The organism is Sodalis sp. RH15 (assembly GCF_047324255.1).
Taxonomy (GTDB): domain Bacteria; phylum Pseudomonadota; class Gammaproteobacteria; order Enterobacterales; family Enterobacteriaceae; genus Acerihabitans; species Acerihabitans ligni.
Window position 1 is genome coordinate 4,027,561 of record NZ_CP178738.1, and the last position, 57,671, is coordinate 4,085,231.

The 57,671-nt window shown below is 48.9% G+C and carries 42 protein-coding genes and 1 other annotated feature (2 of these 43 only partly in view); of the genes, 19 read left to right on the top strand and 23 right to left on the bottom strand.

Annotation, left to right across the window (positions count from 1 at the left end):
• Nucleotides 1-65, bottom strand: the 5' portion of a protein-coding gene (locus ACL2XO_RS18370; protein ID WP_243701544.1) for a DUF496 family protein. It extends 316 nt beyond the left edge of the window; only the first 65 of its 381 coding nucleotides appear in the window; its start codon is at nucleotides 63-65; the stop codon falls past the left edge of the window.
• Nucleotides 66-197: 132 nt separating this feature from the next.
• Nucleotides 198-1,277: an FUSC family protein gene (locus ACL2XO_RS18375; protein WP_413725000.1), complete on the bottom strand. Its 1,080-nt coding sequence runs from the start codon at nucleotides 1,275-1,277 to the stop codon at nucleotides 198-200.
• 262 nt (nucleotides 1,278-1,539) lie between these two features.
• Here ACL2XO_RS18375 and ACL2XO_RS18380 point away from each other — a divergent pair, with 262 nt between their 5' ends.
• Nucleotides 1,540-2,760, top strand: a complete 1,221-nt coding sequence (locus ACL2XO_RS18380) for a c-type cytochrome (protein WP_413725001.1) — start codon at nucleotides 1,540-1,542, stop codon at nucleotides 2,758-2,760.
• A gap of 573 nt (nucleotides 2,761-3,333) precedes the next feature.
• Here ACL2XO_RS18380 and ACL2XO_RS18385 read toward each other — a convergent pair.
• Nucleotides 3,334-5,394 (bottom strand): carbon starvation CstA family protein, encoded by a 2,061-nt coding sequence (locus ACL2XO_RS18385; protein WP_413725002.1) that lies wholly within the window; start codon nucleotides 5,392-5,394, stop codon nucleotides 3,334-3,336.
• A 311-nt stretch (nucleotides 5,395-5,705) separates the two neighbouring features.
• Complete coding sequence (locus ACL2XO_RS18390; RefSeq protein ID WP_132927568.1) at nucleotides 5,706-5,969, bottom strand: hypothetical protein; 264 nt, start codon at nucleotides 5,967-5,969, stop codon at nucleotides 5,706-5,708.
• A gap of 541 nt (nucleotides 5,970-6,510) precedes the next feature.
• Between ACL2XO_RS18390 and ACL2XO_RS18395 the strand changes: the two genes are divergently transcribed.
• The 3 genes from ACL2XO_RS18395 (at nucleotide 6,511) to sbcB (ending at nucleotide 10,293) form a co-directional block, all read left to right on the top strand.
• Entirely contained in the window at nucleotides 6,511-7,641 is a 1,131-nt protein-coding gene (locus tag ACL2XO_RS18395) for a hypothetical protein (protein WP_413741232.1), read from the top strand.
• 675 nt (nucleotides 7,642-8,316) lie between these two features.
• Nucleotides 8,317-8,625 (top strand): hypothetical protein, encoded by a 309-nt coding sequence (locus ACL2XO_RS18400; protein ID WP_413725004.1) that lies wholly within the window; start codon nucleotides 8,317-8,319, stop codon nucleotides 8,623-8,625.
• Nucleotides 8,626-8,871: 246 nt separating this feature from the next.
• Complete coding sequence (sbcB, locus tag ACL2XO_RS18405) at nucleotides 8,872-10,293, top strand: exodeoxyribonuclease I (RefSeq protein ID WP_413725005.1); 1,422 nt, start codon at nucleotides 8,872-8,874, stop codon at nucleotides 10,291-10,293.
• A gap of 12 nt (nucleotides 10,294-10,305) precedes the next feature.
• Here sbcB and ACL2XO_RS18410 read toward each other — a convergent pair whose 3' ends face one another.
• Nucleotides 10,306-11,736, bottom strand: coding sequence for a glutamine synthetase family protein (locus tag ACL2XO_RS18410; RefSeq protein ID WP_413741233.1), 1,431 nt, complete (start codon nucleotides 11,734-11,736; stop codon nucleotides 10,306-10,308).
• Between the two features lie 121 nt (nucleotides 11,737-11,857).
• The gene (locus tag ACL2XO_RS18415) at nucleotides 11,858-12,691 is read right to left on the bottom strand and encodes an SDR family oxidoreductase (RefSeq protein ID WP_413741234.1); all 834 of its coding nucleotides are present in this window, start codon (nucleotides 12,689-12,691) and stop codon (nucleotides 11,858-11,860) included.
• A gap of 179 nt (nucleotides 12,692-12,870) precedes the next feature.
• Nucleotides 12,871-12,988, top strand: a sequence feature (His leader region).
• A gap of 36 nt (nucleotides 12,989-13,024) precedes the next feature.
• Between ACL2XO_RS18415 and hisG the strand changes: the two genes are divergently transcribed.
• The 9 genes from hisG (at nucleotide 13,025) to ACL2XO_RS18460 (ending at nucleotide 23,470) form a co-directional block, all read left to right on the top strand.
• Nucleotides 13,025-13,924: an ATP phosphoribosyltransferase gene (gene hisG / locus ACL2XO_RS18420; RefSeq protein ID WP_132927558.1), complete on the top strand. Its 900-nt coding sequence runs from the start codon at nucleotides 13,025-13,027 to the stop codon at nucleotides 13,922-13,924.
• A gap of 4 nt (nucleotides 13,925-13,928) precedes the next feature.
• Nucleotides 13,929-15,251, top strand: a complete 1,323-nt coding sequence (hisD, locus tag ACL2XO_RS18425; RefSeq protein WP_413741235.1) for a histidinol dehydrogenase — start codon at nucleotides 13,929-13,931, stop codon at nucleotides 15,249-15,251.
• On the top strand, nucleotides 15,248-16,336 hold the full coding sequence (hisC, locus tag ACL2XO_RS18430; protein ID WP_413725008.1) for a histidinol-phosphate transaminase: 1,089 nt from the start codon (nucleotides 15,248-15,250) through the stop codon (nucleotides 16,334-16,336). Before hisD ends, hisC begins: the two co-directional genes overlap by 4 nt.
• Nucleotides 16,333-17,397: a bifunctional histidinol-phosphatase/imidazoleglycerol-phosphate dehydratase HisB gene (gene hisB, locus ACL2XO_RS18435; protein ID WP_413741236.1), complete on the top strand. Its 1,065-nt coding sequence runs from the start codon at nucleotides 16,333-16,335 to the stop codon at nucleotides 17,395-17,397. Before hisC ends, hisB begins: the two co-directional genes overlap by 4 nt.
• Nucleotides 17,397-17,987 (top strand): imidazole glycerol phosphate synthase subunit HisH, encoded by a 591-nt coding sequence (gene hisH, locus ACL2XO_RS18440; RefSeq protein ID WP_132927550.1) that lies wholly within the window; start codon nucleotides 17,397-17,399, stop codon nucleotides 17,985-17,987. Before hisB ends, hisH begins: the two co-directional genes overlap by 1 nt.
• Before the next feature lie 3 nt (nucleotides 17,988-17,990).
• Entirely contained in the window at nucleotides 17,991-18,731 is a 741-nt protein-coding gene (gene hisA, locus ACL2XO_RS18445) for a 1-(5-phosphoribosyl)-5-[(5-phosphoribosylamino)methylideneamino]imidazole-4-carboxamide isomerase (RefSeq protein ID WP_413725010.1), read from the top strand.
• Nucleotides 18,713-19,489: an imidazole glycerol phosphate synthase subunit HisF gene (hisF, locus tag ACL2XO_RS18450; RefSeq protein ID WP_413741237.1), complete on the top strand. Its 777-nt coding sequence runs from the start codon at nucleotides 18,713-18,715 to the stop codon at nucleotides 19,487-19,489. Before hisA ends, hisF begins: the two co-directional genes overlap by 19 nt.
• A complete protein-coding gene (hisIE, locus tag ACL2XO_RS18455; protein WP_132927544.1) occupies nucleotides 19,483-20,100 on the top strand; it encodes a bifunctional phosphoribosyl-AMP cyclohydrolase/phosphoribosyl-ATP diphosphatase HisIE in 618 nt (205 codons plus the stop codon). The genes hisF and hisIE overlap by 7 nt, the downstream gene beginning before the upstream one ends.
• A 388-nt stretch (nucleotides 20,101-20,488) precedes the next feature.
• A complete protein-coding gene (locus ACL2XO_RS18460) occupies nucleotides 20,489-23,470 on the top strand; it encodes an ankyrin repeat domain-containing protein (RefSeq protein WP_413741238.1) in 2,982 nt (993 codons plus the stop codon).
• 180 nt (nucleotides 23,471-23,650) lie between these two features.
• Here ACL2XO_RS18460 and ACL2XO_RS18465 read toward each other — a convergent pair whose 3' ends face one another.
• The 3 genes from ACL2XO_RS18465 to ACL2XO_RS18475 all read right to left on the bottom strand — a co-directional run bounded on the left by ACL2XO_RS18465 (nucleotide 23,651) and on the right by ACL2XO_RS18475 (nucleotide 26,773).
• Nucleotides 23,651-24,886 carry a hypothetical protein gene (locus tag ACL2XO_RS18465; protein ID WP_413741239.1) on the bottom strand — a complete coding sequence of 412 codons (1,236 nt, stop codon included), beginning with the start codon at nucleotides 24,884-24,886 and terminating at the stop codon, nucleotides 23,651-23,653.
• Nucleotides 24,887-25,006: 120 nt separating this feature from the next.
• Complete coding sequence (locus ACL2XO_RS18470) at nucleotides 25,007-26,077, bottom strand: hypothetical protein (RefSeq protein ID WP_413741240.1); 1,071 nt, start codon at nucleotides 26,075-26,077, stop codon at nucleotides 25,007-25,009.
• A 111-nt stretch (nucleotides 26,078-26,188) separates the two neighbouring features.
• The gene (locus ACL2XO_RS18475; protein ID WP_413741241.1) at nucleotides 26,189-26,773 is read right to left on the bottom strand and encodes a hypothetical protein; all 585 of its coding nucleotides are present in this window, start codon (nucleotides 26,771-26,773) and stop codon (nucleotides 26,189-26,191) included.
• A gap of 691 nt (nucleotides 26,774-27,464) precedes the next feature.
• On the opposite strand from ACL2XO_RS18475, the gene cpsG reads away from it, so the two are divergent.
• Nucleotides 27,465-28,832, top strand: coding sequence for a phosphomannomutase CpsG (cpsG, locus tag ACL2XO_RS18480; RefSeq protein ID WP_413741242.1), 1,368 nt, complete (start codon nucleotides 27,465-27,467; stop codon nucleotides 28,830-28,832).
• Nucleotides 28,833-29,001: 169 nt separating this feature from the next.
• The gene (gene gndA, locus ACL2XO_RS18485) at nucleotides 29,002-30,408 is read left to right on the top strand and encodes an NADP-dependent phosphogluconate dehydrogenase (protein ID WP_413725019.1); all 1,407 of its coding nucleotides are present in this window, start codon (nucleotides 29,002-29,004) and stop codon (nucleotides 30,406-30,408) included.
• Between the two features lie 149 nt (nucleotides 30,409-30,557).
• Here the strand turns inward: gndA and ACL2XO_RS18490 are convergent, their stop codons facing one another.
• From ACL2XO_RS18490 to ACL2XO_RS18535, 10 genes are all read right to left on the bottom strand, one after another.
• Entirely contained in the window at nucleotides 30,558-31,979 is a 1,422-nt protein-coding gene (locus ACL2XO_RS18490; protein WP_413741243.1) for a mannose-1-phosphate guanylyltransferase/mannose-6-phosphate isomerase, read from the bottom strand.
• 45 nt (nucleotides 31,980-32,024) lie between these two features.
• Nucleotides 32,025-33,155: a glycosyltransferase family 4 protein gene (locus ACL2XO_RS18495; protein WP_413725021.1), complete on the bottom strand. Its 1,131-nt coding sequence runs from the start codon at nucleotides 33,153-33,155 to the stop codon at nucleotides 32,025-32,027.
• 8 nt (nucleotides 33,156-33,163) lie between these two features.
• Nucleotides 33,164-34,303, bottom strand: a complete 1,140-nt coding sequence (locus ACL2XO_RS18500) for a glycosyltransferase family 4 protein (RefSeq protein ID WP_413741244.1) — start codon at nucleotides 34,301-34,303, stop codon at nucleotides 33,164-33,166.
• Nucleotides 34,304-34,307: 4 nt separating this feature from the next.
• Complete coding sequence (locus tag ACL2XO_RS18505) at nucleotides 34,308-35,201, bottom strand: GDP-mannose 4,6-dehydratase (protein WP_413725023.1); 894 nt, start codon at nucleotides 35,199-35,201, stop codon at nucleotides 34,308-34,310.
• Nucleotides 35,201-36,238, bottom strand: a complete 1,038-nt coding sequence (gmd, locus tag ACL2XO_RS18510; RefSeq protein WP_413725024.1) for a GDP-mannose 4,6-dehydratase — start codon at nucleotides 36,236-36,238, stop codon at nucleotides 35,201-35,203. The genes ACL2XO_RS18505 and gmd overlap by 1 nt, the downstream gene beginning before the upstream one ends.
• Nucleotides 36,235-38,772, bottom strand: a complete 2,538-nt coding sequence (locus ACL2XO_RS18515) for a glycosyltransferase family 4 protein (RefSeq protein WP_413741245.1) — start codon at nucleotides 38,770-38,772, stop codon at nucleotides 36,235-36,237. Before ACL2XO_RS18515 ends, gmd begins: the two co-directional genes overlap by 4 nt.
• Nucleotides 38,769-39,152, bottom strand: coding sequence for a hypothetical protein (locus ACL2XO_RS18520; protein ID WP_413741246.1), 384 nt, complete (start codon nucleotides 39,150-39,152; stop codon nucleotides 38,769-38,771). Before ACL2XO_RS18520 ends, ACL2XO_RS18515 begins: the two co-directional genes overlap by 4 nt.
• Nucleotides 39,153-39,810: 658 nt before the next feature.
• The gene (locus ACL2XO_RS18525; protein WP_413741247.1) at nucleotides 39,811-40,824 is read right to left on the bottom strand and encodes an FkbM family methyltransferase; all 1,014 of its coding nucleotides are present in this window, start codon (nucleotides 40,822-40,824) and stop codon (nucleotides 39,811-39,813) included.
• Nucleotides 40,825-41,371: 547 nt separating this feature from the next.
• Nucleotides 41,372-42,112, bottom strand: coding sequence for an ABC transporter ATP-binding protein (locus tag ACL2XO_RS18530; protein ID WP_413725028.1), 741 nt, complete (start codon nucleotides 42,110-42,112; stop codon nucleotides 41,372-41,374).
• 15 nt (nucleotides 42,113-42,127) lie between these two features.
• Nucleotides 42,128-42,928: an ABC transporter permease gene (locus ACL2XO_RS18535; protein ID WP_413741248.1), complete on the bottom strand. Its 801-nt coding sequence runs from the start codon at nucleotides 42,926-42,928 to the stop codon at nucleotides 42,128-42,130.
• A 970-nt stretch (nucleotides 42,929-43,898) separates the two neighbouring features.
• Between ACL2XO_RS18535 and ACL2XO_RS18540 the strand changes: the two genes are divergently transcribed.
• Nucleotides 43,899-44,858, top strand: a complete 960-nt coding sequence (locus ACL2XO_RS18540) for a glycosyltransferase family 2 protein (protein WP_413741249.1) — start codon at nucleotides 43,899-43,901, stop codon at nucleotides 44,856-44,858.
• On the top strand, nucleotides 44,851-46,575 hold the full coding sequence (locus ACL2XO_RS18545; RefSeq protein ID WP_413741250.1) for a hypothetical protein: 1,725 nt from the start codon (nucleotides 44,851-44,853) through the stop codon (nucleotides 46,573-46,575). Before ACL2XO_RS18540 ends, ACL2XO_RS18545 begins: the two co-directional genes overlap by 8 nt.
• Before the next feature lie 179 nt (nucleotides 46,576-46,754).
• On the opposite strand, the gene ACL2XO_RS18550 is transcribed toward ACL2XO_RS18545, so the two are convergent.
• From ACL2XO_RS18550 to ACL2XO_RS18560, 3 genes are all read right to left on the bottom strand, one after another.
• A complete protein-coding gene (locus ACL2XO_RS18550) occupies nucleotides 46,755-50,564 on the bottom strand; it encodes a glycosyltransferase (RefSeq protein ID WP_413741251.1) in 3,810 nt (1,269 codons plus the stop codon).
• Nucleotides 50,565-50,609: 45 nt separating this feature from the next.
• The gene (locus tag ACL2XO_RS18555) at nucleotides 50,610-51,806 is read right to left on the bottom strand and encodes a methyltransferase domain-containing protein (RefSeq protein WP_413741252.1); all 1,197 of its coding nucleotides are present in this window, start codon (nucleotides 51,804-51,806) and stop codon (nucleotides 50,610-50,612) included.
• 128 nt (nucleotides 51,807-51,934) lie between these two features.
• Complete coding sequence (locus ACL2XO_RS18560; RefSeq protein WP_413725034.1) at nucleotides 51,935-52,204, bottom strand: hypothetical protein; 270 nt, start codon at nucleotides 52,202-52,204, stop codon at nucleotides 51,935-51,937.
• Nucleotides 52,205-53,417: 1,213 nt separating this feature from the next.
• Here ACL2XO_RS18560 and ACL2XO_RS18565 point away from each other — a divergent pair.
• On the top strand, nucleotides 53,418-54,290 hold the full coding sequence (locus ACL2XO_RS18565) for a hypothetical protein (RefSeq protein WP_413725035.1): 873 nt from the start codon (nucleotides 53,418-53,420) through the stop codon (nucleotides 54,288-54,290).
• The gene (locus ACL2XO_RS18570) at nucleotides 54,277-57,048 is read left to right on the top strand and encodes a hypothetical protein (RefSeq protein ID WP_413741253.1); all 2,772 of its coding nucleotides are present in this window, start codon (nucleotides 54,277-54,279) and stop codon (nucleotides 57,046-57,048) included. The genes ACL2XO_RS18565 and ACL2XO_RS18570 overlap by 14 nt, the downstream gene beginning before the upstream one ends.
• A gap of 164 nt (nucleotides 57,049-57,212) precedes the next feature.
• Here the strand turns inward: ACL2XO_RS18570 and galE are convergent, their stop codons facing one another.
• Nucleotides 57,213-57,671, bottom strand: partial view of a UDP-glucose 4-epimerase GalE gene (galE, locus tag ACL2XO_RS18575; protein ID WP_413725037.1) — the 3' portion only. Its footprint extends 558 nt past the window's final position; the window shows 459 of its 1,017 coding nt (coding positions 559-1,017); the start codon falls outside the window, past its right edge; the stop codon is at nucleotides 57,213-57,215.

Here is a 57,671-nt window from a genome sequence, read left to right on the forward strand (position 1 = left end):
TTTTTGCGGCGAAACATGCGCACAAACTCCAGCACATCCTGGAAAGAGGGCTTGATATGATCCATTTCGATTTCCTTGCTTAAGTCATAGGTTGAATAGGTTGCGATGACAAATTCATAGCCGCTACCCTACAGAGTAGCAGCTATCCTGTGCAATGGCTTAACCCATTTTACCCGTTTTCGCCCGCGAACCCTACTTCAATCTTCCTGCACAGGCAAAGGCTTACGCAGCGCCAGGCAAAGCAGCTGCGCCATTTGCTCAAGCTGTCCGGTAAGCTTCAGGCTCAGCCAGACATAGCCGAAAATCGGCGCTTCAATCTGCTCGCGGCGGCTGGCCAGCTCCATTAGCTGCCTGAGTTCAGCGGCAATGGTTTCCAGCTCGCCGCTGTTGGCGACGATAGGCGCGGGATTACCCTGGCGCAAGGCCTCGGCCAGGGTCAGCAGGGTACGCAGCGTCACCATCTGGGTGCTGCGCAGGGTGGTGGCGTTCAGCAGGATAAAATGGCTCTCCCGCGAGGCCCACCAGGCATCGATTTGCAATTCCAGCACGCAGACGATGTTACGGCTGAGATTCTGTATCCGGTCGAATATCTCCTTGGAGATGGCGGTCTCCTTGGCGGCCGGCGCCGCCAGCGTGCTCATTTTCACCACGTCGTTGAGCAACTTTTTCAACCGCCCCTCCAGGCGCGGACGCTCGATAATATTCGGCGAGACGTAGGCGGCATAAAGCTTGCTCAGGGCGGTGAGGTTAAAGCTCATTTGCATGCGCCAATGAATGAACGCCCGCTGCGGATAGATACTGGTAAACAACAGTGCCAGCAGCGAGCCGATGATCACATCGCCGCTGCGCCACAGGGCGGTTTGCATATCGCCGGCCCCGGCGCCGCAGACCACCGCCAGGGTAATGCCGATGAGCAGCGCCATATAGGGCCGCTTGCCCAGGGTCAAATAGCCGCAGACGAACATCACCAGCCCGCACCAGACCAGCATTACCGGCAGGGAATAGAGCTCCAGCCGCAAGGCTATCAGCCCCGAGGCGGCGCCAAAAATGGTGCCGATAATGCGCTGCCCGGCGCGCTGCAGCACATTCCCCCAAAATGAAATCGGTCCCATGACCACCACCAGGGTAATCAGCGGCCAGGTTCCTTCCGGAATATCCAGCAAGCGGATGATCATAAACGTGAGAACAAACGCCAGTCCGATGCGCAATCCATGGGCGATACGGTAATTCTGGTAAATGGTATTTTCGAGGGAGGAAATCTTTCTGTCCAAACGCACGGGCTATCGACCTGGGATGACTAAGCTGAAAAATTATTTTAAAGAAATTAAACGGCTTTCACATCATTAATTCTTCTTATCTGTATCGGAATGTAACCATCGTAACGTGACTATTTTGTTATCAACATATTTATTCATTGCAACATAGTTGCTTTATTTATAATTTAACCACAACAACTCTGGCAGTTTTGTCGTGAAATCGAAAACGCATAATGCCTACACGCATCATTACAATAAAAAACGCCCCGGAGATGATCACCCCATGAAAACACTCATGTGTTTATACGCCGGATTGCTGACGCTGGTGGTGGGTGCAGGTACGGCGCTAGCGCAGCCGGAGTTCAATCAGGTGGAACGGGGACGGTACCTGGCGGTGGTGGGAGATTGCAGCGCCTGTCATACCGCGGATCCGGCCAAACCCTTCGCCGGCGGTTTTCGCATCGACACGCCGTTCGGGGCCCTGCTGGGGGCCAATATTACGCCGGATGTGGTGACAGGCCTCGGCACCTGGACCTTTGGCGACTTCCAGCGCGCCATGTCGGAGGGTATCGGCCACCGCGGCAAGCGGCTCTACGGCGCCATGCCGTTCACCGCCTATACCAAAATGACTCAGCAGGACGACCGGGATTTATGGGCCTATTTGCAAACCCTGCAGCCCATCGCCAATAATGTGCATACCAATCAGTTGCCGTTCCCCTTTAATATCCGCACCAGCCTGCTGGTCTGGAACTGGCTGAATTTCAATAAGGGCGAATTCAAACCCGACCCGGTGCAATCCGCCCTTTGGAATCGCGGCGCTTACCTGGTGGAGGGCCCCGGCCACTGCGGCACCTGCCATACGCCGAAAAATACTCTCGGCGGCGACAAAAACAGCCAATTCCTGCGGGGAAATAATCTCGGCGTCTGGTGGGCGCCGGATATCACCAATAACAATCACACCGGTATCGGCCAGTGGACAAACGACGATCTGGTCAATTATTTACGCACCGGCGTCAATCGCTTCGGCATCGCCTCCGGCCCGATGGCGGAAGAAATTGAAAACTCCTCCCGGCATTGGCACGATGCGGATCTCAAGGCGGTGGCGGTTTATCTGAAAAGCGTCAACAGCCTGCAGCCATCGCCCCTGGCGCTCGGCGCTAACGACAGCCGCATGGTGGCGGGAAAGGCGATATATTCCGACAATTGTTCCGCCTGCCACAACGACTCCGGCACCGGAGAACCGGGGACTTTTCCTCGCCTGGCGGGTAATCCGCTAATCCGCGCCACCAATCCTACTTCCCTGGCTCACATGGTGCTGACGGGCGGCCGCGCCGGTTCCACCGACAGCCGCCCCACCGCGCCGGCAATGCCCAGCTTCGCCAGGGACCTCAACGACCAGCAGGTGGCCGATGTCCTGACCTATATTCGCAATAGCTGGGGCAATGCCGCGCAGCCGGTGAAAGCCGCCGAGGTTGCGCGTCTGCGCAAAAACTTGCAGCCATGACCACGGCAGTACAGGGCAACGGTATGCAGCCCTGTACGCCATTTTCACGATTTGCCGCGACGGGTGCTGCCTATTATCTTATTACCATAAGGTAGGCTATCAAAGTATTTCTCCCGCTATACCCCTCATACTTCAAGTTGCAGGTGTGCTGGCTTTCCCGCTACGCGAATTATTTAGGCTATGACGCCGTTTTTTCCAAGGCGCCAAATTAAGTTATCTAGCACAGTATATTCAAATCACCTTTAATTTATACTTTACTTAAATTCATTCAACTTTACCGAGGGGAAGCTGTTTCGCGGCTATTATTTAGGTTATGCTGCCCGGATAATTTTTCCCATCGCATTATTTTTAGTTATTCATAAAAATAGTTAACTTATTATTTAACCTTGTTCAATTATATACCTGCATATGATAAATATTTCAAGATCCCTGGCCTGGAAACTGGTCTTTTTATTATCTTCTCTCTTCTGGCTGGCAGTAATCGGCCTCATTACCTGGCTTTAACGCCGCTTATATCCGCGGCTTGAAGTATGACGGGTATATGCCCCACGCCCGCGGCGCGGGGCATATTGCCTATTTCAACGAAGGCTGCGCCTGATAAGGAATTTCCCGATCGCTGCGTTTATCAAGGCGGTAAGCCAAATACGCCGCACGGATACCAAACAGGAAAATACTGATCATCACAAAGATAAAGACGGCGGTCAATCCGGCGTTGAGCTGATTATTAAATACCAGCCGGTTCATTTCCACCATGGTTTTAGCCGGGCCGATAATCTGGTTTTGATCGATGCCTGCCTGGTATTTATTGGCCAGGGCCAGAAAACCCACCCTGGGGTCGGCGGAAAAAATCTTTATCAAGCCCGCGGAGGTGGTGCACACCAGCAAAAACGCCATCGGCACCCCCGCCACCCAGGCATACATCTGTCGTTTCATCTTGAACAGCACCACAAAACACAGCGTCAGCGCCATGGCCGCCAGCATCTGGTTGGCGATGCCGAATAGCGGCCACAGCGTGTTGATGCCTCCCAACGGGTCAACCACCCCTTGATATAGAAAATAGCCCCAGGCGGCCACGCAGAGCGCGGTGGCGATAACATTGGCCGCCAGGGATTCGGTGCGCCGTAAAGAGGGTACCGCGACGCCCAGCAAATCCTGCAGCATAAACCGCCCGGCGCGGGTGCCGGCGTCCACCGCCGTCAGGATAAACAGCGCTTCAAACAGGATCGCGAAATGATACCAGAAGGCCATGCTGATAAAACTGACCGCCTGGCTGAGGATATGGGCCATACCCACCGCCAGCGTCGGCGCGCCGCCGGCGCGGGAGACGATGCTGTTCTCCCCTACCGATTGCGCATACTGAGTGAGCATGGCCGGCGTCACTTCAAACCCCCAGCCGCTGACGGTGGCGGCTGCTGCTTCCACCGTGGAGCCTCCCAGCGCGGCGGCGGGACTGTTCATGGCGAAATACACACCCGGATCGATAACCGAGGCGGCCACCAGCGCCATGATCGCCACAAAGGACTCCATCAGCATGCCGCCGTAGCCGATAAAGGCCGCCTGGCTTTCGTTTTCCAGCATTTTGGGCGTGGTGCCGGAGGCAATCAGCGCATGGAAACCGGACACCGCGCCGCAGGCGATGGTAATAAACAAAAAAGGAAACAGCGAACCCGACCATACCGGCCCGGTACCGTCCACAAAACGGGTCATGGCCGGCATTTCCAGCGTTGGGGCAATAAAGACGATACCGATGGCCAGGCCGATAATGGTGCCCACTTTCAGAAAGGTGGACAAATAATCCCGCGGCGCCAGCAGCAGCCAGACCGGCAGGATAGAAGCCACGCCGCCGTATATCACCAAGACCCAGGTCAGCTGTTTGCCGTCAAGGGTAAAAAACGGCGCCAGGGCCGGACTGCGGGCCACATCGCCGCCAAAAATAATGCCGGCCATCAACAGAACAAAACCGATAAGGGACACCTCACCGATTTTACCCGGCCGGATAAAGCGCAGATAAATCCCCATAAACAGGGCCAGCGGAATGGTAAAGGCCACGGTGAAGGCCCCCCAGGGACTGTTCGTCAGCGCCTTCACCACAATCAGCGCCAGCACCGCCAGGATGATAATCATGATCATAAAGGTGCCGAATAAGGCGATGACCCCCGGCACGGCGCCCAATTCCTGCTTGATCAGATCGCCAAGGGAACGGCCATCCCGCCGCAGCGAAACAAACAGCACCATGAAATCCTGTACCGCGCCGGCCAGCACCACCCCCGCCAGAATCCAGATCATGCCCGGCAGATATCCCATTTGCGCCGCCAGCACCGGCCCCACCAAAGGTCCGGCGCCGGCAATGGCGGCGAAATGATGACCGAACAGCACATATTTATTGGTAGGCACAAAATCCAGTCCGTCATTATGCCGGAAGGCCGGCGTCATGCGCGTCGGATCAAGTTGCAACACGCGGCGGGCGATGAAACGGCTGTAATAGCGATAGGCAATTAAATACACCGACACCGCCACCACTAAAATCCACAGCGCATTAATTTTCTCGCCGTTATGCAACGCGATAATACCTAACCCAAAGGCACCGGCAATTGCGACTAAAACCCAGACAAGATGGGAAGCGATGTTTCGCATAGACTCCTCCATGTTGATTATTAGCTTTCTAAATTAAGACGACGTCTGATGAGGACCCAACCGTTGTATTCCCCATCCTCATAACATTGCCTAAACAATATTGACAGCCGCTTTATTCATATTTGTGATCCACTAAGAAAGCTTTGATAATCTCTTACTGATAATCCGGGGTAGACTATAATGGCGGTTCCGTTAGGGAAGGTCTTTGCAATAACATCTTACAGCCAGCTTTACTCCAAAGAGAGCCCGAGCCGGCAGAGCAGGTTAAATTGAGACAGCGATCACGCATTGCTCAGGAATAAGGGCGGCATTCACCCCGCAGTTACCCATTTCAGCAGTATCAGCGAAAAAATCGCCGGAATGCCGAACACCAATAATAGCATCGGCAATTCCTCCAACAGCGAATAACCGCCTTGGGTCACTCCGCCCCATAAATTAAGCAGCGATACCACCAGCCAAACCACGATAAAAACCTTGACCGCCGCCAACAGCGTGACGGCGGCGATAAAATGCGCCACCAGCACAAACACGCCAAGCAGAAGCAGACCGCCGGAAACCACTAACACTGTATGCATGGGATAAGTCCCGCAGAAAATGATCGATAACCTATCATGCATAACATAATGAAACCTTGCCGTCATCTCTAAATGGCTAACTTTACAACGGGCCGCATCAGGCGGCAGGGCACGAAGGGCATAACACCGCGATCCCAAAGCAATGGAGGTTTTTATGATGACAAGCCGCCATTCGTGCCACCCAAGTGTGTAGAAATGTTGATAGCGAATTCTTCCTGGAATTCTTCCTGGAGTAAGTAGTGAGATAGCTCGTAAATCATTAATTGCTCCATTATCGAATAAGCGGTGGCTATTATTCCCTCTCGAAAACAATTACTCTTGATGTAAAAATGCACTTTAATAATTATTTCCATAAATCCATTTTTTCCGTTTATGCACCATCAGGGTTTTATTTATATAAAGTTAAGAAACACCTTATTTACTTAGCATTGCCAGCCATGAGATTATACGTTTCAGCCAATGATTTTCTCGACAAAATTGGTTTTGTTACAGTCAGTTTATCCACAATTCTCTATTTATCATGGAAAAGGATCTTCACAACATGAATAATAATACAATCAGCTTAACAGAAACCTCCTCCTATCAGCACAATAATGAGCCGGTAAATCATGAAACCCAAAGCCCGCTAGCTTCAATGGCTAATGCCGCAAATATCGTACTTGAAGGACCAGGCTCAACGGCAGGGCAACCGTTTGATTCTCCTTCGGCCGCCCTTAATCTTCACCAGGCAGGGTCGCCTGGCAGTAGCCATCAAGACACCGACGGTCAAACGGTCCTCATTGACGAAGAGTCCCGAAAGTTGGAAAACAAGGCCAGACAATGCGTGCTGGAAGCAATCAAAGCACAAAAAACGCAGCAGCAGCTTATCGCTCAGGCAGCTTTCCGGGCACGGGAAAAACGCGCATCGAGGCACCTGACCGGTGAAACGCCGAAACCGGCTCAAAGGCTCAGCTTTATATCGGTGGACCAACGTGGCGACGCCTTGCTGCCGGGAGACGTTAAAGCTCCCGGTCTTTCAGATGAACAGAGCGCCTTTGCAAGCTCTGACGCCACACTCCGCACGCAAGCCCATGATGACGGTCAGGAGGATCGCGCTGCCTCTCATGTCACCCTGCGAAAACAAAAGCCGGTTCCCCGGCCACGTTTATCAATTCCGGCGCCACTGCCATCGAGACTCTCCCCGCAGCCACAGCGACTCCATAAAATTTCGCGGAGTTCATTGCCAAAATCTGTAAGCTTGAAAACGGAATCTGAATTGGACAAAACGTCGCTAACGACTCACCAGCCCCCATCATTTCAGTCAACCTTTTCACAGAGAGTTATGCCGGAAAATCTCGAAGAGTTGAAAAAGGCTTTTATCTCCACACTCGGCATGAGAGAAAAGGAAGTTAAAGATTTTAATGACTTAAGAATTAACTATAAAGATAATTTAGATTTACTATTGCAAGAAAAGCATGATGCCTTGAGAAAAATGATTGAAATTCTGAAAAGAGGGAAAATTTATAAAAATGAATCCGTCATACTAAATTCCCTGATACGCATTCGTCTTGCTGCTAAAGATCTGAGCGGATTTTACGAAGCCATTGCGAACGATGCTGAAGTCCTTATGGCGTTTGACGGTTGGCCCGAATCTATAGATAAAGACCCTATGTGGTTACAGCTTTTCAAATAGATATGATTTCCAAAAAAAACAGGTCTATTGCATAATTTGAGATACGAAGATTTGTTTTCTAAATACTGCGCTGAAACAGTAACCCAGCGCCATGTTATAGACCAGGACTCTCCTGGGCTGACACACATATTTGATTTCAATGGGCAGCCTTTATGACGTGCCCGCATCGGGTTTACAATACCAATTGTCTAGCCTGGCATCCCTTAGGGGGTCCAGGCCACTTCCTGGCCGGTCATGCGCTAACAGTGCCAAAATCAACCAAACAGCCGACCTGGGGGAATGCCAATATGGCAGACGGCATAAGAATCTTTGGGTTATTTGCACGCAAAACTTGACCGCTGTTCTTGCTGAAATTTTCGAAAGCAGATTAAATGTTTTTATTCAGTTGGTTAGACCAAATAAGCGGCACAATTTTTTTAATAGCGGCTTTATTTCATATGTGCTGATTTCACTAAAAAATAAATTTCATAAGTTCATTTCACTTATGAAATTTGGGTTAAAGTCAAATTTCACCCATACTTCACATAAATATTATTGAATATCTGCTGACTAACACGCAAACTGATGCCGTTATATTTTTTAACAGAAACCAAATCTTTAAAAATATAATAACCATTTCAACTTGAAACTGTGTTAACGGTTTCCATTGGAACAACTATCCTCAGGAATAAAAAATTGAACAGATCGACTTATATAATCCCATTGGCTATTATTATTCTCTCGTCTGCAGGCTGTTCATATTTAAGCGGAACCCCAGGTAGCAATCCTTCCAGCACTTCACCAAGGATTGTTACGGCCAGCGGACAAAAGCAGCTCTGGAATGATGCGGGTTTATTTGGCGCCGTACCTCAAAACTTGCAGGAGCAAGGTGATAACACCTGCGCCCGGGATGGCAATGGGAAAGCCATTGGCTATCACCCGCATCCAAAAAAATACGATGGTTCCTATTATCCCGGCCCGGGATACCTATGCTCAATGATGTAGAAAGCAACTTTAGCCATGAGAGTAATAACTCATGCAAGCTTTGCACATAATCAATAATCTTATAAAAGGCCGTCAGGCCTTTTATTTCAGACCGCAGGCAAACATACTCGGAATCATTAAGCTCAAAAGGCCCCCTTGCCCTTACCCGATCCCTTTCCACCAAGCCCACTAGAATCAAATATTTCGGTAAGGCCGGCATATGGTTTACCATGTATCGGACATAGCTTTGGAGAGCGATGAGATACCATGGCGGACACAAAAAGACAGCCGACCTTTCTGGTGCATGATTACGAGACCTTCGGCAAGCATCCGGCGCTGGACCGCCCGGCCCAGTTTGCCGGCATCCGGGCCGATTCGGAATTTGCCCCGCTGGGGGAGCCGCAGGTCTTTTACTGCCGTCCGGCGGACGATTACCTGCCCGACCCGGAAGCGGTGCTGATCACCGGCATTACGCCTCAACAGGCCGCCCGCGAGGGAGTGAACGAGGCGGAGTTCGCCCGGCGTATCCATGCTATGTTCAGCGTGCCGGATACCTGCATCCTCGGTTACAACAACATCCGCTTCGATGACGAAGTGACGCGCAATATTTTTTACCGCAACTTCTATGATCCCTATGCCTACAGCTGGCAGCAGGGCAATTCCCGCTGGGATCTGCTGGATGTAATGCGCGCCTGTTATGCCCTGCGTCCGGAGGGCATCAACTGGCCGCAAAACGATGACGGCTTGCCCAGTTTTCGTTTGGAACATCTGACGCGGGCCAACGGCGTGGAACATACCCATGCCCATGACGCCATGGCGGATGTCCATGCCACCCTGGCCATGGCCAGGCTGGCCCGCCAGGCGCAGCCTAAGCTGTTCGATTATCTCTACCGTCACCGCGGCAAGCAGTCCCTGAAGGCGTTGATTGACATCGCCGCCATGAAACCCCTGGTGCATGTATCGGGCATGTTCGGCGCCGGACGCGGCAATACCGCCTGGATAGCGCCGCTGGCCTGGCACCCGGATAACCAGAACGCATTGATTGTCTGCGATCTGGCCGGCGACATGTCGGTTTTGCTGGACCTGGATGCGGACCGGCTGCGGACCCTGCTCTATACCCGCCGGGATCAACTGGGGGAGCAATCGCCGGTGCCCATCAAGCTGGTGCATATCAACAAGTGCCCGGTGCTGGCCCCCGCCAATACCCTGCGGCCGGAGGACGCACAGCGGCTGGGTATCGACAGGCAGCGCTGCCTGGATAACCTGCTCATTTTACGCCAGCATGCCGAAGTGCGGGAAAAGGTTTTAGCGATATTTAGCGAGGCGGAACCTTTTGTCCCTTCGCAGGATGTGGATGCCCAGTTGTATAACGGCTTTTTCAGCGACGCCGACCGGACGGCGATGGGGATTATCCTGGAAACCGATCCGGTCAATCTGCCGGCGCTGGATATCAGCTTTGTCGACGGCCGGCTGGAAGAGCTGCTATTTCGCTATCGGGCGCGAAATTTTCCCCATACCCTGGATGACGGCGAACAGCAGCGCTGGCTGGCCTATCGCAAGAATGTGTTCAGTGCGGAAAAATTACAAACCTACGTCGCGACCCTGGAACGGCTTTATGCGGAACACCAGGACAATGAAAACCACCTTCGGCTGTTAAAGGCGCTGTTTGACTATCTGCAGCAGCTTTAAGTTACAGCAGCTTCAAGCGTTTTTCAGCATCCAGCCGATTTCGGTCTGCGTCACCATACGTTCGAAATGCCGCAGCTCCGCCTGTTTGCAGGTATGGAAAACATGGCAAAAATGCTCGCCCAATCGATGCGTTAACGCCTGATTGCCGGCAAAAAGCCGCAGTGCCTCGCATTGCCGGATGGGCAGCGTCGCCCCCTGCAGCTCCTCGCCGTTGCCGGTGACCTCCTGTGGCAGCGGCAACGGATGCTCCAAACCATGGGCTATGCCGGCCAGCGCCGCGGCCAGGGCCAGGTAGGGATTGGCATCAGCCCCCGGAACCCGGTATTCCACCCGGTGATTGGCACTGTCGCTACAGGGAATGCGCAGCGCCACGGTCCGGTTGTTATAGCCCCAGTTGGCCTGGGTCGGCACATACATGCCCGGCTGGAAACGCCGGAAGGCATTGACATTCGGCGCCAATACCGCCATGGAAGCCGGCAGCAAATCCAGCATTCCGGCCAGGATGCGGCGCATCAGCGGGGAATTCCGGCCGGCGGCGTCGGACAGCAGATTTTTGCCTAGGCCGTCCTGCAGGCTGATATGCAAATGCATACCGCTGCCGGCGAAGTCCTCGTAAGGCTTCGCCATAAAGGTGGCGTTCATGCCGTGATTTTCCGCCACCAGCCGCACCAGCCGTTTGAGCTGCAGGGCGTGATCGCAGGCCTTCAATAGATTATCCCCATGCAGCAGATTGATTTCGAACTGGCCGGGGGAAGATTCGGCTACCGCGCCGTTGAGAGGCAATTTCTGTAAACCGGCCAAGCGGTGGATATCGTCCAGCACGGCGGCGAAGTTATCCAGATTTTCCAATGAATAGATTTGGGGCTGGGTATGGCGTTCATGGGTGCCAGGCGCACAGGGCGGCTGCAGCATGCCGGAGGAATCCCGGTCCTGATCCACCAGGTAAAACTCCATTTCCACCGCCACCACCGGGAAAATATCCTGCTGCTTTAGGACATGCCAAACCTGATTCAACACGTTGCGCGGTTCAACAGCAAACGGCGACCCGTCCTCATCCAGCATGGTCAGCATAAGCTGGGCAATATGGAAGGGATCGGCGGCGGAAGGCATTAATGTACCGGCCACCGGCATGCACAGATGATCCGGCTCGCCTTTTTCCTGTCCGAGTCCCGCTTCCTCCACCGTATGGCCGTAGAGGTTGATGGCAAAAACCGATGAGGGGAAATAACAGCCGTTTTCAATTTTCGCCAGGCTGGCGACGGGAAGACGTTTACCGCGGAAAAAACCATTCAGATCGGTGAGAAGAATATCGACATGCTGCGTATGGGGATAGCGTTCCAGGTAAGCATGGACTTCCCGCTGGAACGCGCTGGTTCGACTCTCATCGTATCGCGCTGCACGGCGAACGGCCGTACAAGGCTCGGCTTCCTTGAGATTATGCATAGACCACCCGCATGAATATGCTGCTGATGAGATTATGGCTGACGCCAAATCCGAGAGCGCACACTACGCCCGCTATAAAAAACATAGCGGCAATCGCCGGTATTGGCAAATACGTCCCCGGCTAGGATAACCGGATCGGCATCAGCGCGGGATCCGGATACTGATATTCAAAGCCCAGCTCACGGCAGATACGGTTACCGTCGACGATTTTACCGGTTTCCTTGTCGTCGCCGGGCAAAAATTCCGGCGGCTTGGTGCCCAATTCACGCGCCCGCGCCGGATAGTAGTCCCGTTTCGCCGGATGCCCCGGGGCGCAGATATTATACAAATGTCCGCCCTTGGGCAGTTTAAGCAACAATTCGATAGCGCTTATCACATCGGATTGATGCACCAGATTCACCCCATGGGAACCGCCGGGTAAATGGGTTTTGCCCGCCAAAAACCGGCCGGGATGGCGGCTCGGCCCCACCAGCCCCGCCAGGCGCAGGATATCCACCGAGGTATTGGGCAGGCGATGCAGCCACTGCTCCAGTTCCCTCAGGCAAATCGCCGTGGGGGTCACCGGCTCCAGCGGGCTGTTCTCCCGCAGGGTGCCGACGGTATCGCCGTATACCGACGTGGAGCTGGTAAAAATAATCCGCGGCACGCCGAAGGACAGCGCGCTGTCCACCACCTGCCGGACCGCCAGGAAATAGTCCTCCGGCCGCTGCGCGGTATGGCCCGCCGGCAGGGTCACGATAAGCGCGTCAACCTGGAGCAGAGCGGCCATATCATCCGGCTCGGCCTGGATCTCCGGCGTCAGCAGCAGCGGATAACACTCCACGCCGCACATCCGGGCCGCATCAACCCCGTCCGGGGTGGTTTTCGTTCCGGTGACGCCATAGCCTTTGGCCAGTAATGACAGGGCCAGGGGCATTCCCAGCCACCCTAAACCCACAATCGCAATTTTTTTCATAATCCCTCATCCGCAAGGCTCCGTTCTCACAGGATCGGTAGCCTCGCTGCTAAACGTCAAGCCAATCGGCAAAAAAAAGTTGCACTCGGCGGCAAATATCGTTAGGTTAACTATAAATGTAATACACCGTTTCATCAGCTTATTGCGAGAATATTTATGTACTGCGTTCAGTTTAGCCACCATCACCACCATCACCCTGACTAGTCTTTCAGGCGTTTGGTGCTGGAAGACAAAAATCTTCCAGTGGCGCAGAACGTAAGAGAGCCCTCGGAAGATTTCTTCCGAGGGTTTTTTTTTGGCTCGATAATTTCAAATCTTAGGTTAGAGGACTTCATTTTGGACAAATCACGTTTACGGATAGCGATGCAAAAATCAGGCAGGCTCAGCACGGACTCGCAGAAACTGCTTGAGCACTGCGGCATTAAAATCAATCTCCAGCAGCAGCGTTTGCTGGCTTTTGCGGAAAACATGCCCATCGACATCATGCGCGTCCGTGACGACGATATCCCCGGATTGGTGATGGACGGCGTGGTGGATTTGGGTATTATCGGTGAAAATGTCCTGGAAGAAGAGCTGCTCAATCGCCGCGCCCAGGGTGAAGACCCCCGGTATTTTATCCTGCGCCGCCTGGATTTCGGCGCCTGCCGGCTGTCGCTGGCGCTGCCTCTGGATGAGCCCTTCACCGGACCGCAGTGCCTGCAAGGCAAACGCATCGCCACCTCCTATCCGCACCTGCTCAAACAATATCTCGATAAACTGGGTATCAACTTCAAATCCTGCCTGCTGAACGGCTCGGTGGAAGTGGCCCCCCGCGCCGGCCTGGCGGACGCCATCTGCGATCTGGTTTCCACCGGCGCCACCCTCGAGGCCAACGGTTTACGGGAAGTAGAGGTGATTTACCGCTCCAAGGCCTGCCTCATCCAAAGCGACGTTGAGCTGCCGCCGGCCAAGCAGGCGCTGATCGACAAACTGATGATCCGCATCCAGGGGGTCATCCAGGCCCGGGAATCGAAATACATCATGCTGCATGCCCCCACCGAACGTCTTGACGATATCGTGGCCCTGCTGCCGGGCGCCGAACGCCCCACCATCCTGCCGCTGGCCGGCGATAAACAGCGGGTGGCCATGCATATGGTCAGCAGCGAAACCCTGTTCTGGGAAACGATGGAAAATCTCAAAGCCCTCGGTGCCAGCTCCATTCTGGTACTGCCCATTGAAAAAATGATGGAGTAGCCTGATGACCCCCTCCCCTTTTTCAACGCCGATTCGCTGGGACGCGTGCTCGCCGACGCAGCGGGCGGCTCTGCTGGCCCGCCCCGCCGTGGCGGCCTCGGACAGGATTGGCGACGCGGTGCGCGACATTATCGCCCAGGTCCGCCAGGGCGGCGATGACGCCATTAAAACCCTTAACCAGCGCTTCGACCACACCGCCACCGAACAATTGCGGGTCAGCGCTGAGGCTATCGAACAGGCTGCGGAACGCCTGGCGCCGGAAGTAAAACAGGCCATGGCGACGGCGGTAAAAAATATCGACTGTTTCCATCGCGCCCAGCAGCTGCCGCCGGTGGATGTGGAAACCCAGCCCGGCGTGCGCTGCCGCCAGCTGACCCGCCCGGTGGCCTCGGCGGGTCTCTATATTCCCGGCGGCTCGGCGCCGCTGCCTTCCACGGTATTGATGCTGGCGACCCCGGCGCGCATCGCCGGCTGCGCCAAGGTGATCCTCTGCTCTCCGCCCCCCATCGCTGATGAAATCCTCTATGCGGCGCGGCTGTGCGGCGTACAGGAGGTCTATCAGGTGGGTGGGGCGCAGGCCATCGCCGCCATGGCCTTCGGCAGCGAATCCATACCCAAGGTGGATAAAATCTTCGGTCCCGGCAACGCCTATGTCACCGAGGCCAAACGCCAGATAAGCCAGCTCCCCGGCGGCGCGGCCATCGACATGCCCGCCGGCCCCTCCGAGGTGCTGGTGATAGCCGATAGCCATGCCACTCCGGCGTTTATCGCCGCCGACTTACTGTCCCAGGCGGAACACGGTCCGGATTCCCAGGTCATCCTGCTCACCCCCGATCCGGCCATCGCCGATGCGGTGGCCCGGGAAACCGACGCGCAGCTCGCTCGGCTCTCCCGTGGCGATATCGCCCGCCGGGCCCTTAAGAGCAGCCGTTTGATTATTGCCCGCGACCTGGCGCAATGCATCGAGATCAGCAATGAATACGGACCCGAGCACCTGATTATCCAGACCCGCGATGCGGAACAGTGGGTGCCGGCCATCATCAATGCCGGGTCGGTATTTCTCGGCGACTGGTCGCCGGAGTCGGCTGGGGATTATGCTTCCGGTACCAACCACGTGCTGCCTACCTATGGCTACACCACCACCTATTCAAGCCTCGGACTGGCGGACTTTCAAAAGCGGATGACCGTCCAGCATCTCACGCCGCAAGGGTTGCTGGGATTGGCGCCCACCATTGAAATCCTGGCCGCGGCGGAACAGCTCACCGCCCATAAATACGCCGTCACCGTGCGTGTCGCCGCACTCAACGCATTACAGGAGCAACCATGACTATTAGCCACCTGGCGCGCGCCAACGTATTGGCGCTGGAGCCCTATCAATCGGCGCGACGCCTCGGGGGTAGCGGTGATGTCTGGCTCAACGCCAACGAATATCCCCTGCCGCCGTCCTTTAAACCGCGCTACGGCAATTTGAACCGCTATCCGGCCTGCCAGCCCGAACAGGTGATTAACGGTTATGCCGCCTATGCCGGCGTAAGGCCCGACGGCGTGCTGGTCTGCCGCGGCGCCGATGAAGGCATAGAGCTGCTGATTCGTGCCTTTTGCGAACCGGGCCGGGATGCTGTCCTGTTTTGTCCGCCCACTTACGGCATGTATGCCGTCAGCGCCGAGACCTTCGGCGTGGCGCGCCGTACCGTCCCGGCCCTTCCTGACTGGCAGTTGGACCTGCCCGCCATCGAAGCACAGCTGGACGGCGTCAAGCTGGTATACGTTTGCAGCCCTAATAATCCCACCGGCAACATTATCCAGCCCGAAGAACTCAAAGCGCTGCTGGAGATGACCCGCGGCCGGGCGCTGGTGGTGGCGGACGAAGCCTATATCGAATTCTGCCCCCGGGCGACCCTGGCCGGCTGGCTGGCGCACTACCCGCACCTGGTTATCCTGCGCACCCTGTCGAAAGCCTTCGCCCTGGCGGGGTTGCGCTGCGGTTTCGTACTGGCCGGCGCCGAGGTGATCCAGCTTTTGTTAAAGGTGATTGCGCCCTATCCCTTGTCGCTGCCGGTGGCGGATATCGCCGAACAGGCCTTAAGCGCCGAGGGCGTGGCGCTGATGCGCGAACGGGTGGCCCAAATCACCGCCACCCGGCAATGGCTGGCGAATGAACTGCAAGAGTGCGATGCGGTGCTGGAGGTCTATCCCAGCGAAAGCAACTATTTGCTGGTGCGTTTCGCTCCCGGCAGCCCGGCGTTTAAAAGCCTCTGGGATCAAGGCATTATCCTGCGTAATCAAAGCAAACAGCCGGGCCTGACCGATTGCCTGCGCATCACCATCGGCACCCGGGAAGAGTGCCGGCGGGTGGTGGCCGCGCTTCGTGAACTGCCGGTAACCGCAACCCGCCGCCAGGAGGCATTGTGAAGCAGAAACTACTGTTTATCGATCGCGACGGCACGCTTATCACCGAACCGGAAGATTTCCAGGTCGACCGGCTGGACAAGCTGGCGCTGGAGCCGGGGGTCATCGCCGCCCTGCTGGCGCTGCAAAAAGCCGGCTTTAGCCTGATTATGATCACCAATCAGGACGGACTGGGAACCGCCAGCTTCCCGCAGCCGGATTTCGATGCGCCCCATAAAATGATGATGCAGATCTTCGCTTCCCAAGGCATCCGGTTCGACAAGGTATTAATCTGTCCCCATCTGCCGTCCGATGGCTGCGAATGCCGCAAACCCGGCACCGGCATGGTACAGGTCTATATGGAAAACGGCCTGATGGATACCGCCAACAGTTATGTGATAGGAGATCGGGAAACCGATATGCAGTTGGCGAACAATATGGGCATCAAGGGGCTGCGCTACCAGCCCGAAGCCCTGGATTGGCCGGCGATAGCCGGGCAACTGACCCGCCGCGACCGCTACGCCCGCGTTAACCGCGTCACCCGTGAAACCGCCATCGATGTCCAGGTCTGGCTCGACCGGGAAGGAGACAGCAGCATCAATACCGGCGTCGGCTTTTTTGATCATATGCTGGATCAGATAGCCACCCACGGCGGCTTTCGTATGCACATCGACGTCAAGGGGGATTTGTATATTGACGACCACCATACGGTGGAGGATACCGCCCTGGCGCTGGGCGAAGCCATTAACCAGGCCCTGGGGGACAAGCGCGGCATCGGCCGTTTCGGTTTTATGCTGCCCATGGACGAATGCCTGGCGCGCTGCGCGCTGGATATTTCCGGCCGCCCGCACCTGGAATACAAGGCGGAATATAGCTATCAGCGGGTGGGCGATCTCAGCACCGAAATGGTGGAACATTTTTTCCGCTCCCTGTCGTACGCCATGGCCTGCACCCTGCATCTGAAAACCAAGGGTAAAAACGATCACCACCGGGTGGAAAGCTTGTTTAAAGTGTTCGGACGTACCCTGCGCCAGGCAATCCGGGTGGAAGGCAACACCCTGCCCAGCTCGAAAGGAGTGCTCTGATGAACGTCGTGATCCTGGACACCGGCTGCGCCAATCTCTTTTCCGTCACCGCCGCCGTGCGCCGCCTCGGCTATCAACCGACGGTCAGCCGCGAAACCGATACCGTCCTGCGGGCGGATAAACTCTTCCTGCCCGGCGTGGGCACCGCCCGCGCGGCGATGGAACAACTGCGGGAACGCGGCCTGATTGACCTGGTGAAATCCTGCACCCAGCCGGTATTGGGCATTTGTCTGGGTATGCAATTGTTGGGCAGCGCGAGCGAGGAAAACGGCGGCATCCGCACCCTGGACATCATCGATACCCCGGTGGTCAAAATGACCGATTTCGGCCTGCCGCTGCCGCACATGGGCTGGAACCAGGTACAGGCCCGCAGCGACAGCCGTTTGTTCCGCGGCATCGATGACGGCAGCTATTTCTATTTTGTCCACAGCTATGCCATGCCGCTCTGTGCCGCCACCCTGGCCCAATGCAATTACGGCGAGCCGTTCAGCGCGGCGGTGGAGCAGGAAAATTTCTTCGGCGTGCAGTTCCACCCCGAGCGCTCCGGCGCCGCCGGCGCCCGTTTACTGAAAAACTTTCTGGAGATGTAACCGGTGATTATTCCCGCTTTGGATTTAATTGATGGCCAGGTGGTGCGGCTGCATCAGGGCGACTACGGACAAAGCCGGCGGTATGGCAACGATCCCCTGCCCCGCCTGCAGAATTACGTTCGGCAAGGAGCACAGCTCCTGCACCTGGTGGATCTTACCGGCGCCAAAGACCCGGCCGCGCGCCAAATTCCCCTGCTGAAGACGCTGCTGGCCGGCGTAACGCCGGCGCCGGTGCAGATAGGCGGCGGCATCCGCACCCTATCGGATGTGGAGGCACTGCTGGAGGCCGGCGCCACCCGGGTGGTGGTGGGATCTACGGCGGTGAAACAGCCGCGGGAGGTACAGGGGTGGTTTGAACGTTTCGGTCCGGATGCACTGGTGCTGGCCCTGGATGTCCGCATCGACGACCAGGGACAGCGCCGGGTGGCGGTGAGCGGCTGGCAGCAGGATTCGGGCATGACGCTGGAGGAAGCCATCGGCCAGTATCAAGCCTACGGTCTCAAACATGTATTGTGCACGGACATTTCCCGCGACGGTACCCTGCAAGGCTCTAACGTCGCTTTGTACCGGGATCTTTGCCGCGCCTACCCCGCCATCGCTTTTCAGGCTTCCGGCGGTATCGGCGGCCTGGAAGATATCAAACAGCTGCGCACCAGCGGCGTTCAAGGGGTGATCGTGGGCCGCGCCCTGCTGGAAGGCAAATTCACCCTTGAGGAGGCCATCGCATGCTGGCAAAACGTATAATTCCCTGCCTGGACGTCCGGGACGGACAAGTGGTGAAAGGCGTACAGTTCCGCAACCATGAAATCATCGGCGACATCGTGCCCCTGGCCCGGCGTTACGCCGAGGAAGGCGCCGACGAACTGGTGTTCTACGACATCACCGCCTCGTCGGACGACCGGGTAGTTGATCAGAGCTGGGTGGAACGCGTGGCCGAAGTGATAGATATTCCCTTCTGCGTGGCGGGAGGCATCAAGACCCTCGAACAAGCCGGCCGCATACTGTCGTTCGGCGCCGACAAAATTTCCATTAATTCGCCGGCGCTAGCGGACCCGACCCTCATCACCCGCCTGGCGGATCGCTTCGGCGTACAGTGTATCGTCGTGGGCATCGATACCTGGTTCGACGCCGGCAGCGGTACCTATCAGGTCAATCAATATACCGGCGACGAAACCCGCACACGCGTGACCCAATGGCTGACCCCTGACTGGGTATCGGAAGTCCAGCGGCGCGGCGCCGGTGAAATTGTCCTGAACATGATGAACCAGGACGGCGTCCGCAACGGCTACGACCTGAAACAGCTCAAGCTTATCCGCGAACTGTGCCACGTACCTTTAATTGCCTCCGGCGGAGCCGGCACGGCGGAACACTTCCTGGAAGCCTTTCGCGACGCCGAAGTGGACGGCGCGCTGGCGGCCTCGGTATTCCACAAACAAATCATCAATATCAGAGAGTTGAAAGCGTTTCTCGCACAACAGGGAGTAGAGATCAGATTATGTTAACCGAACAACAACGCGCCCGGCTGGATTGGACCAAAACCGGTCAAATGATGCCCGCGATTATCCAGCATGCGGTCTCCGGCGAAGTCCTCATGATGGGCTATATGAATCCGCAAGCGTTGCAGGTCACGCAAGACTCCGGCAAGGTCACCTTCTTTTCCCGCAGCAAGCAGCGGCTGTGGACCAAAGGAGAAAGCTCCGGCAACTTCCTGAACGTCGTCAGCATCCATGCCGACTGTGATAACGACACGCTCTTGATCCTGGCCAATCCCGACGGCCCCACCTGCCATACCGGCGCCGACAGCTGCTTCTCCCCCGCCGCCACCGACTGGGGCTTTTTGTACCAGCTGGAAACCCTGCTGGCGGGCAGAAAAAACGCCGATCCGCAAAGCTCCTATACCGCCCGGCTCTATGCCAGCGGCACCAAGCGCATCGCCCAGAAGGTGGGGGAAGAAGGCGTAGAAACGGCCCTGGCGGCCACGGTCCATGACCGGGAGGAATTAACCAACGAAGCCGCCGACCTGGTCTATCACCTGCTGGTTTTACTGCAGGATCAGGATCTGAATCTCAGCCGGGTGATTGGCCGTTTGCGTGAGCGGCATAACAAGCCATAAAAATCCCGCTGCCGAACCCATGGTCGGCAGCGATCCTTTGCTCATCTTCCCTTTTCACCGGCGACGGCACTTAAAAGGAAACTCTCCTTGCCGGTTTGTCAGTACCCAACCATCTTTCCCAACCAAACGTTCCCAACCAGGCGTTCCATGGCTAAACGCCCCCTCAATTATTATAAATATATTAGCACCCAATCCTAATATTCGGCTAAGGTGGTAATCTTCTAGAAAAACATATTTACACATATTATAAATAAACGAGAATAGTAAACACATCTCATATCAACTGCGTTTTCTTATATACCCAACCTTGAAATCAGGATACGTTCTTAGAGGCCGCTACAAGCTCTTTACGAACACTTTTCGTTATAAATATTTAGAGAGGAATTAAATGAATACGACATTGCAGCCATACCTACAGCCTGAGTTGGCTAATTTGTCAAAAACTATGTCACTAGCCTCGAAGGGCAATAATCTTGCCAATTATACTGCACAGCTAGACTTAATAACCAATAGGGTTTTACCCATGCTGGCTAAGGCTGAAGAGCGCTATGGTAATAACTCAACCAAAAATAATAAATTTAAAGAAAAACCATTATTGCACGATTTAAAAAAGAACAAGAGCGAAAATATCACGGCAGAACATCGCAATGCGTATATTCATCGAAAACAAGCAATACTCAATTGCCTGCCTCAGATGGGAAAAGCAAATGGTGTTATTGCAAATAATCGTGTGTTTGACAATAAACGTTTATATGAAGCAAGGATTAACAGCAGCGACATTAACGCACAAAATCAACATGGAATAACACGTTTGATGGTGGCTTCAGCCACCACGTACAGCCTAGAGTATGTTATAAATTTATTAAATAATGGCACAAAAATAGACCTGCAAGATCAAGAAGGAAACACGGCATTGATCTGGGCCATTAAGAGCCTTGCATTGGTTAGCCAGCAATATAGAGAAAAACTACGCTATCTAAAAAAATGGAAAAGCGCGTCAGAACTATGGATTAACGGCGCTATGTCAACGGATCGCGCCCGCGAGAATCCATCAGAACGCAGAGAAAAAAAATTAAAATCGGCAAGGGATAAAACATTCGAAGAGGTGAAAATAAACATCGATCTCTTTCCCACGCAACGCAAAGATAAAGCAATATTACAGATAATCCACACCTTGATTGGCCACGGCGCCAGTGTCACCCTAACAGGCACCGGCGGCTTTAGTGCAGTGATGCTCGCGGTAATAAGCAATGAATTAACACTCTTGGAAAAGCTGCTAAAAAACAAAGCCAATGCTGACCTGCAAAATAACGTGGGTGAAACGGCTCTTCATCTGGCGGTAAAATACAATACCTGCTGGAGAATAGTTGAATTGCTTTTGCTTTACGCCACTGATATCAATAAAAAAGATAAGAAGGGTCAAACGCCGTTTATGCTGGCGGTACAGCGAGGGAAATGGGATATCATCGCTATCATGCTGGCCAAAGGCGTTGATTTAACAGAAACCGATACTCTGGGCTGGACGGTTTTGATGCACGCCGTAAATTGCGGTGAGCTAAAAATGGTCGACTATTTGTTGAAAAGAGGCGCTGACGTCAATTTTGTGAATGCCGATAATATAACAGCACTCCACATTGCTGAGGCAAATAAAGATAACAACATCACTGAATTGCTGAACACACACCTATCTGACTTATCATCTCGAACACCACAGCAGGCAACGCTGACGACGCAAAGCATTCTGCCAACGCTTACTCCCGCAAAGGATTCAGATGATAATAAAAGAAGAAAACGGACAGAGGATCATATAGCGCCGACGTTTCAACATAACGTCACGCGTAAAAAAAAGCATAACGCAAATAAAAGGCACGCCCCTGAAGAGAAAAAAAGTAATTCCCCTGAAAGTATTGTTTGGCAGGATATTATCAAAAACCATATTAGAAAACTTACCGCCAGCAATAATAAAGTTAAAAATCCTTTCATTGACCAGACACGTCAGGCATGCCTGCAAACGGTAAATGGCGCAAAAAACATCGCGGTAAGCGCTATTGAATTGGAAAAAAACTACATCAATTTTTGTGCTGAAATTGGGAATAGCAGCAATGCCCAAAACCATGATGGCATAAGCGATTTAATGATGCAGGCAGCCACCAGCTACTCTAATGCTGGCTTTGTTAATCCTATGATAAGAAATGATGGCGCCGACGTAAACCTTCGGGATAAGGAAAACAATACCGCATTAATGTGGGCCGTTAAATCGTTTCTTGAGATGAATGAAGAAAAAGAAAGAAATAAACATCAGCTGCAAAAATTGACGTTGGGAAAAGTCAATCATAAAGATTATTATCTCCGCTTTCGTCCAGAAGAAGAACAGCCACAAGAATTGCGTTGCGATGACATCATTTGTGACGAAACCGCCTGTGAAGAGGATATTTTCGACGTTGCCAAGCCTAAAAGATTATTTGGCAAAGCCAAAATAGCAGCGGATAATGCCCTATTAAATATCATTGATAAAAATTTTAAATTAGATAATTTACATTGTACCGACATGTCATGTGAGGAGAGCTATATGGCTGTGCTCAATAGCGATACGTCCGAATACCGCAGCACTCCATGTGACGAAACGGGTCCAAGCGACGACCCGCTGCATGAGATTAATTGCCATCTTGTTGTTAAAAAAGAAATCATAAGCAGCCTGCTAGACAACGGCGCGGACAGCGATTTAACGGGCACAGAGGGTTTTAGTCCGCTGATGATGACCGTTATTAAAAACGATTTATCAACGTTTATGCAGCTGATCGCAAGGGGCGCCAATAGCGAGCTAACCAATAACAAAGGAGAAACAGCGTTACACCTGGCCATCAAATACTCTACCAACCAGAACATCATCAACTTGCTTATAGTCTTAACTAAAAATATAAATGTTAAAGATAGCAACAATCAAACCCCCTTTATGATTGCCTCCTTTCGCGGGAAACTGGATGTCATGGAATTACTGATACAAAAAGGCACCGATATCAATCAAGCGGATCATCAAGGCTGGACGGCGTTAATGCATGGGGTAAATTGCAACAACGAAAAGATCGTGAAATATCTCATTGATAAAGGAGCCGAAGTTAACTTACCTACCTCATGTTCGAAAAGCGCTCTCATGATTGCATTGGAAAAAAGAAACAAAAATATGGCACTATTACTTTTCGTCGCCGGGGCGAACATAAAGGCGGAGGAAAGAGACTATTTTGAGTCTTTAACGATAAAAAGTATTCATAAAGGGAGTGCTGCTTTAGACTTAGAGACATCGAAAGAAAACAAAGATCAATCTACCGGTCAAACATTCACTGCAGACCACAATCAAACCATGACTGACTAAAAAACGATTTCCCAAGGTGATCTTAGACGTGAACAAGCGACGCTAGGACAACTTTTTTGCACCCCACATCCTCAACTAAGGAAGCAATCATGCATCTGTCATTGCCAACATACGTTCAGCCTGCGTTGGCTAATGCTACTCAGCCGATAGTGGCTGATGGCAATAATTTTTGCTTAGTACTCAATCAATCATGTTAGGTCTCAATATCGCATGGATAATTCCTTGTCCGGCAAGATCTAATGATATGCTTAGATTTTTTATCGCCAACGCTTGCTGGTAACGCAGTTTAGGGGCAAGATATTTCACATTCTCCGCCAGCAGTTTGATATATTCATAGCTAACCAACGGATTGTGCTGTGTGCATAATTTTGTTAATTTCAGGAAAACTTCTTCATTGTCCACTTGTGGTATATATCTAAACCCTTTTAGAATATTGCTTATGATTTCTATTTGATATTCATATCGAAACGTGCTTCTGGTATTGAAAAATTCTCGACATATTAAAATATATGTTTTTGGCGGGACCTTATTAAACTGTTCCCGATAGAATTTCAACCATAGTTCTCCCCGCGGCTGTATTTTCCCTAATGTAGAAATATCCCTTGGAATTTCAAGCAATACATAACGATTTATTATTTCCAGCAAATCTGTATCGCGCCGATAGACATCTTCAAAGTATTCGGACCATTGACAAGAAATCTCCACACATCGACTGAAAAAATATGCAAAAAAGTGGTCATTCTTGATATTTACCTTCCTAAACAGCGTTTTAAATATCATCAATTGCATGAGCGGGTCATAGTTACTCAGCTCTCCGGGGTTGCCATCCTGCCCTAACAATCTTTTGATTTCCGGTTCGGTATAATGATTTTCGATACTGGCTAACAGGAGTTGCCCCTGCTCAATACTTTTGTAAGTAATCGAACGAGTCTTATCATCTGCGGCTGATTTCTCAGCCGGCAGGTTAAAACTCACCGTTCGTTTGACGCGAGGCGGCCGTCCCGCTCCCGCTGGCGAAACATGCGGAGATAACGGGGTGCTTGGTTCATCACTCTTTTTTGGTCTTACGTTAAAACTTTGGGTACGATTTATTATTTTTTTTGATGGAACATAATTACACGTAGAAGCATGCCGAGCTGGGTATGTCTTGATTTTGACAACGACGCCTTGTGCGGATAAGCATTCACTTCCATAGGATGGAGCGCCATCAGAAGTGGACATTGCTGGGGGAGACCATTCTACCTGGTCTACAGGATAAACGTTGGTACAACCCATACCCGCCGTCGTCTTAGGAAAAGAGGCCAACGTGTGATGATTGGAAATCGTTTTCAATTGGGTTGCACCACAAAAAGCTTCAGCCACCGGCTCGGTTGTTAGATTATTTTGCGTGTGGCGACAGCATAAAAATCGGATCATTTCAAATTCCTCTGTTATAAAAAAATCATTCTCATTGTTGAACTTGATGATTAATTATCAAATTCTGAAAGAGCTTTTTATCCTCTTTTTTTGGAGAGAATGAAATCCACGATGACGTGATCATTTTATTGCAGTCAATATTGGTGAATAGAAAGTTGAATTGAGAATATCTAACTTATAATGAGCTAATTCTTCTTTTAAACAGTATGAGATGTTTTTTTCAATTTTTTGATTAAAGCGCTTTGACATGAATTTTCTTGAACATAATTCCATTAGAATGGCACCATCTTTGACAAGATTATCAGGTAAAAAAATCAGGTTTTTTGATAAGCCATTGAAAATATAATTTCTCACGTCACTTGAGCATAAAAAAGACGCTTCCAAAAGAGATTTAAAATATTGAAAAAGCGTTGCAGGCGGTGCCTGTTGGCACAAAACCGGGAAATGCTTAAGTAATTGCCGGATAATGACATTGCAATTCACAGTAGTGAATCGAGAGACTGTTTGAAATAAGTAATCATAGACCTGTGGAAAAAATTGAATTGGGTAGTGCCGGAGGCAATGTCGACTAAAATAAGCCAAGCATTTCCCCAATAATTGGAACTGCCGCTGAGTTAAATTAACGTTATCCACCGATGGGGGAAATAGACTCTTCAGCCTTTGAAAAACAAAAAGTTTATGATTCCTTTCCAAGTGCTGAAAATTATCCATAATAATAATGAGCTTTCGAAGTTGCTCCGGTGGACTCAATGTTGCAATAGCCCCTGGTTGAATAGCTGTGCCCAATAAAGCCTTTAACAAGGATAAATTATATTCTGTCCATACTCCCCGGCTGATATATTCATTTTGTATATCCGCACTCTCGCTAAGATTAACTAATTTTCTCGGCACGCGCTTCATCTGCTCATTTATAAGCTTAGCGTTGTTACGCGCGATGGTATCCGCCGTCAGAGGTAAACTCTTAACGGATGAGTGCCGCCTTGCCCGACCGGCCGTCAACGGCAGCACATATCGCCGATATATGGCGCTGCTTGCTTCTGCCTCAATTGGGGCCGGCGTATTTCGTACTCCATTGATCCTTTGCAAGGACGCTATGGGCATTGCTCCTTGGGATTTTAAGTTGTCATGGTCGAGGTTGAAAGCCAAAAACCCTGGATGTGCGGAAAGTCGATGGGTGACATTATCTTGCATATTATTAGTTATATGATTATGTTAAGTTCAGCGATCGTTTGACCGCGTTGTTTTTTCAGTAACGCATACTAACGCCCTCCTCTTTTAATGGCATTCAATTTCAGCTTTTTATTAAGCTAGCATTGAGTTCCTGGTGTTTTGCAAGATATCACGCAAATAATGACATGCTGGACATGAATACGAACCATCCTTCAATAGGTCGACAAGAAACTGAGAAAGTAAATTTTTTTCATCCGATGTTAATCTGGTGCCGTTACGGTTAATCTCAGTTGCAAGATAGAGTTGGCACGATGGCGGGAACACTTCAAATCGGGCAAGCAAGACCTTGCAAGCACCCAGCAACTCGCTATTTTCTATATGTTTTAATCCCCGTTCGCTGAAAACGGTTTGGGCCAGCCTCTGCACCGCCGGCGGCCACTCCCTTATGATTTCACGCATACGGATGAACAGCAGCTGGTGTCCCGCCATAAATCCGCCTCCACCCGTCTGCCGGTGTTGGCCGGACGATATCTCTTCTGCGGGCGTACCGCTTTTAAAATGCTTAGATTGACACAAAGAGACATCCGGCCGATTGCCCATACAGGTAATGCTTATGCCAAAGAGCTTGGTCAATTTATTCTGATCTGCATAAATAAGAGGTTCAATTTCTCCCGTTTCTTTGTTCTGATGAAAACAACTCCATGTCAAACCAAACATCCCCTGCTCCTGATTTTGATGGATTACACATTTTCGTTATCTCTAGTCTACGCAAATGATATGTCGAACTCAAAGCGGTAGCTGAATCGAAAGGAAAATAATATGTTAAATGACTGGGTTCGCGGTTTTAATATATTTTATATAATGCACCCTCCATAAAACATATTCTAAGAGCCAGAATGTTAACCTCTCGATTTCTAAATCGGTTTGGATTTTGATGATTCCCTTTTAACGAGATGGTAACGAGATGGCTAAAAAAGAGTCACCCATACTGCTGCAAAAGCTTTCTCCTTGCCTTTTCCAGATTCTTCCTTTCAGCTATCGCTTCAGTGCCGATGCTTTTACTTCGGGTTTTGGCACATTTTCCTGAAGAAAATCTTTATCTGCGGTGATAGCATTACATTAGGTTTCAGGTAAAAAAATCCATGACCTACCAGTACAGTGGTGCACAGTACGTCCCGTTTCGGAAAAAAAAAGGACAATAGTGCGACCGGCGCGTCCAGTGACGGTATCAACTGACCTAGCGTAACGGATAACTAGCTGAAATTAATTATTTATTTGACATACCAGTGGGAGCGGGCTTATCCACGCTTACCCGTTGGATCGGTATCAAAGCCTGGGGATACTGTGAAAATTTCACGATATGGAAAGCACTTTTGGGATGGTAATCGTATGAGTGATGGACGTTAAGATGGCAAAATTGACCTGTTTTAAGGCATATGATATTCGCGGCAAGTTAGGTGATGAATTAAATGAGGAAATCGCTTATCGCATTGGTCGTGCTTATGGTGAGTATCTGAAGCCAAAAACCATTACCCTTGGCAGCGATGTGCGCCTTACCAGCGAAAGCCTGAAATTAGCCTTGGCCAAAGGTCTGCGGGAGGCGGGTACCGATGTTATCGATTTGGGCATGACCGGCACCGAGGAGATGTATTTCGCGACATCCTTTCTTGGAGCGGATGGGGGCATTGAGGTTACAGCCAGCCACAACCCTATCAATTACAACGGGATGAAATTGGTTCGCGAAGGTTCCCGGCCCATCAGCGGCGATACCGGATTGCATGACATTCAACGGATAGCGGAAAACAATGCCTTTGCGGCTCCCGCTCTCCGCCAGGGAACTTACGCCCGCAAAAATCTTTTGAGTGATTACGTCAAGCATATCCTGACGTATATTGATATCAGCCGCGTCGTTCCGCTTAAACTGGTGATTAATTCCGGCAATGGCGCCGCCGGGCACGTTATCGACGCCATCGAAGCTAACTTCAAACAAAACGAAGTGCCGGTTGAATTTATAAAAGTCCATCACCAGCCGGACGGCCATTTCCCAAATGGCATACCCAACCCATTGTTGCCGGAGTGCCGGGCGGCTACCGCCAATGCCGTTCTCGAACACCGTGCCGATATGGGCATTGCCTTTGATGGGGATTTTGACCGATGCTTCATGTTTGATGAGAACGGCCAGTTTATTGAAGGTTATTACATTGTCGGGCTTTTGGCCGAGGCGTTTTTGCACCTGCAGCCCGGGGCCAAGATTATTCATGACCCGCGTTTAACCTGGAACACTATTGATATGGTCAAAAAGGCGGGGGGAACCCCGATCATGTCGAAAACCGGCCACGCCTTTATTAAAGAACGGATGCGGGCGGAAGATGCGATCTATGGCGGCGAGATGAGCGCCCATCACTATTTCCGTGATTTTGCCTATTGTGATAGCGGTATGATCCCCTGGCTCCTGGTGGCTCAATTGGTCAGTATCAAAGGCCAGTCACTCGGCCGGTTAGTCAAGGAACGTATTGCCGCATATCCGTCATCCGGCGAAATAAACGTTATGTTGCAACAACCGGCCGTCACAATCGGAAAAGTGGCAGATCATTATCGCGCACGGGCGATAAGCGTCGATCATACCGACGGTATCAGTATGGAATTTGAGCGGTGGCGTTTTAACCTGCGCTCGTCAAATACCGAGCCTGTGGTTCGCTTAAATGTGGAATCCCGAGGGGATATCGCTTTGATGCAGGCCAAAACGGATGAGATCATGGCGATGTTGAAGTCCTGATTCACAGGCGTTAACGTACGATAAGTGCCAGAATGTAATATTGTTAACAACCTATTATTCCAATCACTTCACCCCTATGGTGATCCTGAGTTAACATGTACGTCACATTAACAGAGCCCGCCGCTTGGCAATTAGGCGCCGGGAGTCCACACTCAGACAGGAGTTAGTAATGTCCAAACAACAGATCGGCGTTGTCGGTATGGCGGTAATGGGCCGTAATCTGGCGCTTAACATTGAGAGCCGCGGCTACACCGTGTCCATTTTCAACCGTTCCGGCGACAAAACTGACGAAGTCGTTGCGGAGAATCCGGGTAAAAAGCTGGTTCCTTACCACACAATTGAAGAGTTCATCGACTCACTGGAAAAACCGCGCCGAATCCTGCTGATGGTTAAAGCCGGCACCGCGACGGATAAAACCATCGAGTCCCTGACACCACACCTGGACAAAGGGGATATCCTGATCGACGGCGGCAATACTTATTACAAAGATACCATTCGCCGCAATCGCGAGCTGTCCGATCAAGGTTTCAACTTTATCGGCACCGGCGTCTCCGGCGGTGAGGAAGGCGCCTTGAAAGGCCCGTCCATCATGCCTGGCGGCCAAAGAGAAGCCTATGAACTGGTGGCCCCCATTCTGGAAAAAATCGCCGCCAAAGCCGACGGTGAAGCCTGCGTGACCTACATCGGCGCCGACGGCGCCGGACACTATGTGAAAATGGTGCATAACGGTATTGAATATGGCGACATGCAGTTAATCTCTGAAGCCTATTCCCTGCTGAAGAACGCACTGCATCTCAATAATGAAGAGCTTGCCCAAACGTTCAGTGAATGGAACAAAGGGGAGCTCAATAGCTACCTGATCGACATCACTAAGGACATCTTCACCAAGAAGGATCCTGAAGGAAACTATTTGGTTGACGTGATCCTGGACGAGGCGGCAAACAAGGGTACCGGCAAATGGACCAGCCAAAGCTCCCTCGATCTCGGTGAACCCCTGACGCTTATCACTGAGTCCGTATTTGCCCGCTATCTCTCCTCGTTAAAAGATCAGCGCGTTGCGGCGTCCAAGGTTTTAACCGGCCCCGCCGACAAGGCGTTCAGCGGCGACAAGGCTGAATTCATCGAGAAGGTTCGTCGAGCACTCTATCTGGGTAAAATCGTTTCATACGCCCAGGGTTTCTCCCAGCTGAAGGCGGCATCAAAGGAAAACAATTGGGACTTGCACTACGGCGAAATCGCCAAGATTTTCCGTGCCGGTTGTATCATCCGGGCCCAATTCCTGCAAAAAATCACCGATGCCTACGCGGATAACGCCGATATCGCCAATCTCCTTTTGGCACCCTATTTCAAGGACATCGCCGATAAATATCAGCAAGCCTTGCGTGACGTAGTCTCTTATGCCGTGCAAAACGGCATCCCCACTCCGACGTTCTCCGCGGCTATCGCCTACTACGACAGCTACCGTTCGGCAGTATTGCCGGCCAACCTGATCCAGGCGCAGCGCGACTACTTCGGGGCGCATACCTACAAGCGTACCGACAAGGACGGCGTTTTCCACACCGAATGGCTAGAGTAATATTATCCATAGCGACCGGTAGCGTGTAGCTAGTACCCTGCCGCCGCGGACGGAATTATAAACGAACCGCGCCGCCAAACGTAAATAGGGTATCCCTCGTTTGGCGGCGCGGTTTTTAATTATTTAATAGAAGCGTTTTGTTGTATCCGTTACACCCGTCCGTAATGATCTTTAATACGGACAATATCGTCCTCGCCTAGATACGACCCCGACTGAATCTCTAATAATTCCAAGGTGATTTTACCGGGGTTTTCCAGCATATGTTTCGACCCCACCGGTATAAAGGTGGATTGGTTCTCGGTAATCAAAAAACACTTATCTTCAACCGTCACCTTGGCAGTACCGGCGAGGACCACCCAGTGCTCGGTACGGTGATGGTGCATTTGCAACGAGAACATACCGCCCGGTTTTACCGTAATCCGGTTAACGTTATAGCGTGTTTCATTAACAACCACATCGCTGCGTCCCCAGGGACGGTAGGTCTCGCGGTGGCGACGGTATTCGCTGCGCTGATTCAGCTTAAGATATTCGACGACTTTTTTAACGTCCTGAACCTGGGATTTGTTAATAACGAGGACAGCGTCCTTGGTATTCACAATCACCAGATTCTCAACGCCAACCGCCGCCACCAGCTTCTCGTCGGTGTTGATATAACAATCCGAAGTGTTATAGAGAAATATATCCCCGGTAAGGGCATTGTTCTGGCCATCTTTCTCGCTGACATCCCATAAAGCGGACCAGGATCCCACATCGTTCCAACCCGCATCCATGGGAACGACTATCGCCTCGTCGGTTTTTTCCATCACCGCATAATCCACCGACTCCTCCGGACAGGCGAAAAAGGCTTCCTTGTCCACCCGGATAAAATCCTGGCCCGCGTCAGGCTGATGTGCTTGCATCGCTTGCTGGCAGGCGGCCAGGATATCGGGACGAAACTTGCCTAACTGGTTTAAATACTGTTTGGCGCGGAACATAAACATCCCGCTATTCCAATAGTACTCACCGCTGGCAATATACCCCTGCGCGGTGACGCGGTCCGGCTTTTCGACAAAACGGCCTACTTTAAAAATCTCCCCTTGCGCATCCTTGACCTGTTCGCCGCGCTGAATATAGCCGTAGCCGGTTTCCGGACCGGCGGGAACGATACCGAAAGTCACGAGTTTGCCGGCTTCGGCATAGGGCAGCGCCAGGTTCACCGCCTGATGGAAGGCACCCACATCGGCGAAAATATGATCTGCCGCCAGCACCAGCAGGATGGGATCATCTCCCGTGGCGACCGCATCCAGCGCTGCAAGGGCTATAGCCGGGGCAGTGTTTCGCCCCACCGGTTCCAGGATGATATTGCCGGCCAATTGATGAATCTGCCGCAATTGCTCGGCCACCAGAAAACGATGCTCTTCATTACACACAACCAGCGGAGCGCGGATATCCAGGCCGGCAAGGCGCGTCAGCGTTTCTTGCAGCATCGACTGCTTGCCGTGCAGCGTCAAAAACTGCTTAGGATAAAGCTCTCGCGACATAGGCCACAATCGGCTACCGATACCGCCGGCCATAATGATTGGAAGTAACATTTTAGTCCTTGAATGTTAAAACGAGTGAGTGTCTAAACGATCGCGCTATGCCAGCGAAGGCGAGCCGGTCAGCAGCCCTTTATAAATTTCAGCGTATTTTTCAACCATCTGCTCTGACGTAAACATCTTTTCAAACCGAGCGCTGGCGTTTTTGCCGAATTGCCCGGCCAGTTCCGGCGCGTTCCATAATGTATCCATCGCCGCACGCAGCGCGGATGCATCGGAAGGGGGGACCACCAGGCCGGTTTCATTATGGATATTGATAAACGTCGTACCAGTGCCAATCTCGCTGGAAATCAGCGGCTTTTCCATCATCGCGCCTTCCAGCAGCGAAATGCCGAACGCTTCGGAGCGCAAATGCGACGGAAAGACAATGCCGTAGCAAAGCATCAACAGCGCGACCTTATCCACATCCGGTACTGCCCCCAAGAAATGGATATTGGTTAGGCCCAGCCTTTTCGCCTGCTGCTTAAGCTCATCTTCTATCGGTCCGGCACCGACGATGACGATGGGATAAGGCGCACCCATCGCCGCTTCTATGAGGATATGCAGCCCCTTGTAATAGCGAAACGCACCGATAAACAGAAAGAACGGAGCACCAATTCTGGCGCGCCAAGCATTCAAACTTTCCTGACTCACCGATGGATAGGAGTTCTTATCGAGCCCGTAAGGGATAACGCTGACTTTATCGATATGCTTCTGCAGCGTCGGACTGGTGGAAACGTAATTAGGAGACGCGGCGACGATATGATCTACCCTGGAAAGAAAGAAGTCCATTAAAGGGGTATAAAACTTCAGCAATGTCTTTTGCTTAACGATATCGGAATGGTAACTCACCACGGTAGGTTTTTTGGTGCCGCTGATAAAGTGGACCATATCCATAAAGGGAAATGGAAAATGATAGTGGATAACATCCGCGTGTTTGGCCAGTTCTTTAAAGCGTCTGATGGCGGCAAATGAAAATGGCGTTGAGCCCAGTTCAAACGTCACCGCCTCGCAATGGGTCATATGCGAACCAAGCCGCTGATTTTGAATATGCCCTCGCGGGCTTAGGGAAAGCACGTCAGACTGGATGCCATGAGCCACGCCGCCCTCACTCAACTGAAAAATAACTTGCTCAATGCCGCCAAAGGAATCTGGATAATATGTTTTATAAAAATGGAGGACTTTCAGCATGTAAAATATCAAACCTGGTTATATGCATTAATCGTTTCTTGCGCGCAACGTTGCCAAGAAAAAAGTTTTGCCCGCTCCAAACCGCCGGAAATCGCTGACTCGCGCCAGACATTATCTTCGAGGCTTAGGCGTATCGATGCGGTAAATCCATCGATATCGTGAGGATCATGCATGAGCGCACAATTGCCCACTACTTCGGGTAAAGACGAACTATTGGAGCAAACAACCGGTACACCGGAAGACATTGCTTCAAGTACCGGCAAGCCGAATCCTTCATAAAGCGAAGGGAAAACAAAGGTTCTGGCGCCGGCAAATAACCAGGGCAAATCACCCGAACGGGTATAGCCGAGATAACGCAGCCACCCTTCCCGCCCGGCTTGTTCAAAACGTGCGTGCAGCGCCTCGCTTCCCCAGCCTTTATAACCGCAGATCACCAGCGGATAGCGCTGACTAAGAGGCGCAGGCAGCCGTTGATAAGCATCCAGCAGGGTCTTCAGGTTTTTCCTCGGTTCTATGGAACCGGCAAATAGCGTATAGCGGCCCGCGGAAAGCTGGAAAGAGGCCAATGCCTGATTGATCTGCTGTTCGTCCCGGGGGAAAAACTCACCGCTGCTGGCCAGACTCGCGGTGGCGATTTGCGAAAGAGGGTAAGCAAAATATCTGGCTAATTCTTGCCGGGTGAATTCCGAATCCGTGATTAATACTTTTGCCCGCCGCAGCGTCAATGACAGTTCTTTATGCATATAGCGCACTCTCTCCGCCGGATGGCATTCAGGGAAGCTGAATACGGACAGGTCGTGAAAGGTTGCGACGCAGTTATCCACCCCCGGCGGGAGATAAAAGTTGGGTCCGTGGTAAATATGCTGTGGAAAGGGCTTTAACGCGCGGGTTTTCAACCAGGGCGCGGTAATCCTGTAAAGCTCGGATGCCACTTTGCTGCGCTGGACCATACGCTTGAGGCCGCTATTCAAAGGCGCGGTCTCACTGGCCGCCGGGATATCACGGCTGATGTGTCGACCCTGGAGAAATAAAAGCTCAGAAATCTCCGAGCCTTCGTGCAACTGCAAGCCTTTGGCCAATTCGTACGTGTACCGGCCGATACCCGTCAAGGGATACTTGATGGGGTCCGTACCAAAAATGACTTTCATTTATTCAACTTTCCAGCATCCAACGCAGGGTTTCCTCTAACGGAGGCGTACTCCACTCCCCGATGATGGAACGCAATTTACCGGCGTCTCCGCACAGGGTTTTCACTTCATTGGCACGAACAAATGCCGGATTGACGGTAATGTTTAAATGATGGCCGGTGATAACTTCACACATTGCCACCACTTCACGTAGCGAGTAGGTTTTCCCTGAACAGACATTCACCGTCTGCCCTGCCGCGGCCGAGTTGATTAATCCCATATAGGCTTTAACCAGTGCGCGAACATCGGTGAAATCACGCCATACATCCAGGTTGCCTAATTCAAGGATCGGCGCTTTTTCTTTGAAATGCTTGACGATTTTCGGCAACAGGAAATTCTCGCCCTGACCGACTCCGGTATAGTTAAACGGCCGCACCAGGATAACCGGCAGCTTATCCAGCCATAACCGCGCCATAAACTCCATCGCTGCCTTACTGACAGCGTAATCATTAGCGGGATTAAGCGGAGTCAGCTCATCCAGCCGGCCTTCGCGGCTGTTGCCATAGACATTCGCGCTGCTGGCCATCAGCACCGCATCCGGCGCTATGCCCGAGTGGCTAAGCGCCTCGAGCAGATTGCGGCTTCCCACCAGATTAACCTGATAAAACGCGTTGGCGTCGCCATGTCCGACATAAGCAATGGCCGCCAGATGGATCACGACATGCGGCCGCACTTGAGCCATCACGGCGGAAAGGGCCGATAAATCCAACAGATCAACGTTGAAATAATCCGGCTGATCCGAAGCGATGGAACCTAAACCAAACACCCGGTATCCGGCAGCGGACAGCTCCGCCGCCATATAATGGCCGGTGAATCCGCTGATCCCGGTGATCAGGGCCCTTTTGCCATTGCCGGCCATCAGAAAGAAAAGCCCTGCTCGTTGCGCCGCATATCGGCCTCAACCATCATTTTGCACAGCTCTTCAAGGGAGGTTTTCGGTTCCCAGCCCAACACCTTTTTGGCTTTCTCGGGCAGCCCAATCAGCAATTCGACTTCGGCGGGGCGGAAGAATTTCGGATTAACCCGCACCAGCGTTTTACCGGTATCGATATCAATGCCGACTTCGTCTTCGTGCTGCCCTTCAAACCGCAAATTGAACCCGGCGGCTTTGAAAGCCATTGAAACAAAATCTCTTACGGTTTCGGTGCGGTTGGTGGCCAGAACAAAGGTGTCCGGCTCGTCGGCCTGCATCATGCGCCACATGCCTTCGACATATTCCTTGGCAAAACCCCAGTCACGCTTGGCGTCCATATTGCCCAGTTCCAGCACGTCCAGTTTGCCGAGCTTTATCTTAGCGACGGAATCAGTGATTTTTCGGGTGACGAATTCCAGCCCGCGCAGCGGGGATTCATGATTGAAAAGAATGCCGCTGCAACCAAAAATTCCGTAGCTTTCACGATAGTTAATGGTCATCCAATGGGCGTAAAGCTTGGCTACCCCATAAGGGCTGCGCGGATAAAACGGCGTATCCTCCTTTTGGGGAATAGCCTGGACCTTGCCGAACATTTCCGAGGTCGAGGCCTGGTAGAAGCGAATCTTCGGGTTAACGATGCGAATGGCTTCAAGCAGGTTAAGAGGACCGATGCCGGTTATCTCGGCGGTGGTCACCGGCTGCGCAAACGAGACGCTGACAAAGCTCTGCGCCGCCAGGTTATACACTTCGGTTGCGCCCGACTGCTGGAGTAGGCGGATACTGGTGGACAGGTCGGTCAAATCATACTCCACCAAATGCAGATTCGGATGCTGATCGACGCCAAGCTCTTTCAGGCGCCAAAAATTAACCGAACTTGTACGACGGTATGTGCCGTAGACGTTGTAGCCTTTTTCTAATAACAACGCCGTTAAATAGGCGCCATCTTGTCCGGTGATTCCTGTAATAACTGCAGTTTTACTCACGCTAAATCTCCATCATCAAACTTACACGTATGATACCAGACGCTGTTATTGAGACAATTTAAGAATTGCTCAGCGCTTTCCTTCCAGGTTAAGCACTTCATACCGGAAGAAACGGGATGCATCCCTCTATTCCATAAATCAATCCATTGTTTAATTTCTTCCGACTGCTGCAGAGGGGTTATGCCGGAAAAATAAAACGCATTTTCTCCAGCTACTTCCTTAAAGACCGGGATATTTCGAGCAATGATTGCTATGCCTTTCATACCCGCTTCGATTAATGGTAAACCGAAACCTTCCGCTTCAGATGCCGCGATTAAACAACTTGATTTTTTATAGAGCTCATCAAGATATTCATCTGAAATGCCATTGAACCAGTGAAGTTTTTTTCCAAGCTCAGGGTGTTCATTAATCAAGTTAACCAGATTTTCAGACAACCATCCCTGACGTCCAATGATTAAAAGATTAGCATCGATGCCTTGACTCCATAATTCATCGAAACATTTTATTATTTGTATATGCCCTTTGCGTGGTTCTAACGTACCAACCATAATAAAATTTAGTTTTCCGTCGATGTAATCCAATATTTCTTTTGCATCGTCAGGCAAACCTGAAGTGGGAAGGCTATTTTTGATATCTGCACCTAAATGAAAATAGCCCACTTTAAGTTCGGTTTTTCTTGAAGGTGCATGACTTTTTATCCAAGCAATATATTCGTCAGCTACAGAACGTGAAATGCAAATAATACCGTTTGCATAACTTACCGTTTTTGCCCATTCAGTAAATTCTAAAGATAATTTAGCGACAAAATTATCTGGTTTATGAAGAGGTATGAGATCATAAACGACATAATAGACTTCCACACCACGATCCTTGAGATCATTATTTATGATACGGTGTGAAACGGCTAATAAAGGGTGCAGATCAAGATAAATCAACTGATCTTTTGGAAAGAAGTCTACCACTTCATCGCTCTCGGAAGCGCAATAAAAATGAGTAGCGTCTTTTTTAGCTTTTCGGAAAGTCCGATCATAGGGAAAAGAATAAATAACTTCAATATTATCAGCCAGACTAGTCAATTCAGTTGTAATAGCGCGGACAACACGCTGTATGCCGGTTTTGGAATCATCATGTATCATTGCGCTGATATCAATATATTTTTTAGGATTTCTGTGCTCAGGCACAATATTTTTGCTCAATAATAGCGCAATGTGTAAAAAATCATTTTTTGTAAACGTAAAATTCGAATTCGTTATTTCTTCAATCGCCGCCGATAAAATTTCATTCGCTGTCAACGTCTCACGCTTGCTGAAATGATTTGTGACAATAGAAGAAATAACGCCCAGGAATTTCTCGGCGGATTTATCCCAAGTATAGATTTGGGCTCGCTTGAATGCGTTTGCTTTGGAAAGTTTCCTGAAGGTCTCGTTTCGAATTGCTAATGTAATTTTTTCAGAAATACTTGTCACATTGAACGGATCAAAATATGAGTCCACTTCATTACCAATAATTTCCCGCATAACTGGAATATCAGCAGCAATAACCACCGCCCCTGAAGCCATTGCTTCCAGTGGCGGCATTCCAAACCCTTCTTGATATGAAGGGAAAACAAATAATTCACAGCTACTATATAACGCCCTCAATTCAGTATCAGAAACATACCCAGTGAAGTAAACTTTCGTGCTTATTCCTAACTTACTCAAAATATTGATTATATTATCAATATCAACCGGTTTTTTTCCAGCGACCACTAAAGTATATTGATCTTGAATATCCTGAGGTAATTGTGAAAAGGCTTTATATAAATTAATGAGATTTTTATGAGGATTCGTCCCCCCCGTATAAAGAATGAATTTTTCAGGGATACTTAATCGCAGTAATACATCCTTAGTTTCGTCAGACGATAAATATCCGAACTGTTTTTTATTGATACCACAAGGAACCACGTGCAAAGACGGCAAATTTAGTTTAGCGCTGATTTCAGCTTGGGAAGCATAGGTATCGGTTAATTGCAGGTCTGTATCATGCAAGTATGAGAGCTTTTCAAAATACCATGGCCTTATAGGACTCTTTACGCCCAAATATTCATCTTCATTCAGCAATGGGATGACATCATGTAATGTGGCAATTATTTTCAAGCTCGTAGCGAATTTTCGTAAGGTTTGTAATCTGCCTATCGATGTTACTGCCGCATCTTCCCAACCTTCTTGGAAATTAGGGATGAAGAGCAAATCTGCATTTTGTTGATAAATAAATGCTTCGCGAATTATTTCTGATATAAAAATTTCTTTTTTATGATTTGTGCTTGAACTTATGCCCGTGTACTGTGTCCAGCAAAGGATATTTTTTTCGGGAAGGAGACTAGCAAAATCTGATTTGATTTCATCAACGAAACCCAGGGCGCCATTCAGAAGCAAAGTATAATCATTTTGCTTATCTCGACGAATTAAACTTTTCGTTAATTCAGAAGCATATCGCCCCACTCCTCGATAACGTGAAGAAGACTGGCAACCTTGTAAATCAACTAATATTTTCATGGTTTATATTTTTCGGTCAATTGCTTATAAATTTCTTTCGCGTATAAAGACAATTCTTCTTTTTTGTAAAGTGCGTCGATGGAATCGCGTGAACTATTTCGGGAAGCACTGACACGAGCAGATATAGAGCTCAATCTCGTGTGTAAATGTGTTTTTTTGGCGATAAAGACAAGTTTATTCTTTAATTTTTGGTGCCGAGAAACATAAGATAAAATATCGTAAAATGAATGCTTAATAAATAGTACTGCCTTAAATTTTATTTTTTTGGGCCTGATTAGCACCCTTGAAAGAGAGTTTAAGGATATAAGCATAACAACCATCCTTCCTGACTTATCCAAAACACATGGCTGAATAGGATTGTGCTCCTTCAGGAGTTTCATTTTTCATCATTTCCATCGAGCTAAATGAGTGATACATCATCGTTTACCCTTAATGGAATCCCTCATCAGAAAAATTAAGCACGCTACCGCCCTTGGCTTCTAGCTACCACCACACATAACTTCTTTTATATTATCTGAACGCTTAACGTAATAAATATTGCATACCTAAAAACCTCAACATGTGCAAATTTATTTTTCACTTAAAAGTTCTTATAAAGACTCGCTATTATGATCATGTTCTCAAGAATTTGCATCTGGTTTCTGATATCAATCGTCGTTTGCTAATCAGCACGGTATGGTGCAATTTAATAAATTTATTCACAATTTAAAATTGTAACAAAATATTACTGTGATGTTATGCACATTTCGCTTTGCCGCATGCCGCATAATACAAATCTTCTCATTAAGACATGATTATAGTTGCTGAAAGCCGGCTTAAATTCGAAATAGACATCGAGTGCCTATATCATTTATATGTCTGAATATTTTCCCCACAATTCACCTGGATCTATTACATATTCGCTACAATTTAACATCAATCCAGAATATTAAATTCGACTACAACCCTCAGAAAATGGGCCAATCTCTGTTTCTTACCAGTATAACCACCAGCACGTATTTGTAAAAGAAACCCATCAATCAATGGTCCTAAAAAATATTAACTGATCAATTTATTTATTTTTTCAACAATCGCACGCACGGGTTTTGTCATAGACCATGAATAGCTCTGCAAAATTTCTGTTTTTTGTTGCTCTAAAATATCTATATTCTTGCATAAATCGTCGTTTAATTTTCTTAAACGTTCATTTTCTATAAGCAACAAGTTTATATTTTTCTTTATGTCTGCGAATGAATCTGCATTCAATTCAATGTTACTTGACTCATTACCGGCACGAGCGCTTTCGTCCTTTCTATTGAGAACAAGTTCAGATATAGCATGGAACTCCTGCGTAAACATATATAACTTTTCTAAATTTAAATTATTTCTGTATAAAACGAAAAAGTCGAAATAATTAGGAGGCGCAGAAAAATATTGCTGTAATAATTCTACTTTTTCATTTGCAACATAAAATCGGTTCAGTCCATCAAAATACACAAATGTATATTTTACATCAATAAGCAAATGTTCCCAATTATGATATGATAAATCGCTAGTATTGGGTTTTGTCGCTTCAACCAAAACGATCCAGGGTCTATAAGTGGTAAAATCGGCTCCCTCAAGAACAAACTCCTCGCTGCCCTCGACATCAATTTTCAAAAAATGCACATCTCCGGTCACAAAGTTTTTGAAAATATAAGCTAATGTTTTCGTCTCCACTTCAAGTTCATTTACACATTTCCCGTCAGTGGTATATTTATCGGCGTAATCCTTAACCGAAGTGGATAATCCATTTCCACTGTCAATACTGTAAAACGTTTTTGTACCATTTTGCTTGTCGATCGCTATATTTAAATTAATATCTCTTAAACGATCTTTACATATATTGTCGTAGGACTCCTTCATAGGTTCAATGTTAATGCCATGCCAACCATGATCGTAAAATGCCTTGGTTACAGAATCGTTGACGGGATCACTGGCCCCAACATCGATATAGAAGCCAGGACCAAATCGATTCAGAGCACGCCAAAGGATGACATCTTCATAATTTTGCGCGAAAGATACAAAGGTCATAATTGAATCTCCAATGTTGAGATAGTAACAATGCCCTTTAACCGGACGAATGTTAGTTAATACTTTGTTATATGTTTTTAATATTAAATATGTCTAATAAGTGCGTGGGCACAATTCTTTATATAGCATTTTATTCGTGGTTCAGCTCATACCACATATACCGCCATAACAGTAAATGCTATCTTATTACACCACTGATTATTATTTCGCAAAAGCAAAAAAAAAGACCCTTTACAAAGTAAAATTTTTAACAATATTACTTTTAGACATTTCAAAAACAGTATATCAAAAATTTAAGCAGAAATCATATATTGTTACAATATATCAAAAATATTAACGTTTCTGCTGTATCATCGCTGTTATATGCATGAATGTATTGTCTCTACATACTTCATTTTTTGATCAGCGCTGGCTGTGAGTAAATAGTAGCAGCTAATGGGAGTCATCTAATACGTCTACTTAAGATTTACTGGAAAAAACTCGCCGGAGTCCTCCAATAAACCGGTCCAAGCTACCTGAGAATCCCGTTGTCGCTATGCCAATCAACTCAACAAAAATATTGATCGGCAACAACCTCAGCCGGTCCATCAAGCTTGATTTTTCCATGTTCAAGCCAGATTGCCCGGTCACACAAATCACAAATCAATTTTTTAGAATGGCTCGCGATGACTAAGATATTGGTAGACTTAACCAGTTCGTGCATTCTTTCTTCCGCCTTTCGCTTAAAATTTTCATCGCCCACGGAAAGCCACTCATCCATAAGCAAAATTTCAGGACGCATAATTGTAGACACGGAGAATGCCAACCGCAAATGCATGCCGCTAGAATAAGTTCGAACGGGCATATCAACAAAATCACCTAATTCTGAAAATTCTATTATTTCAGAAAGCTGTTTTGTAATTTGCGATTTTGTCATTCCCAATAATCCTCCCCGGATGTAAATATTCTCTCTTCCCGTTGCTTCAGGATCAATCCCGAGGGAAATATCTATCAGGGATCCTATCTGGCCTTGAATTCTGGCTGTCCCCGACGAGGGTTCATAGACACCGCTCAGCAAGCGAAGTAAAGTACTTTTACCCGCGCCATTGTGCCCTAGCAATCCTACACGATCACCATCTTTCAGCGTAAAGTTCAGGCCTTCAAGCGCCTTAACAATAACGCGGCCTTGTGTATCCTCTCCAAGTTGCCCACCCGTTGCAACTTGAATTAGCCTTTTCTTTAAAGATCGACCATTGGCGTTGTATATGGGAAAATCAACACAAACATTGCTAAATTCAATAGATGCCATATTTTATCTTCTTTTTTAGAGCCAGTACGCTATTCGGCGCTTATAACGCCCATAAATCACAAGTGCCACAAACCATCCGACCACGGCAAATAGAATCGAAGCAACCCAATTTGTCATCGTTGGTAATTCACCGAGCAGCGGTGCGCGAACAATCTCTATTAAATGGTATAATGGATTATAATTTAATATTTGCAGACCTATTCGTTTCGGCAAAAGCGTGGGCATCCACATTATTGGTGTAATATAGAAGACAACCTGCAATACGCTGATAATCATTTGTGGGAGGTCGCGGTACCGCGCGCACACGATACTTAACACCAAGGCAATCCACAGGAGGTTGATGAGGACTAAAAACATTCCCAAAATACTAAACAGGGAAATCAAATGAAGGGGCTTGCCAACAAAAATAAAAACAAGCGGTAATATAAGAATATTATGTCCCAATATCAAAATATTACGCCACATCATTCGTAAAATATGTACAAATAAGGGAATAGGTAATTGCTTAATTATGTTTTCAGCACCAATAAAACCGGTACAGCCCTCAGTGAGCACTGAGGAGATAAAGCCCCATAAAATCAATCCTATTGATAGAAATGGGAAAAAATCAGCCATCGGAGTAGCAAAAATTCCTCCGAAAACAAGACCGATGGTACCTATCATAACACCCATACTGATGGTCAGCCAAAACGGTCCCAAGGACGAGCGTCTATAGCGTTGGCGCACATCTTGCCATCCAAGCATGCCGGCAAGGGAATATCGTCTTGCGGCGGCGACTATATCGGAAAATGCGATGGATACTGAGCTATTGCCCATAGTGAAAAAATACCAATTACCAATAAAAGAGGGACATATTAATCTGCAATGCAGTTTATGTCACCCCTTTCGTTTTTGATTTGGATCTAATCTGTACAAAAGTAGCGGCTTGAAAGGTATTTTCCGAATAATCTCATTAAGCCTGGTTAATTCTTGAACGAATAAAGGGGGCCCTTTGACCAAATTTTGCATGAGGTATCTTTCATACCAGACCTCACCAAAAGACCTTTGCGCTTCGCCGCTCCGTCGCGCCCTCTGATTCGATAGGGATATTCCCCGAATGCGGCAAAAACCATGCATGGGTCTATGCCGCAAGTCTAGGGCCTCTTCGGTATTCGACGGGCCTGAGTGCGCCTTTTCCCCTCCGCGGCCGGATGTTCTCTTTTTTCAATCCGATCATTGTGTTACCTGTTCGTTTGCGGAGGTGATGATTTCACCCCTCTCCAAGTGGCTGAATTCAATATGCCATGTCAAACCCGCTCGAATGCGGTCTTGGCATGAGTATGGAAACCCCCGCCCAAGCAGTCCAAGTTTTCGTCCGCATCCCCCTGAAGAATGGTGTTTATAACAGCAGGCTAGGGCTACGCACATGTCAACAATGATAGCCGCCCAAACCCTCTATTACCGAGAATCTTTTGCAAGCATACCTTTTCAACGATCCTATTATTCTATGCCTGTTTCCAAATGGTGCTAGAGGAGGCATCTTAACACTGGATTAAAAAAAGGTTTAAAACCCTACAAGCACTATTCAGTCTCAGAAAAATTCGGTACAATTCGCGGGAATATCGGATGCCTTGCTGTTTTCCACCGTTGCAAAGCAACGTGCTACACGGGTTCGAGCTTTCCCACTATTATTAAGTAACCACGCTTTTAGGATAAAATATGTGCTTCCGGAATGAAATACGGGATCAATATGCAGAGTTTAATCATGTTGAACGGCTTTTAGATTGTTATTTTAGTGAATGCTATTATGAATAATTTTGCTGGTAATAAAGTGGCCATCATTGTTCCATGCTACAATGAAGCTCTTTCAATTCAAAAGGTTATAGCTGATTTTCGTCAAGCGCTACCAGAGGCATCAATATTCATATTTGATAATAATTCGACTGATAATACAGTGCAAATTGCGAAGAGTGAGGGGGTTCAAGTATTTAACGTAATGCAAAAAGGCAAAGGAAATGTCGTCAGGCGCATGTTCGCGGATGTGGACGCCGATATATACGTCATGGTGGACGGCGATGCGACTTATGATGCCTCATGCTGCCCGGCACTGATTGATAAACTCATATCCGAACATCTCGATATGGTTGTGGGTGCGCGTGTTCATATGATCAAAGAAGCCTATCGTCCCGGCCATAGTTGGGGCAATAAAATTCTTACCGGTTGCGTTAAACTCATTTTTGGCGGTGAATTCTCTGATATGTTATCGGGCTACCGGGTTTTTTCAAAACGTTATGTAAAATCTTTTCCCGCACTGGCGACGGGATTTGAGACCGAAACAGAGCTGACGGTGCATGCGTTGGAACTGCGCATGCCCTATGCCGAAATTGATACCCCCTATAGTCCCCGCATGGAAAGCTCAGTGAGTAAATTATCTACCTATAAGGATGGTGCAAAGATTCTAAAAACTATCATTAAATTATATTCGGTCGAACGCCCATTTTTTTTCTATGGCATATTGGCAATAATATTTGCCCTAATAGGAATATGCATATCCATACCCATTATTGATGAATATATCATTACGGGGTTAGTTCCTCGCTTGCCGACTGCGGTACTGTCAACGGGATTACTCATCTTTTCGGCCATTGCATTTATCACGGGGTTAATCCTGGAATGTATCACCATGGGGCGCAGGGAGTTTAAGCGCCTGTTTTATCTATCACTTCCCCTTCCTCATGGTAATCAAGGGACTAATGAACATGTTTAATATCGCTTCGACCAAAATTGATAAGTCGAAAATTTCGCTTAAAGAAGTAATTGTAGTTAGCGTTATTTATCTTTGTGTCATAAGCTTTATTTTACGAGTACAGCTTGAAACAGGATTTAATATACTGACCGGCGATCGGTATGACGGGTTAATCGAGAATAGTTTGCTGGAGCATTGGTATAATGTTTTCAGAGGCAAATCTGCTTGGAATATTGTAGGGTATTTTTCGCCTTATCCCAATACTCTGGGCTATAATGATGGCTATTTTCTGTACGGTTTAATAGCATCATTTTTTAGATTTTCAGGCATTGATATTTTTCTTTCCGCGGAGCTCGTTAATATTGTTTTGAGGACCATAGGTTATTATTCATTTTATGCTCTTTGCCGCCGGTGTATTGGACTAAAACCCTTTCTTGCTATCACCGGCGCCAGTATATTCACCCTAAATAATAATCTTGTTCTCCAATCGGGCCATGCACAACTATTAAGCGTAGCGTTAAGTCCTTTGCTGACACTTTTACTTTACCGCTATATGCTTTTTTTAACCAGCGGGAACAGTAGAAAAAAAGCCATCCTATATGGCTCCGCTTCCGGGATATTGCTTGGCAGTTGGCTGTTAAGTACTTTTTATATGGCCTGGTTTTTTATTTTCTTTACAATGATTCTCACTATCTTCATTGTTTTGATTTCTTATTGGGAAAAACGGCGCCATAATGAATCTTTTATCAGACCATCATTTAATGCTTATGAAATAATTATCCCAGCCATAGTCACCCTCCTTTCTTTTTTGCCGTTTCTCATTGTCTATTTGCAGTCAGCGAAAAAAGTCGGGGTGCATCATTTTGGTGAAGTACTTAGTTATACTCCCCGTCTAACTAATCTTCTTAATCCTGGCGACACTAATTTTCTTTTCGGTAAGCTTAGCCAACATTATTTTTCTATTTTTCCTCCTAACTTTCAGCTTGGTGGGGAGTTTATGGTTGGCTTCCCTCCCGTTATATTGATCGTCAGCCTTGTTTCCCTGATTTATTTTTTCAAAAATTCAGCATTTACCATAGAAAGCGTTCTGATTAGAAGTCTTTTATTAGCTGTAATTTTGTCACTACTATTAATGATTAAATTTGGCAATCATACATTATGGAAATTAGTATGGGAATTAGTCCCCGGAGCGAAAGGAATGCGTGTTACGGCGCGATATGCGTTGTTCCTGAATTTCCCGATAACGGTATTGGTGGTCTATTTCCTTGGCAAAGTGGCCAGATACAAATATAAAGGCTTAACCATAATACTGGCTTGCCTTTTAATAATGGAACAAATTAATCTCGGTAGAAGTCAATGGCTTAATAGACAAGAACAGCTCAATTTTATTAAGCAAGCAGAGGAACCGCCGCCGTCATGTCGATCTTTTTTTGTCAGTGGGCAGCGTCTTGATGAATCCTTGAATAAAAAGGATGATGCCACCTATAACGTATACGCTCATAATGTTGACGCAATGCTCCTATCTGAGATTTTTGCTCTGAGAACCATCAATGGTTTTTCCACGTTCAACCCTTCTGACTGGGATTTTGGTTTTCAACCCCATGAAACTTATATTTCAAGGGTAGATAATTATATTAATAAGCATCACATCCAGACTGGATTGTGTGAATATGATTTATATACATCGCGCTGGCATACTCATACCGGCATCAGTACGCTACCCTTAAAAGTTCAATAAGGGCAAACTCGCGCAAACCCACCTTGCTGGATTAACTTATCCGTCAAGGTGGGTTTGCGCGTCAATTGCAAATCATTTTGCAGCATAAAGCATAGCAATTAAGATCTCGCAGCCAGGACTCTCTGGAGACGCCACAAGCTGATAACCGCCAACCGGTTAACCCGATTCATAGAGCTACATCACCCTTCCCATTCGCCATCCCCCTTTAGCACGGCTTCCGTTAAATTCACCGCGCTCTCCGCCCAAGACAGGAAGGGCATGCCTTTCGATGCCACGGTCTTACCTTGGGCTCGCAGCGCCAACCACGCCCGCACCGACTTGACCAACTCGGCGGCTGTCTCGGCGCAAAAATAACTGGCGCGCTCCCCCGCCACTTCCCGGAACACGGGAATATCCCGAACGAGCAGAGGCAGTCCGTGCTGCGCGGCTTCGATCAATGGCAAGCCAAAGCCTTCATCATATGACGCGGCAAGCAGGCATGTGGCGCCGGAATAAACCTCTTCAAGGTATTCGTCGCTGATACCTTCCAGCCAAAACAGATGCCGCCCCAGCTCAGGGTGGTTACGAATGCTCTCAATCGTCTGCGGAATATCTCGCCGGTTCTCCGCCGGCAGTCCGAGCCAACCCTCCCTGCCAACGATCACGAGATTGACATCCTGTTTATCACGCCACAATTGGCTGAATGCCTCGAGCACCTGTCCGTAACCCTTACGCGGCTCGATGGTTCCCACCATCAGGAAGGTCGGGCTCTCGTGCAATTGCCACAAAACTCGCAGGGCATCTTGGGGGAGCCCCCGGCTGGGGGCAGAGTTCATCACATCCGCGCCGAGATGAACCCACGAAATTGGAAATGACGTTCTTTCCAGTGGGGCCGCCGGTTGGTTTGCCTCACGCCAACGCGCCAGATCTTCAGCCACGGATTGCGAAATGCACACCGCACCGTCGAAACTGCAGACGCTGCGCAGCCAACGCTCGAAAGAGCTATCCGCTCCGGGGGGAAACACTTCGGGCATTCGCACGGGCAGCAAATCGTAAACCATGAACTGTACATGGGCGCCACGGTCACTGATGCGCCGAAAAAAACCCGCCTCAGCGGCTTGGGCCAGCATTTCGCCGGAAATATCGAGCCCCACGACGGCTTCGCCAACATCGGGCACCACCACCGCATCCCCAATCAGCGGGTCATCCCTCCAGCCCAACAAGTTCAGGACATATCGGGCAGCTCGCCGGTAACGCCACCGCCCGCCGTCCTGACTCAGGTAGACGGGCTCGATTCGCCAGCCGGCAGGGGGCGCCTTCAACAGCGCAAGCAGCAGCGCCCGCGCAACCCGCTCGATACCCGTTTTAAGGTCGTTGCGGCTCGTCGCCGTAATATCGAGGAAAAGCCGTTTGCAAGGCCGCGCGGAGGGGAAAGTCAAAGCAAGGGCCTCGGCTATCCTTGCCAATTCGGCCTCCGCCTTGGGGCAGGCGTCGCTCTTGGCAATCGCACGCACCAGCATGGGAAGAGGTGGTTGCCTTATCTCAGAAGCGAAACCATCCAGCGCCGCCGCGTATTGCTGCGCGCAAGCCGCCGGAGAATTGCGTTCGTGGACACGTGCCTGGGCCCGTTCTCCAAGAACACGGCGACGGTCCGGCGCTTTCCACAGCGATTCCAATGCATTGAGAAGTTCGCTATCAGTGAACTCATCCGGCAACATCCAAACGGCCGACTCATCGATTTCCGCCATCGAACCATTCGCGTTAACGATGAGCGGAAGGCCGTAATTCATACAGTCGAGAGCTGCCGCGGAGGTTTCTCCACGGCTGTGCGTGCGCAATTGAACCGCCATATCAGCCGCCGTCAAGTATTGGCGATAGGTCTGCGCGGAGACAAAACCGGTGACTCGCACCCGTTGTTCCATTACCACTGCATTTAACGCCGCCAGCATTTGCCTGCCGTACTCGCCGCCGCCAAGTTCGCCTACGAACACCAACTCACAGTTTTTATCGGCGGCCAGGCCGCTGCTCAGCCAGGTTTTCAACAGGCGTAAGGTCTGTTTCGTCTCCCCGAGAAACCCAAAGCTGCAGATCACAAATGCCGCTGGATCAATCTTAAGGCACCCGCGGGCAACAGCCTTATCGAGAACGCCGGCAGGCTCGCGCAGAAGGGGAATCACCGCCGAATGCGCAACGCGCGCCGGCGAATACCATCGTTTGGCCATACGTAGCGCATGGTCCGAGTGAAAGATGACCCCTCTGGCATGGGAAAGCGGATAAAAACTGACGGGATATTCGTTCCTGGCGGCCTCGATGTCACGTAAACGGATCAGAACTGCCTCGATACCATGTTCCTCGTAAAGAGCCTCGCTCCAAACACAGCCTTCTCCGGCAAGCAGCTCCCGCCACCCCATCAGGCCGCTCAGGTAAAAATCGTGCAGCACGACCGTGCCCGGCACTTGGCGCATCAGGGGAAGCATGTAATTGTGAAACGGAGAGTTGCCCACCTGGTAGACCACTCGGTCCAATTCGCCCGCATGCGCCAGTAGCCACGCCGAATCCCGCACATGCGCAACGCGTTGAACACGCGCTTCTTCAACGTCTTTTTGGTCGACAATGACATCGATATCATAAAATTCAGCCAACGCCGGAATCAGTTCCGCGGCGTAATCAGCGATGCCGCTCCGCTCGGGCGGCAGCGGAGAAACAAAGGCCAGCCTTGGCTTGCGCTCGACGGAAGCACGCACAGATGCATGCCCGACAGGTAACGCAACGCCCGGACGGGATGACTTGACAGCAGCTCCAGCCCCATCATGCTTAGACCTACAGTCGAGCAAATCCCGCCAAGCCGAAATGGCGTGCCGCGCCATCCTGTCCCATGAGAAAAACGCACTGTACTCCAGCCCGCGTCGACGAAGCCGATCGCGGAAGTCGGCATCGTCAAGGCACTGTGCCATCTTTTCGGCAAAGGTTGAGACCTCTTTTGGGTCAAACAGCGCCTCGGGTTCATTGATGACTTCCGGTAAATACATGGCGTTAGCGCCGATCGCCGGAGCGCCGCAAGCCATTGCCTCCAGTGCTGATAACGCAGAATCTTCGTCACCGGCGGGAAAGACTGACAAGCTGCAAAGATTATAAAGTTCAACCCGTGTTTTATCGTCCACTTGGCCGACAAATACGATTGTATCTTCACTGAGACCGCTTGTAGTCCCTTGACGACGCAGCTTTTCGACCCCCTCCTCCCTTATTTCACCAGCGAATACCAACTGATGATCCGTGCGTAGTTCCTCCGGTAGCAACGCATAAGCCCGCACTAAACGGAGCAGGTCCTCACACGCCTTATCGCCTCCCACAGAAAAGATGAACGGCTTATTCACCCCAAACCCGCTGAGGAGTGCGGTTTTTTTTGCCTTTGCCACCGGGATTGACCGAAACTGCGCTCCGATGGCAGATGAAAGTTTTACTATCCGCTCGGGTGGGAGCCCAGACATCTTGAGCACCTCCTCGCGGGCGAACTCGGAACTTACGAAAAAAAGATCGGCATATTCAAGGTACCGTTGCCTGCGTTCGTCGTCGTTCGCACCAGTATGTTCCGAACTGATATGTTGCCCTATGGAGAAACCGCGCAACGTCATAGTGACGGGCGTCGTGCGATTAACTCGATCGGTGCCGCTCATACGACCTGTGGAGTTCCTCCCCGCAAAATTGCAGACATGGATGATGTCCGCCTCCAGGCTTTGTAAGAATGCTTCACGCACAAGTAACGCTGTGTCCTGCCACAGGTCTTCGGTACCGCCCCTGGCGTCCGATCCCGCAGGAGCATACCAGACACGGAAATTTTCCTTAGGTAGCAAACCCTCAAACATATGACGGATAGGCTCGATGGTCTGATCCAGCAGACCGTTCAATGCCAACACCACCTCGTGCGGTCCACGGTTGCGCACGATTCCCTGCACAAATCCGATTGTATACCGGCCGACGCCATCAAGACTTTCCGTCTGTGCGTCCTGCATGTCAATTACGATACGAATTTAAAAATCTCCTATTAATACTTTCTATCAATCTTCAGCAGACTTTTTTTGTTTAATTGCAAACTCCAAGTCCGTTAAGATTAAATTGGCGTGCGGCGTCAGGTCGTTATCCGAAACAACCTCCCGTTTGTCCGCCACAGGCGCAACTACCCCCTTAGCCATTAAACGCCGGCGGGCGCCTCTGACGAGAGTGGCTAGGCTGCGTAGTGGCTTGGTTATCTTCCAAGAGGTGCTGGCGTAGATGGCATGCAATAATGTTTGCGCCGAGCGAAGCTCCGCATTCGTATCCTCTGCCCGATGCAATGCGCTCGACGCCGCCGATTCATAGAGCCGAATCACACTTTCGCTAAGGTGCGCATTATGTCTCTTCAAAAATGAAAGATCATCTTCAAATGCAGTATGCTTTTTCTCGACTTCAAACAAGCGTTCTTGAATCTGGCCGCGCCAACCATTGACGATATCGGGTTGCTCACCCAACGAGCCCAATACTGCATAACCCGGGGGAGATTCACATTTATTGGCCTTGTCAATGACATCGGCGACGGAACAGTTAAGCTCGTCCGCCCCGGCCGGATCTTTTTGAGCAACCAGCGAATAGTAGCACGAAAGTTCCGTGTAACAATTGCTGCTGGTTGTGAGAGCAGAGGGCTTGGAAATAACGGGATTGTGAAAACCAATTATTTTAGTCGTTTTGAAATTTAAATATTCGACCAAAAATTGTAAATATGTCGGTGGCAAGGGTTTGATTTGCGCCGGATCATAATAGAAATGATTTAATCCAACAAGAAAATCTTCTGCTTGGGTAGTCTCGATAATTAATATTCCACCTGGAATGAGTACCCTCAGAGCCTCATTGACAAAATCGTAAAGCATCTCAAATGATAGGCATTCTGCAAGATGAAAGCCGGAAATGAGTGACACGGAGTCGTCGGGTATGGATTTAATATGTGAAAGCGCATCGGCAATGACGACATTCATCCCTTTGGCGATATATCTGTTTGCCGTACGTTCGTTTATCTCAACCCCGCGTACATCCCACCCGCGGCTCGCCAGCAAATTTAGCCATTCCCCACATTCGATGCTATAGTCGTAGGCTATTGGAGCGCGATTTGCCCCCTCAAAAATTTGCAGTATAGGAAGATAGGTGGGCAATCTATTCGCGATCACTGCTTTCGAATAGCGAAAACGTTCTTCAAAAGCAAAATAAAATCGATCGTCAATCATCGGTATAACCTCACTCGCGATGGAAAGCCAACTTAAACGGCTCATCCATGAACAACCAGTAATGCCGTTCAGTTTTCGATAAAATACAGATAGTTACAGTATTTGTTTCGATTACTGCCGCCGGGCCATCAATTGAACGATCGACATGATTTCAGCCGCCAAGCACATAAAAGCAACAGGTTGATATGATTTAAAAACCCGTACCAGGCCGCGCGATCACAGATATTCAACAGCTCAAATTGATTAAGAGCATTTTGGCTGACTTCCGCCAGTGACTCATCATTTTCAGCATTGGCGAGGCAAAAAGCCACCAAAACCGGATCTTGAGGATCGTTAATGATATTTCGAACGATAGCCGATTCGGTGAAACCGGCTGCCCCAGTGACAAAATTATTCATCTAATATTATTCCATCTCATTCATTTAGTGTGGATTTGTTGATTTTGTAACAAAAAATATTCTCAAAAGTCTTTCGTATTTTACATCATATTAATAATAAATCTCAATGGACCACGACTAGCACAGCTAAAATAGTTTAAGTATACCTCATGAATAATTTTGCTTATGTTAAAGCCGTGGCTGTTCCCCACGCTACCGCCCCTAGATGAAACAGTTAGATGATCTAAAGCATCAATAACACTGGCGTCTCTGCGCGGATAGTGGACAAACCAGAACGTGATCATTAGGATTTCTTCTTCCGAGGGCTTCACTATATTATCATAGGCTCAAAGAGTGAGTTAACACGCATTTTCTAACATTAGGATGTTTGAACCACAATACTTAACACAATCAGAAAAGGCAGAATTTGACAAGCTGTTGCCGGCTGGATAAAAGAATAATAGACGGTGCCGCTGCTGCCTAATAAATGGTCAGAATACACGGCAGGTCAACGGACTTGCATGGACCAATAGTTAATATTTTCTAATATTTCAATAACTTACTATAAAAACCTCTGTTTTACTGGCAAAATGAGCGAATTCAAATAAACATTTCCAACTGCTTGTTTATAATGACGCAAATCAAGCCGGATCAAAATAATGAAACTTAACATACAAATACCTTGCTTTAACGAAGCGAAAACGCTCCCCATTGTACTTATTGCACTTCCTCGAACAATGCCTGGATTCGACTCAGCGAAATGGCTGATCATCAATGATGCCAGTAAGGACTATGTCTTAGAAGTTACCAGGGACCTTCGTGGGGATCATTGAATACGGCATGCAAGGAACAAGGGACCGACCGCGGCTTTTATGACTGGATTGGACGCTGATCTACGTCTTGGAGTCGATGTCATTGCCAACACGGATGCGGATAACCAGTTTAACCGTTCAAAACAGATCACTGGTCAACGTAAGAATAGCAGCCGTGAAAACAGCATACACGTCAAAGCTGGTCAAGTAACGTAAGAAAAAGAGGTGGATAGAGTGAATACAAGAATGATAATTGACCACACGGAAACTTATTGGTCTTTGCAAAGGATAAAACAAGAATCTGAAGAAACACGTCTGGAGCCCTACTTTGCTATCCAGGCATGGCAACGCGCCGTGACTCAGTATTTTATCAACATTATCCTTAAACCACATCGCCCCTTAAGGTCAGTATGAAGCCCGCGGTGCGAGAAGTTCTAAATTGGGCTGGCAACGGTGCCGCCTTGATTGGCATACTGTTTGTGTATTTGCGATTGAAAGACTATATGGGAAGTCATGTTCTTTCAAACATAACTTCGGAGGTCTGGGTTTACTGTGCAATATTGGCCGGAGTTTATGGCATCGCAAATGTACTGCTTGCGTTAGCGTGGCGGCAGTTATTGCTTCAGGCTGAAATAAAGACCACCTATAAATGGTCCATCAGGACCTATGGAATATCGCAGCTTGCTAAATATGTCCCAGGAAATATCTTTCATATTGCGGGAAGACAGAGTAAAGGCATGGCGGCGGGAATATCCGCCAGAGTACTGGCCCGATCCAGTCTTCTCGAACTCGGCTCAATTGCTTTTGCAGGCTTATTATTTAGTTGGTTGGTAGTGCCATTGTTCGTAAAAAGCGTACCTATTGTGGTTTGCGCTGCTTTGCTAACCTTTTCATTTTGGATTATTACCGCCTTACTAAAAAGAACAAATGGCAAACATCTTTCAACGTGCTTTAGGCTGCACATGGTGTTTCTTCTTATCTCTGGTGCGATTTTCTCGATTCTTCTGGATTTGATTATCAAGGGTGAGAATTTTTATCCTCAGACATGGCTTTTGATAATGAGCTCATATGTCATTGCATGGCTTGCAGGATTAATCACGCCAGGCGCGCCAGCCGGAGTGGGTGTACGTGAATGGATATTACTTTTTTTATTAAAAGGCTACATTACAGAGACCGATCTGATCATGGTTATCCTGCTGGGACGGGCAGTCACCGTGGTGGGTGATTTATTATTTTTTTGTGTTTCTTTTCTAATTCCCATAAGTAGAGGCCAGCATAAAAATGAATACAACTAGCAGACAGCAATGGCAGTTAAAAGATATAATAATATTAATAGCAGCTATTATTTTTATTCTTGCATTGCATGGGGCAGTACCGTTTTTGATGATGCCCACCCTAGGGCAAGCGGTATGGACTATGGGATTTTCACAATCATTTGCCAATGGTCCCTGGTACAGTATCTATGCGCATGATTTTGGAATTCCTCAGCCAGCGGCGATCGCGTTTGGATTATCAGCTGCTTGGCCTGCTAGTCTGCTGATTCGCCTAGGATTACATCCTGCTGATGCTTATTCTGGTATTTTTGCATTTTATTTCCTGTTGGCCTTCTTTTCCGCTTATCATATCTGCATTAGACTTGGAATGAGACGTTATTGCTCGATTCTTGGTGGTGTGGCATGGGTTGGCATGCCAATCATCTGGGCGCATAACGGATACAGTATGATTGAACTAGGAATAGCATTACTGCCCTTCTATTTCTTATGCCCATTAAAAATGTTCGGTTGGCATTCAGGAAGCATAGCCGTCAACTGGAAGACCATCTTTTTATATTTTGTGACGGCCGTTATTTCTGTTTTTATGGATGGTTATTCATTTATCATGTTTGCCACGGGAACGAGCATCCTTTTCGTATACACCTATATTTCCTGTCCTGATAGGCGTAAATTATTATTAAAAGTTGCGCTTCCAGTTCATATATCTAGTTTCACACTAGCGTATCTATTGTTTGCTAGCTATATAGGAAAAAGTAGTTTCGAAGCATATGATCTAAGCAATTTTAGAGGATGGGGACTTGATCTGTCCTTTGTGGCGATTCCAACCCGAGGCTCCTTATGGCTATTTGATTTTTTTGGGTTGAGTATATATCGGGGCGACGAGCTCTTTTTTGGAGATGGTTCTGTCTGGAAAACGACCTTTTGTTTACCGCTTGTGTTAGCCGGGGTGATTGCATGGTGGTTGAGTAAAAAGAACGTCAAGTTAGCCACTGGGGCGCTAGCCGTTGCGGTTTTCGCCTTTTATATGGCATTAGGTCCATCGTTAAAAATTAACTCGACCAAACCTACAGCATTATCGGTGAGTCAACCTGGGCAATTAAGCGCTGGGATGCCGGCGGAATTGGCCATTATGCCCACCGGCAGCGCATTGATTTCCAAATACGTTCCTGGTTTTAACGTGATGCGCGCATCATACCGCTGGTCCGCTCTCGGGATTTTTGCTTTATGGCTGTTAGTCATGGTACAACTGGCAACTACCTCCAAGAAAAACAGACTAATCTGGATAGGGGTCTTATCCGGTATCATAGTGTTTAATTTACCCCATATTATGAAGAACTGGCGTTTAGCTATTGATTCGCGCGTGATGTTCCAACAAATAGACAACGAATTAGTCAAAAAGCTTCAGAGTACTATAAAAAAAAATGAAGTCGTGGCATTTCTACCCTACAGCAATGACTTTATAGCAAATTATTTGGCACCCACAGCCGGTTTTAAAACCTATAATATTGGTGGAGATAAAAATTTAGCTGAAGCCCAAAAAAAATGGCCCGTGACATTAATTGGTCAAAATTTGGATTTGAGTCAAAATAATACGAATCAAATTTTGAATTTATTGACTGCGGGTGATGCTGATGTGGTAGTAATCCCTTATTTTGACATGTTGCATGCAGCACATAGCTGGCCATGTGAATCGACCAGCCTTACAGGCATATACGATAACGGCCCTGAGTGGAACAAGAATATAGTGTCTTCAACAGAGAACGCGCAAGAAACGGAAATACCAGTATCAGGCTCTAACAACTTCCAAAATATTTACATTTCCGTACCTGAGGCAACGTCCCCCCGTGCCATTAGCGGTTCGTCAGATGATAGAATTTTAGGCATTTCCCTTCACAACATTACGCTGAAGCCAAACCCATCAAATGGAAATATCCAAGCTAACGATAAAAATGATTTTTATTCCATTGACGTTGATCCTGCAATGAAAAATCGCTCAACTCTCCTTTCAGATGGTTGGTATAGTAATGATAAGAATTTTATTTGGTCTGAAAAGCTAGCCGCTTTAACTATTCCGGTTCCCGATAAATGTTTTCCTGACAAATGTAATTTGTCGCTTAAATACTCTGTATTTGGAGCTACACAAAATCACCCCGTCAATGTTAGGTTTAGTAATGCTTCAGAAATTTGTCCTGACCACGCAAGGGAAAATTCGAGTAAAGTTATCAACGCATTACAATCTTCACCTTACTTACAGGTGCTGGATGGTGATTTATTTGCAACTGTAAGGTTGCGATCAGAGTTTTCAGGAGCAGCAAGCAGAGAAGCGTTAAGGAGAGTTATAATCAGCAACATTCGCTACCCGCTCGTATTCGGAAAAGAGTTAACGTGGGCGCCATTTATACTCCAAGCGGGCTGGAATACTTCTGAGGCACAGCATGTCTGGTCCACAGGAAAATCTTCACTGTTATTACCCGTTCCCGTAGATTGTTCAAAAAAGGAATGTCATGCAGAGCTAAAATTTAATATTTTTGGTTCGAGTCCGACCAGGCCAGTTCTCGTTAAATTCGATACTCAACAAGCTGGAAAAAATTGGCATAAAGAACTTACATCGGTTGACGGCAGAAATTACTCAATTTCAGTGCCTTTAACTAACTCGAATGAAAGCCAAAAATTAGAAATTTCAGTTCCGATGGCTACCTCCCCACTGGCTTTGGGTATATCTGATGATGGGCGCACTCTTGGCCTTGGACTTCAACGTATTGATTTGATCATAAAATAAATTTTAAGGTGAGAAAGTGCTGCCATAGGCATATATCTCATTGGGTACCACTTATGATAGGCCTGATATGATACTGTAACTATGCAGGGCTAAAAAAAGACCCGGCTTCAGACCGGGTCTTTTTAACAGCATACTGCCCTATCCAAGCGGGTAATTGACAGTCGTCAAGCTTTATAACCGTTCGGATTACTCTTCTGCCAGTTCCAGGTGTCACGCATCATGCAATCCAGATCGCGAGTCACCGCCCAGCCCAGTTCGCGTTTCGCCAATCCGGGATCGGCCCAAAACGCCGGCAGATCGCCCTCGCGCCGCGGCGCGATAACGTAGGGAATGGTTTTACCGGAGGCCTGCTCAAAGGCTTTCACCATCTGCAGCACCGATGTCCCCACCCCGCCGCCGAGATTATAGGCTTTGAAACCTTTAAGGTTAGCGAGATGGTCCATGGCTTTAAGATGCCCGTCGGCCAGATCCATCACGTGGATATAGTCCCGCAGGCAGGTGCCGTCCTCGGTGGGATAGTCGCCGCCGAAAATCTGCAGCTGATCACGGCGCCCCACCGCCACCTGGGCGATAAACGGCAGCAGGTTATTGGGAATGCCGTTAGGGTCTTCGCCGATACGGCC

What these genes read in the sequence shown, in the direction of transcription:
- ACL2XO_RS18380 (WP_413725001.1), top strand. Translation starts at nt 1,540, where the DNA reads ATGAAAACACTCATGTGTTTATACGCCGGATTGCTGACGCTGGTGGTG.
- ACL2XO_RS18385 (WP_413725002.1), bottom strand. Translation starts at nt 5,394, where the DNA reads ATGCGAAACATCGCTTCCCATCTTGTCTGGGTTTTAGTCGCAATTGCC.
- ACL2XO_RS18390 (WP_132927568.1), bottom strand. Translation starts at nt 5,969, where the DNA reads ATGCATACAGTGTTAGTGGTTTCCGGCGGTCTGCTTCTGCTTGGCGTG.
- ACL2XO_RS18395 (WP_413741232.1), top strand. Translation starts at nt 6,511, where the DNA reads ATGAATAATAATACAATCAGCTTAACAGAAACCTCCTCCTATCAGCAC.
- sbcB (WP_413725005.1), top strand. Translation starts at nt 8,872, where the DNA reads ATGGCGGACACAAAAAGACAGCCGACCTTTCTGGTGCATGATTACGAG.
- ACL2XO_RS18410 (WP_413741233.1), bottom strand. Translation starts at nt 11,736, where the DNA reads ATGCATAATCTCAAGGAAGCCGAGCCTTGTACGGCCGTTCGCCGTGCA.
- ACL2XO_RS18415 (WP_413741234.1), bottom strand. Translation starts at nt 12,691, where the DNA reads ATGAAAAAAATTGCGATTGTGGGTTTAGGGTGGCTGGGAATGCCCCTG.
- hisD (WP_413741235.1), top strand. Translation starts at nt 13,929, where the DNA reads ATGACCCCCTCCCCTTTTTCAACGCCGATTCGCTGGGACGCGTGCTCG.
- hisC (WP_413725008.1), top strand. Translation starts at nt 15,248, where the DNA reads ATGACTATTAGCCACCTGGCGCGCGCCAACGTATTGGCGCTGGAGCCC.
- hisH (WP_132927550.1), top strand. Translation starts at nt 17,397, where the DNA reads ATGAACGTCGTGATCCTGGACACCGGCTGCGCCAATCTCTTTTCCGTC.
- hisF (WP_413741237.1), top strand. Translation starts at nt 18,713, where the DNA reads ATGCTGGCAAAACGTATAATTCCCTGCCTGGACGTCCGGGACGGACAA.
- hisIE (WP_132927544.1), top strand. Translation starts at nt 19,483, where the DNA reads ATGTTAACCGAACAACAACGCGCCCGGCTGGATTGGACCAAAACCGGT.
- ACL2XO_RS18460 (WP_413741238.1), top strand. Translation starts at nt 20,489, where the DNA reads ATGAATACGACATTGCAGCCATACCTACAGCCTGAGTTGGCTAATTTG.
- ACL2XO_RS18465 (WP_413741239.1), bottom strand. Translation starts at nt 24,886, where the DNA reads ATGATCCGATTTTTATGCTGTCGCCACACGCAAAATAATCTAACAACC.
- ACL2XO_RS18470 (WP_413741240.1), bottom strand. Translation starts at nt 26,077, where the DNA reads ATGCAAGATAATGTCACCCATCGACTTTCCGCACATCCAGGGTTTTTG.
- ACL2XO_RS18475 (WP_413741241.1), bottom strand. Translation starts at nt 26,773, where the DNA reads ATGTTTGGTTTGACATGGAGTTGTTTTCATCAGAACAAAGAAACGGGA.
- cpsG (WP_413741242.1), top strand. Translation starts at nt 27,465, where the DNA reads ATGGCAAAATTGACCTGTTTTAAGGCATATGATATTCGCGGCAAGTTA.
- gndA (WP_413725019.1), top strand. Translation starts at nt 29,002, where the DNA reads ATGTCCAAACAACAGATCGGCGTTGTCGGTATGGCGGTAATGGGCCGT.
- ACL2XO_RS18490 (WP_413741243.1), bottom strand. Translation starts at nt 31,979, where the DNA reads ATGTTACTTCCAATCATTATGGCCGGCGGTATCGGTAGCCGATTGTGG.
- ACL2XO_RS18495 (WP_413725021.1), bottom strand. Translation starts at nt 33,155, where the DNA reads ATGCTGAAAGTCCTCCATTTTTATAAAACATATTATCCAGATTCCTTT.
- ACL2XO_RS18500 (WP_413741244.1), bottom strand. Translation starts at nt 34,303, where the DNA reads ATGAAAGTCATTTTTGGTACGGACCCCATCAAGTATCCCTTGACGGGT.
- ACL2XO_RS18505 (WP_413725023.1), bottom strand. Translation starts at nt 35,201, where the DNA reads ATGGCCGGCAATGGCAAAAGGGCCCTGATCACCGGGATCAGCGGATTC.
- ACL2XO_RS18515 (WP_413741245.1), bottom strand. Translation starts at nt 38,772, where the DNA reads ATGAAAATATTAGTTGATTTACAAGGTTGCCAGTCTTCTTCACGTTAT.
- ACL2XO_RS18520 (WP_413741246.1), bottom strand. Translation starts at nt 39,152, where the DNA reads ATGAAACTCCTGAAGGAGCACAATCCTATTCAGCCATGTGTTTTGGAT.
- ACL2XO_RS18525 (WP_413741247.1), bottom strand. Translation starts at nt 40,824, where the DNA reads ATGACCTTTGTATCTTTCGCGCAAAATTATGAAGATGTCATCCTTTGG.
- ACL2XO_RS18530 (WP_413725028.1), bottom strand. Translation starts at nt 42,112, where the DNA reads ATGGCATCTATTGAATTTAGCAATGTTTGTGTTGATTTTCCCATATAC.
- ACL2XO_RS18535 (WP_413741248.1), bottom strand. Translation starts at nt 42,928, where the DNA reads ATGGGCAATAGCTCAGTATCCATCGCATTTTCCGATATAGTCGCCGCC.
- ACL2XO_RS18540 (WP_413741249.1), top strand. Translation starts at nt 43,899, where the DNA reads ATGAATAATTTTGCTGGTAATAAAGTGGCCATCATTGTTCCATGCTAC.
- ACL2XO_RS18545 (WP_413741250.1), top strand. Translation starts at nt 44,851, where the DNA reads ATGTTTAATATCGCTTCGACCAAAATTGATAAGTCGAAAATTTCGCTT.
- ACL2XO_RS18550 (WP_413741251.1), bottom strand. Translation starts at nt 50,564, where the DNA reads ATGCAGGACGCACAGACGGAAAGTCTTGATGGCGTCGGCCGGTATACA.
- ACL2XO_RS18555 (WP_413741252.1), bottom strand. Translation starts at nt 51,806, where the DNA reads ATGATTGACGATCGATTTTATTTTGCTTTTGAAGAACGTTTTCGCTAT.
- ACL2XO_RS18560 (WP_413725034.1), bottom strand. Translation starts at nt 52,204, where the DNA reads ATGAATAATTTTGTCACTGGGGCAGCCGGTTTCACCGAATCGGCTATC.
- ACL2XO_RS18570 (WP_413741253.1), top strand. Translation starts at nt 54,277, where the DNA reads ATGAATACAACTAGCAGACAGCAATGGCAGTTAAAAGATATAATAATA.